The organism is Nonomuraea turkmeniaca (assembly GCF_005889735.1).
GTDB classification, from domain to species: Bacteria; Actinomycetota; Actinomycetes; order Streptosporangiales; family Streptosporangiaceae; genus Nonomuraea; species Nonomuraea turkmeniaca.
Window position 1 is genome coordinate 1 of record NZ_VCKY01000028.1, and the last position, 56,084, is coordinate 56,084.

Here is a 56,084-nt window from a genome sequence, read left to right on the forward strand (position 1 = left end):
GCGGTGGAGTCGGCGCAGGCCGCGAGTTCGATCAGCAGAGCGGCGGCGGCGGTGAACCGGGCGAGGATCAACATGGTGAGAACATAACCCCATGGAGCCATGTCCACACGGAAAGTGATGGCACCGGTGTCCATGATGGCGTTGGTTCTGGGACCGGCCAGGAGCCATATTTACTAAGCAATATGTCCTATTTAATACATCGCACTATTGATCCTCTCGTGCTTTATGCTCGAGAAGTGCCGAGACCGTGGAAAGAGACGATCGAGGCGCATCGTCGTGATGTACGCGATGCCATCCTCGAGTGCACCTCGGCATTGGTGGCCGAGCACGGGCTGAGATCGGTAACCATGTCCCAGATAGCGGAGCAGGCCGGCATCGGTCGCGCAACGCTCTACAAGTACTTCCCGGACATCGAAACGATCCTGCTCGCCTGGCACGAACGACAGGTCGCCACCCACCTGGACCATCTGGCCCACGTCCGCGACCAGGCCGGCGAGGCCGGCGCGCGACTGCAGCACGTGCTGGTGGCCTACGCGTTCATCTCGCGGCAGTCCCGGGGGCACGGTGACAGCGCAGTCAGGGCGTTCCTGCACCGCGACGAACAGGTGGCGCAGGCACATCGACGGCTGCACGACATGATCGGGGACCTCCTGGCGGAAGGCGCGCGGAGCGGGGCGTTCCGCGACGACGTCCCAGCCGACGAGCTCGCGACCTATTGCCTGCACGCCGTTTCCGGGGCCGGCGAGCTGCCGTCCGAAGATGCTGTCCACCGTCTCGTCACGGTCATCATGACCGGCCTCCGGCGGGTGAGCGGGCCGCCGTAGCCGGTCGCCCGTCTACGTGCAGCCTGGTCCACGTGATCATCTGGCTCAAGGCCCACGGCTACGCCGGCGATCTCTTCACTACGCCCTGTTCGCCCTGGTCGTCCTGCACGCGTTCGCCTACGGCGCGCTGCTGCGGATGACCTGCCCGTTCACGGTCCTGCTCGCCGTCATCGTCATGGACCAAGAGGTCCGGCAGGTGCTGGGGGCCCCTCTCCTCTTCGCGGTTGCCGGTCCGCAGGGCCGGCGATGTAAAAGATTCTAGACATGACGTCAAAGATTCGTTACGTTGGGGGATGTCAAAGATTCTTGACATCGCCGAGATCGCCAGCGGGAGAGAGCATGACCACGACCGAAACAACCCATCAGCCGATCCGCCGGGCTGCCCTGATCGCCGGAGCCGCGCTCCTGGCGCTGGCCGTCCTGTCCGGCCTCGCCAACTTCGGTGTCATGGAGAACCTCGTCACCGAAGGCGACGCAGAAAAGACGGCCCACGACATACGCGAGGCGGGGGCGCTGTTCCGGTACGGCGTGGCCGGCTTCTTCCTGACCGCCATTCTCGACGTGGTCGCGGCCTGGGCGCTTCTGGTCTTCTTCGCGCCGGTCCATGAAGGCCTCGCCACGCTCGCGGCCTGGCTCAGGGCGGTTCACGCGGGAGTGTTCACCGTGGCGATCGCCCAGCTCGCCGCGGTGCCGCGGCTCCTCGCCGCCGGCACCACGGATCAGTTACACGCCGAGGCCCTGTCGAAGATCAATACCTTTCATGAGATCTGGGACGGTGCTCTCGGCCTCTTCGGTGTTCACCTGGCGCTGCTGGGATACCTGGCGTACAAGTCGCGCTATGTGCCCACGTGGGTGGGCGTCCTCCTCGTGATCGCCGGGCTCGGCTATCTCGTGGACACCCTGGGTGCGCTTCTTGTCCCGGGCTACACGTTCGAAGTGTCCGTGTTCACCTTCGTCGGCGAGGCCGTGCTCATGATCTGGCTCGTGGTCAAAGGCCGGAGCGTCACCGTGAACGGCCGCACGCCCGCCTCGTCCATACGCTGACCGGGCGGGGGTTTGTGCGAGATCATGGGGAGGGCCGTGGCAGTGGCGTCCGGCCCTAGGAGGAACCGTTCGCGAAGGGTCCCGACCGTGACGAGAGTTTCGCTGATCGTGCCGTGCTACAACGCCGGCAAGACCCTGCGCCTGTGCCTGGAGTCCGTGTTGTCCCAGACGCGGGTGCCGGACGAGATCGTGGTGGTGGACGACGCCAGCTCCGACGGCTCCCCGGCCATCGCCGAAGAGCTCGGGTGCCGCGTGGTACGCCTGCCGGAGAACCGCGGGGTCTCGGCGGCCAGGAACGCCGGGGTGGAGCACACGACCGGCGAGGTGATCTTTTTCCTGGACAGTGATGTTGCGCTGCGGCCGGATGCGGTGGCGGGTGCACTGGAGGTCCTGGAGCGGGACCCCGGCGTGGGGTGTGTGCATGGCGTGTACGACACCGAGCCGCTCATCGACGACGGGCCGGTCGAGTGGTATCGGCTGCTTCACCAGGTGCACTGGCGGCGGCGCCACCTCGGCGAGGTCAACAGCGTGGTGTTCGCGCTGGCCGCCGTCCGGCGCGAGGTGCTGGCCGAGGCCGGCAAGCTCGATGAGAGCCTGCGGGACTGCGAGGACGTGGAGTACAGCAGCCGGCTGGCGGTCCGCACCAGGATCGTGCTGACCGATGCCGTGATGGGCCGCCACGACGAGGGGCACCGGTTGCTGCCGGTGCTCACGGAGCAGTGGCGGCGTGCTCTGCCGTTGATCCCGCTCGCCGTGGCCACGGTCAGGCGTGGCGCGGCCAAGCCGGAGAACGCCAACAGCCGTGCCGGGATCATGGCCTGTGCGCTCGCGCTCGCCTGCCTGCCGTTGGGCCTGCTGTCCCCGGCGCTGCTGGCGGTGCCGGTGGTGCTGGTCGGGTGGTTCGTCGTGGCCGATCCGGAGTTGTTGCGGTTCGTGCACCGGCAGCGTGGGGTCGCCTTCACCGCCTATTTCATGGCCGTCCATCTGGCCGTGCACGTGGTGCTCGTCACCGGCTTGGCGGTCGGCTCGCTGCGCCTCCTGCGGCCCGGCCCGGCCAGGGCTTGAGCGGCCGGCGCCCGATCGCGCGGCTCCGTCACGGCTTGAGCGCCCCCGTCACGGCTTGAGCGCCTCCGTCACGGCTTGACCGCCCCCCGTCGCGGCTTGAGCGCCGCCCGGTAGGCCTCGATCGTGTCGGCGGCGGCACGATCCCAGCTCAGGTTCTCTCGCACGAACCGCTCGCCCCGGTCGCCCAGTGCCCGGCGGAGTGCGGTGCCCGTCATGACCTCGATCACGCCGCGCGCGATGTCGGCGGGCTCGCTCGCCCGTACGAACCGCGCCGCCGGCCGAGCCGGATCGGGCCCGAGGAAGATCCGCGAGAAGCCGTCACCCAGGATCGTCGCCCGGCCCAGCGCCATGGCCTCGGTCGCCACCAGCCCGAACGGCTCGAACAACGACGGGAACACACACGCGTCGGCCAGCTCGTAGTACTCCAGCAGCTCCCGGCCCTGGACGAACCGCCCGGAGGTCAGCACCCGCCCCCGCAGCCCGGCCGAGTTCGCGATCCGCCGCACGCCGAGCTCGTCGCCCTCCCCGACGATCACGAGGTGCAGCCCCGGTACCGCGGCCGCCGCCGCCCGCATCGCCTCGAGCAGCTGGTACACGCCCTTCTGCCGCTCGATCCTGCCGACGAACAGCAGCACCCGGTCAGCTTCCGACAACCCCAGCTCGAGCCGCCGCGCCGCGGCCGCGGCACGCAGCGATTGGCGGTCGAGGCCGGCGAGCACCGGCTCGAACGTCCCGCCCAGCGGCACCACGTCGATCGGTGTCCGCGTCCAGCCCGCGGCCACGACCTGGTCGCGTACCTCCGGCGTGGCCACCACGACCCGGCGGGAGATCCTGGCCAGCCACCGCTCCAGCGCGGCGAACAGGTTGAGCGGGTCGGTGATGCTGCGCTGCGGCGCGACGCCGTACTCGGTGGTGTGGACGTGGAAGACGACCGGGAGCCGCAGCACGTAGTGGCAGAGCAGGCCGGACAGGAAGTTGGTCGAGTCGTGTACGGCCACCAGGTCCGGCCGCTTCCCGCGGCGCAGCCGCAGGACGTAGCGCAGATTGCTGACCACGACGCTCAGCGCGAGCAGCAGGAACTCCGCGCGGCGGGTGCGGTTGAGCCTGCGTCCACGGAGCAGAGGGGTCCGGGGCCGGTAGACGGTGATGCCGTCCACCTGCTCGTCCACCGGCTGCTGGCCGTCGTTGAGCGTGTAGATCTCCAGCTCGTGGTCGCGGGCCAGGTGCGGGGTGATCAGCTCGGCGTACCTGCCCAGACCGGCCGTGATGTTCGGCGGGAACTGGTTGATGACAAAGGCGATCCTCATGCCGCGCCCTCCATCGCGCGCGAGTAGACGCGGGCGGTGGTCACGCCCACGACGGCCAGCAGAATGAGATTGGCCACCGCGAAGCCGACCAGCCCGCCGGCCAGCCCCTGCCAGCGGATGCACGCGGCCAGCGCGGCCAGCGCGAACGGCGTGCCCACCACCAGGCAGCAGATGAGCACCTTCGCTCCCCGTACGCCGTCCATGGACAGCGCAACCGAATAGAGGTTGAAAGCCATGTGCGCGCCTATCCCCAGCGCCGACAGCCCCATCAACGCCGGCGCGTACGGATAGTCGTCGCCCATCAGCAGGAAGAACACCGTGCTGGCGGCGAAGGCGAACACCGCCGTGACCGCGGCGACGGCCGGCACGAGCCGGGCGATCCGCCGCATCAGCAGGGGTTTGTCCGCGGTGGCCATCATGGGCAGCAACGCCAGTCCGACCCCGTCGGTGAACACGACGCCCATCAGCCGCTTGGGAAAGCCGTTGTAGACCGAGTACACGCCGACGTCGGCCGGGGCCGCCCAATGGTTGAGGAAGATCACGTCCACGCCGAACAACACGCCGGTGAGCCCCGCGATGGCGGTCATGTACCCGCCGTGCCGGTACAGCGACCTGGCCAGGCGCGCCGACCAGGCCGGCGGCCGGACCTCGACCGCGGCCACCGCCACCAGCGCGAAGGTCGCGTTCGTGGCGATCAGCGCGACCACGTACGGCTCGGCGTCCCTGATGCCCAGCACGAGCAGGCAGAAGCAGGCGGCGGCCAGGTACCCGACCGCGATCACCAGCTTGAGCCCGGCCACGAACGCGAACCTCTTCAGCCCTCTCAGGAAACTCTCCGCGAGCTGGTTCAGCGTCATCGACGCCGCCAGCGCCAGGCCATAGGCCAGCGTGCGCTCGTCCACGTTCAGCACGGGCGCGAGCAGCGGCGCCGTCAGCATCCCCAGCGCGGCCAGGGCGGCGCTGACGACCAGCGTGGCCAGGAGCGCCGTCGTCATCAGCGCGGGCCGCCGCTCGGGCTTCGAGCGCGGCAGCTCCTGCAGCATGACGTAGTGGAGGCTGGTCAGCATGCCGACGGTGACGACCAGCGCGATCGTCAGCACCACCGTGAACCTGCCGAACGCCGCCGCCCCCGCGCCACGCGCGATGACCAGCGTGGTCGCCGCCGCGATGCCGCTGGCCAGCGTGCTGACCAGCGTCGGCCCCGCCGCCCACTTGTGCCCCGCCACGAAACGCGCCACCCTCTCCGGCACGCGCGAGCGGGCGCTCAGTCCGGGCACCGCAGGTACGCCTGCCGGGCGAACTCCAGGTCGTCGGCGGTGTTCACCCCGCGTGCCTCGGCCGGATCGGACACCGGCACGACGGTCACCGGCCAGCCCTCGGCCTGCGACAGGTACGGCAGGAACGGCAGGAAGTTCACCTCGCCCGTGGCCGCCCCGCGTCCGAGGGGGCGGGCCGCGTACCGCTCCCAGGCCTCCCGCAGCCCGTCCGTGGCCAGGCAGAACACGCCGACGTCGCTGAGCCCGCCGGTCCGGCACTCCTCGCCCTCACGTGACTGCCGCACCCGGACGAGCTCGCGCCCGGACAGCTCGTACTCGACGTACGGCTGGGGCATCGCGACCAGCGGCACGGTCAGCCCCTTGCCCGGGTGGGCCGCCATGACGTCGCGCACGGTCGCCGACGACAGGTTCGCCTGGTCGCCCCAGACCACCAGGATCGTGTCGTACGCCGCCCAGTGACCGGCCGCGCCGAAGATCGCGTCCCCCATGCCGGTCGGCTGCGGTTGCACGCTCACCGACACCGCCGCGCTGTCGAGCTCCGCGAGCTCCGCGAGCTCCGCGAGCTCGCGGAAGAGGGGCTCGCCGTCGGGGGAGAGGACCACGTGGACGTGCTCGGCCCATGGTCGCAGCCGCCGGTGCAGCAGGTGCCAGACGGTGACGCCGTCCGCGATCTCGATCATGATCTTCGGTACGCCGTGCCCCAGGCGAGTGCCGCGCCCGGCCGCCGGGATCACCGCGCAGACACGATGGCTCACTGGTCCACCTCCAAGAGGGAGACGATGTCGTCCAGGGTCCCGGCCGCGACCGCGCCGAAGAGCGGCTCGGCGGTGTGCACGTGGAACGTCGCAAGCCCCGCGCCGACGGCGGAGGCCACCCCGTGAGCGGAGTCCTCCAGCGCCACGGCCTCGGCCGGGTCCACACCCCAGCGGTCGCAGGCGAGGCCGTAGAAACGCGGGTCGGGCTTGCTCACCGGCACGTCGTCGGAGGTGATCACGTCACGGAAGACGTCGCCGAGCGCACAGGCCGCCAGCGCCCGCTCCACCGATCCGCGGCTCCCGCTGGTGACCAGGTATGCCTGCCGTCCCGTCGCGGCCAGCCGGTCCAGGAGGCGGCGCGCTCCGGGGAACGGCCGGACCCTGCCTGATGCGGCGTATTCGCGGTAGAGCTCCTGCTTGCGCCGGGCCAGCCGACCGGCCAGGTCCGGGTCGCCGGTCAGGACTGCCGCCACCGTGGCGGTGCTCGCCCCCGCGTGGTCGGTGTACCGGAAGCCCGGGAGCCGGTCGGGGACGAGCTCGGCGATCGCCTGGCGGAAGGCGGCATCGTGCGCCGGGAAGGAGTCGACGAGCGTGCCGTCGAGATCGCACAACCACACCCGCCGCCCGGCGATCACCGAGCCCGTCCGGTCCGCCCCCACAGCGCCGCTGATCCGGTCCGCGTCCGCGGCGGCTCGCTCCGTGCGGCCGACAGCGCCGCTGATCCGGCCCGCGTCCGCGGCGGCTCGCTCCGCGCGGCCCACAGCGCCGCTCATCCGGCCCGCGCCAGCGGCGTCTCGGCCAGCACCGCGTGCAGGGCCTCGGCCGTGTTCGGGCCGCTGTGGGTGCCGGGGCGCGCGGCGTCCTCCAGGTCCGCGCTGACCCAGCGGGCCCCGGCCCAGGAGCCGCGCTCGAGCACGCCGAGCGGAACCGCCAGCCCGCGGGAGGCGCCACGATGGCTGAGGACATGCGTGATCGTACGCCGCTCGTTGCCCGGATCGCCCAGATACGCGAGCGCCCGGTCCACCAGGTCCGGCGCCGACAGGCCCTGGATGTCGTGATCGCCCCCGATGTTGACCACGAACACCCTGGCCACGGCCCGGCTCTCGGCGATCGCCTCGGCCACGCCTCCGGTCAGATAACTGGGCAGCAGCGACGAGTGCGGCGTGCCCGGCCCGTACACGATCAGGTCGCTGTCCCTGATGGCCCGTAACGCCTCCGGGTTGGGCGCGGCCGGGACGTCACGGCGCGACAGCAGCTCGCGCACCCGCTCGGCGGGCCGCCCTGCCAGCTCGGCCCGCTCCCGCCGGGTCAGCGGCTCGGCCAGCAGGAACAACCCCGTGATGGCGGCCGCATCCTGCGGCGCCACGATGTCGGCCTCATCGGCCAGCACCCGCCCGTCCGCCTTGAGCGCGACGAGGAAGGCGTTCGCGCCGTCCGTGACGTTCAGGAGCCGCGCCGGAGAGCCGAACGTGCGCGCGCACTCGCGTACCGCCGCGTTGAAGTCCTCGCCCAGCCGCAGGTACGCGCCGGCGAACACGAGGTTGCCCACCGCGCAGTCGGCCAGCTCGAGCCCGTGCGGGTCGGAGGCCAGCCGTTCGGCGAACACCCGCAGGTCACGTACGACCGCCTCGCGGGTCGCCACCGCGAGCGGCGCCGAGCCGGCGAGGCGGTCGATCAGCTCGTTCAGGTCGCCGATCGTGGTCCCCGGCGGGAGCCGGTGCTCGAGCAGCGACTGCCGTGGGTCGTCGCGTTCCAGATGGAGCAGGAGGTTCTTACGGAAGTCCGACGGGCCCAGCATGCCCGGCAGGTAGCGGCGCAGCGCGCCCGTGGACAGGCCGTTGTCGTACCCGTTGATCAGCAGCGACAGCTCCAGGCCGGACGTGCGCAGCAGAGCGCGCGCGATGCCGGCCCCGCCGCGCCCGCCGCTGAACATCGCCACCGCCGCCCGGCTCATCGGACCTCCTGCAGCGAAGCCCGCTCGCCCAGGTCCTGCGCGCGCAGCACGCCGCGGCGCAGCAGCCAGTGGCGCAGCCCGAGGTACCCCACGAACAGCGCCCGGTCCCGCGCCCCGCGCCAGAAGCGCCAGCCCCGGCTGCCGCCGCCGCGCTCGCGGTGCTCGATCGGCAGCTCCACCCACGCGTGACCCAGCTCGGCGACGCGGGCCGTGATCTCGGTCGAGCAGTTCATGCCGGCCGACTCCAGCGGCAACGCCCGGAACAGCGAGCCGTGCACCACCTTGAAGATCGAGTTGAAGTCGCGGTAACGGGTGCGGTGCAGCAGGTTGCTCACCGCGCCGCTGATCGCCGATCCCCACCGGTACGGCAGGCTGTCGGCCTTCCTGATCCGCGCGCCGGAGAAGGCGTGTCCGTCGCCGGCCTGGATACGCTCGATGAAGCGGTCCAGGTTGGCGATGGGGAACTGGCCGTCGGAGTCGAGCAGCACCACCCAGTCCAGCCGCGTGTGCGCGATCGCCGCCGCGATGGCCGCCCCCGCACCCCGGTTGCGCTCGAACGTGATCACGACGAGCTGAGGGCACTCGGCTCGCAGGTCGTGGAGTATCCGCCCGGTGCCGTCGGAGCTGCCGTCGTCGCAGACGACGAGTTCCCACGCGCCGACCGCGGGGTGGGACTCCAGATAGTCCCGCCATTCCGTCACCGCGGCCGCGATGTTCTCCGCCTCGTTGTAGGCGGGGGCCGCCACTGAGATCTCGATGGGCGTGTTCGGCAAGGGTCACTTCCTCCCCGTGGTGTCCGCGTCGGCGCCGAGCCCCGTCCAGCGCCCGATCCAGCGATCCAGAGGAAGCAGGTTGATCCCGACGATGACCGGGACATGCGCGAGCGTGAACAGGATCGCTCCCCCGAACGAGACCGGGCCGCCGGTGAACAGGTTGATGTGCGGGGCGTCGATGACCTCGGGGATCTCCACCGGATTGACCACCTGCCACATCACGTCCAGGAAGCCCGAGAACACGATCAGCACCCCGCTGGCCAGGATCTTCAGGCAGCGCCCTGGCGAGCCGCCGCCGATCCGGTACGCGGCGGCGACCGTGAGCACGATTCCCGGATAGAGCAGCAGGTAGAGGTGGGTGTAGAAGCTGTCGCCCTGGGCCCGCGCACCGTCGCCGTAGTAGAACCAGCTGATCCGCGGGACCAGGTATCCGGTCAGGAAGACGAACGGGACGTACAGCAGCCAATGCAGGCGTGGGGACACCCACGGGAAGAACGCGACGGCGCAGCACAGGCAGGCGAAGGCCAGGAGCCGCGCGCCCAGTTGCCAGGCCGCCTCGATCTCCCTGGTGTGCGGGGTGGCCAGCCATACGAAGGCGAAACCGGTCGCCCCGATGGCCAGCGCGATCCACCAGATGTGCGCGACCCATGGGCGGGGAGCGTTGAGCAGGTTCACTACCGGTCCTCGGACGTGATGAAGATTTTCGGGAGCGCTCCCAACGCAGTATGCCACCTGTCCGGACAATGTCGATCTCAATATGAGATAAGGGACCAGCCCATATTTGCACTCGCACTGACTAACTGTAGCGAGAGGGCAAAAGCCCAGTTCAGGGCGGATGTCCGCAGCACATCCGAAAGGATGGAACGTTTTACCGCAAAAAGCCGTGGATCCGTCTGCCTGCGATGTCAATACCCCTCTTAGGGGGCGCTGGTCGCAGCTATCACGTGCTCAGGCGACGGATTGAATATTCAATCACAAGCGTATTCGCAGGTGGCGGGCTTGTGGGAGCGATGGGAACGCTCCCGAAATTCTGCGGCGATTAGGCCCGAAACCAGGGTTTCGGTACACCGGAATCGGCGTGGGCGTAGGGGCGGGCCCAGACCGGCTCCAGGTCCGTGGCCCGCAGCAGGCTCGGCACCTCGCGCATGATGCGGGGTTGCTGACGATGACCCGCCAGGATTACGGCCGCACCGGCCCAGCGAAGCTCGGGCGGCGGGCCGGCGCGGGGAAAGCCGCCCAGGACGGTGAGCGGGCGGCGCCGGGCGGCGGGTCCAGAAGTCCGGGTGGAGCAGGGTCCGTGACCGATCGAGATGCGATGCAACCGCCATGTACGTCGGATGCTTGTCGCTCGACCGCCGCTGTCAATGAGAGAAAACCTGACTTACCAGTATTAATGGACATCCGATGCTGCCCTGTCTAGACTCGCTTGAGTAACTTGTTTCTCGGGGTGCGAAGCGCCGCTGGGGGGGGCCTTGTTGGGCTGTCAGCGACTAAGAGATAACTTCGAGCTGGTCGCCAAGTACGGGGATGGCGTGCCGTTGTACCTGTTCTCCGACATGTTTCTCCGCGCGCCACAGCTGCGGGAAATGTTTCCGGTGAACATGCGGAGCCAGCGCGACCGGCTCATGAGCGCGCTCGCGTTAGCCGTGGACAATTGCGCGAACCTGACGGAGATCACTCCCTACCTGCACCAGCTCGCCCGCAGCCACCGCAAGTTCGGCACCGAGCCCGAGCACTACGCCCAGTGGAGCGCGAGCGTGGTCAACACCATGCAGCGGTTCTCCGGGAACGCCTGGAACGACGAGCTCGAGCGCGAGTGGCGGGCGTTCCTGGCCGCCTTGTCGCACGTGCTCGTCGACGGCTCGCGGCAGGACTCGACCAACAGGCCGCCGCACTGGTCGGCGGAGATCATCAGTCACGAGCGCAGGGCGATCGACACCGCGGTTCTCCGGCTGCTCGTCGACGAGCCCTTCCCGTACGTGCCCGGCCAATCGGCGCCCATAGAGGTCAGAAAATGGCCGAACATGTGGCGCTACTATTCGATGGCGAATGTGCCGAGGCAGGACAACACCATCGAAATTCATGTGAAAGCCGACGGCGCGGTCAGTCAAACACTCGTCCGTGAGATGCACGAGGGCGATATCGTCAAACTCGGGGCGCCCGCCGGAACTCTCACCCTCAATCCGAATACCGAGCGGAATATCCTGCTCATCGCGGGCGGCACGGGATTCGCTCCGATAAAGGCGATTCTGGAGCACGTGATCAGGTTACCGGTGCCGCCGTGGGTCTCCCTGTTCGTCGGCGCGCGCGAACCCGAGGGGCTCTACGACTTCGACATCGTGCGCACGTGGGCCGAGCGACACTCCTGGCTCAACGTCAGAGCCGCCCTGTCCGAGATCGGCGACCCGGACGTCGCCGCCTCAGGGACGGTGAGCGAGGTCGTCAGCCGCTACGGGCGATGGGGCGGCTACGACGCCTACGTGTGCGGGCCGCCTGCCATGGTCGACAGCACGGTGAGCATGTTGCGCGAGAACGGGTTCAGCGACAGTCGTATACGCCTGGAGAGGTTCGCGAGCGCGGCCACTCCACCACAGAGGTTCGCATTATGAATGACTCGGTCCAGCACTTCCACACCGGATACCCCGGCCAGCCGGACACCGGCAACGGCTTCCACGTCAACGGCGACGCGTTCGACTTCGCCGGCGACGGCGACGCGGAGGCCGAGGTCTGGCACGAGCCCGGCGAAACAGCGGATGGATCTTGGGAGGAGCCGCAGTGGGACGAGCCACGCAAGGCCGAGCCCGCGTCGCTCGGGCGCTCCTCCACTGAACGGCTGACGCCCGGGCAGCTGCGCTCCATCGTCTTCCGGCGTGCTCCGCTGGGCAAACGAGGGCTGGACGAGCATCAGGTCAACAGCCTTCTGGACCGGGTGGAGGAGGAGCTGACCCGGCTGACGCAGGAGAAGAACGCGCTCGCGGGCGAGCTGGAGCTCCTGCGCGGGTATGTCACCGACTCCGGGCAGGCCGCGCTCCCGCAGCAACCGCAGGAGCCGCCGGCGGAGGCAGCGGGCACGACCCCCGTCGGCCGGGGGAGCGGGCTGTCGCGCGTGGAGCCCGCGGGCGCCGCCGAGTCGCAGGCCGTGGCGGGCCGCATGCACGAGGCTCACGTGTACGCGGCGAGCCTGCTGTCCCAGGCTCAGCAGACCGCCGACCAGTACATCCAGGACGCCCAGCGGTACAGCCGCGAGCTGATCGAGGACGCGCGCAGCAAGCGGCACGAGCTGCTGTCGACCGCGAGCTCGGAGCACGTGGCGCCGGGCGAGGAGTCATGGGAGCACGAGTCCGCCCGGCTGCGCGCGGCCAGCCGCGAATACCGCGGCAAGCTCCGCGACTACTTCGAGCTGCTGCTGATGAGCCTCGACGAGTGGGAGACGGCCGAAGGCGTCGGCGCTCCCGCGCCGACGGACGAGACGCCTCACTGAGTCGGCGCCCCGCGCCGTCGGACGAGACGCCTCACTGAGCGGTGAGGGCGACGGTCGGTGGGACCCGGGCCGCCCGGAGCGCCGGGTAGAGGCCGGCGAGCGCGCCGATCAGGATCGTCGTGCCCAGCGCTCCGCCGAGCGCCCACATGGGCACCACGGCCGGCAGCGAGTTGATCCGCGCGTAGACGAAGGTGGCCAGCGCACCGAGCAACACCCCGGCGCCCCCGCCGAAGGCGGACAGCAGCACGGCCTCGACCAGGAACTGGCTGCGCACCTGCCCCCTGGTGGCCCCGAACGACCTCCGCAGCCCGATCTCCCTGCGCCGCTCGAGGACGGCGACCACCATCGTGTTCGCCACGCCCACCGCGCCGACGAACAGCGCGACCGCGCCCAGGCCGAGCATCAACCCGGTGAACGCCCCCGCCGCCGCGGCCTTGGCCTTGAGCGCGTCGGACGGCCTGCTGACCTTGGCCTCGTTCGGCTTCTCCGGGCTCACCGTACGGGCCAGCATCGCGCGGACGCTCTCGACGGCCTCGTCCGCCGAACGCTCGTACACGGTGGTCGGGTGCCCGTCGTGGTTCAGGTAGTCCTTCGCGGCGGGGAAGCCGATCAGCGCGGACCGCTCGATCTCCTCCGCCAGCGGCATCCGGTCCAGGATGCCGATGACGGTGAACCACCTGTTGCCGATCCAGACCTGAATGTCGGGCGCGGTCAGGCCGAGCCGCTCGGCCGCCACCGCGCCCAGCACCACCACGGGCTGCCGTTCCGTGGCGGCGTTGAGCCACGTGCCGCTGCGGATCTTGCCGTCGACGGTGTCGAGCAGGTCGAGCGAGGTGGCCTGGACGGTGATGCCGAGGGAGACGCCGCTGGGGATGAGGTCGTTGCGCCGCACGGTGACGCCGGTCTCGCCGGTCTGGCTGGCGTTCGTGACGCCGTCGATCCGCCTGACCATGTCCGCGGCGGTCTTGGGCAGTTTGACCTGGTCGCCGAAGAGGCTGTCACCCGGCTGGACACGCAGCAGATTGGTGCCGAGCGCGTCGAGCTGGCGCAGCAGTTGCTCCTGGCTGGAGGCGGAGACGCCGACGACCGTGACCATGGTGGCGATGCCGATCGAGATGCCGAGAGCGGCGAGGATCGCGCGCATCGGCCTGGCCCGCAGCCCCGAGGTGCCGAGCCGGGCGAGATCCGTCGGCCGCAGCCGGGCCGGGCGCAGTGCCGTCATGTGACCTCTGATCTGACCAGACCGTCGCGGACCCGGATCCGGCGCGGGCAGGCCATCGCCACCTCGGAGTCGTGGGTGATGATCACGACGGTGATGCCCGCCGCGTTCAGCCTCCGGAACAACGACATGACCTCGGCGCCCGCCTCGGAGTCCAGGTTGCCCGTCGGCTCGTCGGCCAGCAGCAGCGGCGGCTCGCCGGCGACCGCCCGCGCGACGGCCACCCGCTGCATCTGCCCGCCGGACAGCTGGTGCGGCCGGTGGCCGAGACGGTGGCCCAGGCCGACCCGCTCGAGTGCCGCCGCCGCCTTCTCCCGCCGTTGCCTCCTCGACAGGCCGGAGTAGAGCAGGCCGTCGGCGACGTTGTCGAGCGCGGACGAGCCGGGGGCCAGGTGGAACTGCTGGAAGACGAACCCGATGTAGCGGGCGCGCAGCGCCGACAACTCGCTGTCCGACAGCCTGCTCACGTCATGGCCGGCCACGCGTACGGTCCCGGCGGTGGGCCGGTCGAGCGTGCCCGCGATCTGCAGCAGTGTCGACTTGCCCGACCCGGACGGGCCGACGATGGAGACCATCTCCCCGCCGCGGATGACCAGGTCCACCTCCCGGAGGGCCTGCACCTTGCCGTAGCTCTTGCTCACTCCGCGGATCTCCAGGATCTTCATCGGCCCGACACCGAGACCTGCATGTCCTCGGCGAGCCCGGCCCCGCTCACCTCGACCCGGCCGTTGCCGAAGGCGCCGGTCTTCACCGGGAGCCGCGTGGGCGGCTTGCCCGGCTCGACGACCTCCACGCCGTACCCGCCCTCGGGCAGCGCGAGCAGGGCCTCCACCGGGACGGTGAGGACGTTCTCGGCCCGCCGGCGTTCGAGCTCGACGGTCACCGGGGCCTCGTCCAGGGAGCCGAGCGACTTGGCCGAGACCTTGATCTCCACCTCCACCGTGGCGCCGCTCTCCTGGTTGTCCGACCGCTTGACGGCCTTGGCCACCTTCGCGATCCGGGCGATCTTGCCGGTGGCCTTCTGGCCGCCGGCGAGCTTGACGGTGACCTTCTTGCCGACCTTGGCGATGTCCTGCTTGTCGGCGTCGAGGTTGATGCGCACCAGCCGGTCGGTCGCGGTGACCTCGAGGACGGGGCGTTGCGGGGAGATCTGGTCGCCCACTTCGACGTTCGCCTCGCTCACGCGCACCTCCTCCGGCAGGAAGACGATGTCCGCGGGCGACACCTCGCCGTCGCGCTCCATTCCCTGGTCCTTCTGCCACTCGCGGACGGCCCGCCGGGTCGCGTCGGTGAAGCGGGTGTCGACCGTCATGCCCTTCTTGTAGCCGAGCGCACGCAGGTTGCGTTCGAGCTGCTCGACGTCCGGGCCGCGCTTGACGCCTTCCTTGAGCGTCCGGTACGCGGGCAGCTTGCCGAACAGCAGGATCCGCGGGTGGCGGTCGATGCGGTAGAGCGACTTGCCGCGCTTGATGACCCTGGCCTCGGCCGGGAGGCTGGTGATCGTGCCCCCGGAGCCGGCCTTGATCGTGCGGTGGTCCGCGTACGTGAGCGTCCCGTCGATGCTCTCCTTGTCGACGAGGTCACCACGGGTGATCGGCTTGGTCGCGGTGGAGACCGTGCGCGGCGTCGGCGTGCTGTCCGCCTGCGCGCGTGGTCCGGCGTCCAAGAAGGCGGCCGAGGCGTGAATGCCCCCGGCGGTGACCGCGCTGCCGACGGCCGCCGTGCCCAGCGCGACCAGGACCCCTTTGAGCCGGCCGTTCACGGCGCACCCCCTTGGCCCTGCAGCTGCTGCGCGCACTTCTCGGCGGCCGCCTGCAGCTTCGGATCATTGGGGTCGAGGTTCGGGTTCTCCTGGGGCGGGTCCGGCACGTCGAAGCCCTGCTCCCGCATGCACCTGGCGACCTGGATCAGCTGGTCGCGGACCTTCGGGTCGTCGAGCGGGTTGGGGATCTGCGACGCGTACTCCTGGCAGGCCTTCGTCGCCTTCTCGAGGGTGGCCTGGTCGCCTTCGTACTTCCAGGTCCTCTCCTCGGGGGAGCCGGGGTCGGGCACGTCGATGCCGTTCTGGCGCAGGCACTGCGTGACCTTGAGCATCGCGTCGTTCGGATCGCCCGACGGCGCCGCCGAGGCCTTCGCGGCGGCCACGGCCTTGGCCGTGGTGCCGGGGGTGCTCGCGATGGCGACGGCGATGGGGTGGCGCTCGTCGCGCTGGGCGCAGCCGGTGAGGGCCGTCAGGCCGAGGAACGCGACGGCGAGCGTGGCCAGGACCCTGGTCATGGCCGGCCGTCCCAGTCGAAGGTACGCCTGGTCAGCACGTTCACCACGACCGCAGCCACGAGCAGGCCGGCCACGGCGGGCCAGGTCTCGGACAGCCGTCCCAGGGAGGCATGGAAGATGAAGTCGTTGAGCTGGGCGAGCGGGTTGTAGTTCGTGATCTCGTAGAACCACGGCGCCACCCCCTTCCACCCCTCGCGCGGGACGCCCAGGCCGCTCCCGGCGAACAGCACCACGAAGCAGAGCGGCGCCGCCACCCGGGCGCCCGCGGCGGGCATGCGCAGGCCGCCGAGCAGCAGCCCGGTGCTGAACGCGCAGTAGGTGACGATCAGCGCCGCGCCCGTCAGGCTCAGCGGGTGCCACGAGCGCGGCGGCCCGTAGACGAGGAACGTCACCGCGGCGAACAACACCACCGAGGCGATGACCAGCACGCCGGCGGCCACCGCGTGGGCCACGACATAGGAGCCCGCACGCGCGGGTGTGCGGCGCAGCCGCCTCAACATCCCGCGGTCGCGCAGGTCCGCGACGTGGGTGGTCAACACCATGATCCCGACCGACGCGGCCACCGTCCCCGCCATCTCCGGCAACAACCGGTCGATGACCCGGACCCCCGGCATGGCGCCGAACTCCAGCGTCGGGAAGGAGAACCCGATGAACAACATCAGCAGCAGCAGCACCGCGAACGGCAGCACGACCGCGGACCCGAGCACCGCCGGCGAACGTACGAGCAGCATCAGCTCGATGCGCACCATCGCCCACAGGGTGCCGCTCATCGCCCGCTCTCCAGAGCCGCGGGTTCAGGAACGGCGGCCAGGGTGAGGTAGGCGTCCCTGAGCGTGGGCGGGCGGATCGACCAGATCCGGTCGCCGCTCATGGGCGACAGCTCCTGGATCGCCGACTCCAGCGCCGGCCGCGACCCGTACAGGTACGTCGAGCTGGCATAGGGCAGGACACGTACGTCACGCGGCCGGCCGACCTTCATGTGCGACGGCACCCGCAGCACGAAGACCGAGCCGAGCAGCCGGATCAGCCGCGACGGCGAGCCCTCCGCGAGGACCCGCCCCCGGCGCAGCAGCACCACCCGGTCGGCCAGCTTCTCGGCCTGGGCAAGATCGTCGAGCGTGACGCACACCCCGCCATAGCCGTCGCGCAACTCGACGATCGCCTGCTCGACACGCTGCCTGCTGCCCGGCTTGAGCCCGGTCGTCGGCTGATCCAGCAGGACGAGCTCAGGGTTGCCGGCCAGGGCCAGCGCGATCATGGCCCGCCGGCGCTGGCCCTCGGTGAGGGTCTTGAAGCGCTTGGGCAGCAGCGGCTCCAGATCCAGCAGGTCCACCAGTCGCGGGGGCAGGCCGCGGGTGCCGTACAGGCGGGAGAACAGGGAGATGCCCTCGGCCACCTTCATCCGATCGGGCAGGCTCTCGTCACGCAGGCTCACGGCCAGGCCAGGAGGGAGCGGATCGCCGGGGCCGACCGTGCGACCGAGGATCTCGACGCTGCCCGAGTCGGGCTCCGCGCCGCCGGCCAGGCACTCGATCAGCGTGGTCTTGCCGCTGCCCGGCGGGCCCACCACGCAGACGATCTCGCCGCGCTCCACCGTGAACGACACCTCCTCCAGCGCCTGCGCCTTGCTGAGGTCGGTGACGTCGAGCACCGGCGTCATGCGCCCGCCCGCTGGCTGAAGCGGTCGGCGATGGTGGCGCCCACCTCCAGGTACGTGTCCCGGGTCGCGGTGCGCAGCAGGTCGAGGTCGACTTCCGAGCCCTGCTCCAGGTGCGGGTCGAACGGGATGCCGATCACGGCGCGGCAGCGCTGGGCGAAGTGGCCCTTGAGCTCTTCGAGGTTGACCGGGTTCCTGCGGGTGTTCTTGACCGCGGACAGGACCACGACGGCGTCCTTGGCCAGCTTCTGATGGCCGTGCGCCTGCAGCCAGTCGAGCGTGGCGGACGCCGACCGCGCGCCGTCCACCGTGACCGGGCTGACCAGGACGATCTGGTCGGCCATGGCCAGGATCGCGCCCATGGCCGAGTGCAGCATGCCGGTGCCGCAGTCGGTGATCGAGATGGAGTAGAACTGCTCCAGGATCTGGGCGACGGCACGGTAGTCGTCGGCGTTGAAGGCCTCGGAGATCGCCGGGTCGCGGTCGGAGGCGAGCACCTCCAGCCGTGAGGGCGCCTGGGAGGTGTAGGAACGTACGTCGGCGTAGCGCCAGATGCCGCCCCGGTCGTTGAGCAGGTGGCGGACGGTGGCGGGTGACTCCAGCCGGAGCTTCTCCGACAGCGTGCCGCGGTCGGGGTTGGCGTCGACCGCGATGACGCGGTCGCCCCGCTGGTGGGCGAGCGTGGAGCCGAGCCCGATGGTGGTCGTGGTCTTGCCCACGCCGCCCTTGAGGCTCATGACGGCGATCCTGAAGTGACCCGAGGCGACCGGCCGCCTGATGCGCTCGACCAGCTCTTGACGGCGGCGCTCGGCCTTGGAGTCCTGGGGGCGGATGAGGCCGCCGCTCAGCGTGTACACGGCCTTGCGCCAGCCACCCGAGGGCGGCCTCCTGCGGGTGCGCAGCAACCGCTCGGGACGCAGGCTCTCGGACGACATCCCCGCAGGCTCCGGCCCCGGCGCGGCCTCCGCCGGCTGCTGGTCCGGCGAGGGCGCCGGCTCCCACGAGGACTGTTCCTGCGGGAATGGCGGTGCGGCCGTCGGCTCCCAGGAGCGCTGCTCCTGCGCGTGAGCCGCTGACGCTCCCGTCTCCCAGGAGGGCTGCTCCTGGGAGAGAGGTGGCGACGCCGCCTGATGCGGCTGCTCCGACTGCGGGAGCAGGGAGACGTGCGGTGGCCGGCCAGGCGGCGGGAAGACCCGCCGAGGCTGCGCGGCCTCGGGCGGCTTGGGCACGCTCGCCTTGGAGACACGAGGCGCGGCCTCGGGCGGCTTGGGCACGCCCGCCTCAGGGACGCCTGGAACGCTCGCCTCAGGGACTCCCGGAACACCCGCCCGGGGGAGACCCGGTTCGGGCTCGCCGCTCCGCCGTCCGGCCAGTTCGTTGTCGGGAGGGCCCTCGGCGTCGGGGGGAGGGTCGCCGGGGGTCGGCCAGGCGACCGGGCCGGCGGTGTTCCACCTCTCGAAGTGCCCTTGAGCCGGGGGCTCCGAGCCGGTCCGGTCCTGCTGCCGCCACAACCCGGCGGGCGGTGGCGGCGGCGGCTTGTCGACGGCCGGCGCCCCCGTCGACCTGTTGGGCGGCGGGAACCGTATGGTACGCGTCAGATCCGGATCCACGAGTGATTCCCCATTTACCCCGCCCTTGTGCTGCTGCTCGTCCGCGTTCCCCTGAGACTGTTCATCCGGCCCGCCGTGCATGTCTCACCCGTCCGCACTCCGTGCGTATCTACCGCTCCGCAGGACATTCCACGAATAACAACGATCGCACGCACTTGTCAAGGTTGACCATCAAAAATCAAGATTTAGTCGACTTTGTGACCCAAGGGGCAAATGTCCGTTTTGTCCAAACCGGGTCGTGGTTTGAGTAATACCCTTAGCGGGGAGTGCAGAATTCACCGCCGGACTACTTTGAAATTGTTCTGAGACTATTTGCCCCTGGAGAGTTACTCGGCGGCTCGCTTACGCTTTCGTCCGACCCAGAGAGGAAAGGCCAATGGCTCACAACAACGAGTTAACCCCGGGGATGCCGGGCACGGTCAGAGTCGTCCAGGTTTTCATGTGGATCAGTGTGGTGCTCGGCATCATCTTGCTGGCGGTCGGGGCGCTGAGCCTGGTCGCCGTCAGCGCGCTGTCGGCCGACCCCGAGATCGCCGCCGCCTCCGCGACCCTGCCCCCGATGGCAGTGATGTGGGTGCTGATGCTGATCTCGGCCGTCCTGGTCGTGGTCCAGCTGGTCCTGGTGATCAGGATCCCCCGGCGGCAGGCCGCCACGCGTACGGCCGTCATCTGGCTGTTCGTCGTCTCCGCCGCCGTCAACGTCGTCACCGCCGTCCTGACCACGGACTACGCGTCCAACGGGTTCTCCCTGGTCCTGTCGGCGGTGCTCATCGGGCTGCTCCTGACCGACGGCGCCAAGCGGTACTTCGTGAACTGACCGCCCGCGCGACGGGCTTCGCTGAGGCCCTCCGCCGCCGTCACGGTGGTGGAGGGCCTCGGTCATGCCCGCGTCACAACCAGCCGAGCCGCTGCGCGTTGCGGACGGCCTCCAGGCTGCCGGCGGCGTTGAGCTTGGACATCGCGCTCGACAGGTGGCCGCGGACGATGGCTTCGGTGAGGTGGAGCGCGGTCGCGGACACGCGTACGGCTGACGCCGGACTATGCAGGAATCCGGCGTCAGCCGTACAGAACAGATACTATGACCCGCCCGCGGCCAGTATGGTCACGCTGTCGCCAGAGTCATCGGCCTTCGTCGTCGTCTTGTCCACGTAGGCCTTGACGGCCTGCCCGGCCCAGTCGTCCTGGACCAGCTGTTCGACCCGCTTGCCGGTGCTGAACAGGCGCCGGAGCACGCCGCTCCGATGCGCCAGGGCGAGCAGCGTGACGGTCCTGGCGTCGGGCTTCTGGCCGCGGATCACCTTGTCCAGCCGCTCCCTGAGCGCACGCGGCAGCGCCGGGTCGTCGTAGCCGTACCGCTCGACCGGGATCAGCCCCAGAACCCGGGACCGATCGGCCTTGAACGCACCCCGTTCCGACAGTCGCCGCAGGTAATGCCGGTGTTTGCGGACGGGATTGATCATGATCAGCCAGCGGGCGGCCGGCAGCGCCTTGCCCACCTTGACCATCCGGGCGAGCACGGCGTCCAGCTCGGCGTCACCGACGGGCCGCTTGTCCACGACCGCCAGGTCCTTGCCCCGTACCTCCACCTTCCCGAGCGCGGCCAGCTCGGCCAGCTCGGCGGCGGTGAGGCTGATGTTCAGCACATTGTTGGGGATCAGCTGCTTGCCGTCGGTCTCCCGATGGGCGAGCAACATGAGCTCTTCCGCGAACGTCAGCTGTTCCGTGGCCATACCGCGAGTCTGACTCCGGACCGGCGGCCGGCCGTAGACCCTGATGTCATCAGCGGGATGTGACATCTGTCACGTGGCGCCTGCCGCGTGCGGGGCGAGCGGGTCACCGGCTCTCCGGATCCGCATAAGCGCAGGTCGGGCCATGGAAGCTGCGAGGAAGCGGGGAGGAAGTGGCGCTTGTTAGCTTTGCCCCCAAGCACCTTGAAGCTGCTCGGACGGGGGAGCGATGACGGCGCTGAAAGACGGGGAGACAGACACGGCCAAGGGCTGGATGGCCCCGATCGATCTTGATCGGGTGCCTGAGGTCGAGGCGTTTCTCGACCGGCTCGGCTACGGCCGTTTCGATCGGGCGACTCTGGTGGCGCCCATCGGTCGCAACGAAGTGTGGGCGGGCCTGACCGGCAGCGGCAGGAAGGTCTTCGTCAAACGTCTCATCGGGGGAGACGAGGCGAAGCCACGGCTGCGGCGCATGCTCGCCTTCGAGCGTTTCAAGGCGGCCCGGCCGGTCCTGGCTGACCAGGTCAGGACCCCCGCCTTCCTGGGCGCCGACGAGGACGCCGGGCTCGTGGCCTTCGACTTCATGGACGAGGCCAGGAACGGCGCCGAAGCCATGATCGAGGAATCGTTCGGCGACGAGCTCGCCAGGCAGGTGGGCGAGGCGATCGGCCACCTGCACAATGCGGGGCCGCGGGCCGGCGAAGGGCTGGACGACGGCGCCTTCCCGCTGCCCGACCTGCAGCTGCTGCGCGGGCTGCCGTTCGAGATGTGGCACAACCTGAGCTACGGCGAGATGGAGAGCTGGAGCATCCTGCACGGCGACCCCGAGCTCATGCGCGGCATCCTCGCGCTGTGCGAGTGGGAGAGCCGGTCGGCCAAGGTGCCGGTCCACGGCGACTTCCGGGTCGACCAGCTCCTGCTGCCGGAGGACGGCGGATTCCAGATCACCGACTGGGAGGACTTCCGACTGGGAGATCCGGCCCGCGACGTCGGCGCGTTCGCCGGCGAATGGTTGTTCCGCTCCATCCTGGACATCGTCAGCGCGCGGGGCGACGAGGTCGTCTTCGAGGCGGCCGAGTTCACGCACGAGATGGTGCTCCAGCGGGGGGCGGAGAAGATCGAGCGGCTCCGGCCGCGCATCCACGGCTTCTGGCAGGGCTACCGGGCCGTCAGGCCGGGACTCGACGACGAGTTCGCGGCGCGTGCCACGGCGTTCGCCGGCTGGCACATGATGGACCGCCTGCTGGCCTCGGGAGCGCGCTCGGCCAAACTCTCCGGCATCCAGCGCGCGGCCGCCGGCATCGGCCGCACCGCGCTGCTCGCGCCCGCCCGCTTCACGATCGCCCTGGGTTTTGTCCTTGGGTTGGAGGAGGATGAATGAGCGTCGCTGACCTGGCCGCGCCGGGCGGGATCGCCCCGGTGCTGGACGCGGTGACCGTCGACCTCGACGGGCTGCGCGCGAGCGTCGCCGGCGTCACGGTCGAGGCCGGCAGCACCGCCGAACTGGCGGTGAAACTCGCCCAGGCGCTCTACGAGGGGCTCCACACCGGGCGGCGTTCGGAAGAGGGCAAGAACCTGCCGTTCCACCTGCGGGACAAGGAGTTCGAGCAGGCCCTCGCGGAGAACGTCCCGCACGAGACGACGGTGTCGGAGGCGGTGGTCGCCGACGCGGGGGAGGACGAGAAGGTCCTGGTCGTGTGCGGGGGCCCGCGGGTCTGGGTGCCACGCGACAGGATCCTGGAGCAGCCGCCGTTCACGCCGGGGCAGCGAGTGAACGTCACGCTGTCGCCGCTGCGGCCGGCGCTCTCACCGGGCTTCTTCTTCGTGCACGGCTCGGCGCCGAGCGACATGCGCGGCGACATCCTGCGCGTGTACGTCCACCTGGCCGACCCGGAGCGGGCCCCGGCCGTCTGGCGCCTGGTCCTGGCCCACCTGGAGGAGCAGGAGGCCGAGTACCGCGCGAAGGTGCTGTCCTCCACGCTGCTCTACCCGCGGCGCGACGGGCTCGTGGTCTACCTGGGCACCCGCTCCCGCGGCCTCGCCGCCGGTCTCGCGACCCTCCTGGCGGGGGTCCCCGGCGTGGGGACGGAGACGTCCGCGTTCGCGCACGCCCTGGGCCCCGGAGTGGCGACCGCATGGGAGCCCGACGACCGCCGGCCGGTCATGAGAGGCATGAGCTTCGGCCAGCACCGAGCAGGTGTGCTCGGGCAGGCGCTCGTGGAGGCGGCCGCGGGCGGGACGCCGGCCTCAGAGCTGGTCGTCGCCCGGTTCGCAGAAGCCAACATCGACCCGTGCGACCTCGCACGGAATCGGACGTCGCCCCTGGCGATGACGGAGGGCGGTTGCACGTGCCCCCCGGTACTTGATTCGGGAAGGAGGTGAACAGCATGACGAAGAGCACGGCCATCATGGAGCTGGTCGCGGGCTACGACACGTACGCCCAGCCCGGCGAGCTGCAGGTCTCCGCGATCTCCGACGCCCCCGAGCTGTGGTTCACGATTTGGGCCATCAGCTATGGCGTGCGCGTGAGTTCCGCCAAGTGCGCCATTTGGGCTTCGGCCGCGTCCGGCGCCGTTTCCGGCTGGATCCTGAACCGTTAAGGAGCGGGACCCGGTTTTCCTCACGATGAAAACGGAGGGAGGAAAAATGCACGATGTCGTGCGGCCGTCGAAGACGGCGGCGATTATGGAACTCACGGCGGGCTATGACGCTTATGCCGATGCTTCCGAGTTCAGTTTGCCGGCCGAATCCGAGGCTCCCGCCGCCACGCCGGTGACGATTCTCGTCCTCGGCGGATTCGCCACCAGTTACGTGGTCAGCGGAATCGCCCGCAAGGCGTGGGACAGAACCTTCATCTTCGGTTGCTGAAAAGCCGGATGTAAGGGTGGGCAGGCGATATATGCAGGGCGCCTGCCCACACCCGGCGCGTCATGCCTCAAGGACATTCATGCGAGATTCGAACGCCGACGACCTGACCGCGATGGCGGACCTGCTCACGCCGCTCGCCATCCGGGTCGCGGCCACGCTCCGCCTGGCGGACCACATGGCCGCGGGGGCGACGACGGGGACGGGCCTCGCCAAGGAGGCCGGCGCCCATCCCGCGACGCTGAAGAAGCTGCTGCGCTACCTCGTCTCCCGCGGGATCTTCCGGTGGAGCGAGGAACGCGGCTACGAGGTGACCGACCTCGGCGCCCCGCTGCTGGACGACGCGCCCGGCAGCGTACGAAGGAAGCTGAGCATGGACGGGCTGCTGGGCCTGGCCGAGCTGGGCCTGGTGGGGTTGCTGCACACCGTGCGCACGGGGGAGGCCGGCTACAAGGCGGCCTTCGGCAGGGACTTCTGGCAGGACGTGAGCGACGTGCCCGACGACGCCAATGTGCTGGCCGAGGAGGTGGCGAGCGGCCTGGCCGGAGACGGGCAGCTGATCGTGCACGCCTACGACTGGCTGGGCGTGCGCCGGGTCATGGACGTCGGGGGCGGCAACGGGACGTTGCTCATCGAGCTCGCCCGCACCCATCCCCACCTGCACGGCGCGGTGCTCGACCTGCCCGGCATGGCGCGGGCCGCGGCGCAGCGCATCGACCAGGCCGGCCTGGCCGACCGGTGCGAGGCGATCGAAGGCAGCTTCCTCGATCCGATCCCGCCGGGGTTCGACGTCTACCTCTTGTCGGCGATCCTGTGCGACTGGCCGGACGACGACGCCGTCAAGATCCTGCGCCGGTGCGGGGAGGCGGCCGGTGCGGACGGCCGCGTGCTCGTGGCCGACATGAACCTCATCTACGACGACGACGGGGACGCCGCCCGGATGAACCTTCTCCTGACCGGCACGGTCCCGGTGCCCGTACGCACGCTCAAGCAGCTCAAACGGCTCGGCACGGCGGCGGGCCTCGAGCTCTCGTGGGAGGGCCCGACGACGCGGAGGCGGACGCTCCTGGAGTTCCGCGCTGATCTATCCGGGCTGATCTATCCGCGCTGACCTATCCGGGCTGATCTATCCGCGCTGATTCATCCGGGCTCATTGACACGCACTCTCTTGGACAGGTGAGAAGTGGAACAGCAGGCGCCCACGAAGATCGTGGAAGAGCAACCAGCCACAGAGACCGCGGACGAGCGGCCGGCCGCGGAAGAGCAGCCCGCCACGCGGAAGCTCGCGCTCTCCCGCGAGATGACGGCCGGCAAGGCGAACCAGGTGGCCGCGATCGTGCTGCTGGCCCTGCTGTCGACCATCACCACGCTCGCCCTGCCGCTGATCGGCGGGGCCTTCGTCGCCGAGCTCGAGAAGGGCGGCGGCGCGGTCACGTCGACCGCGCTGTGGATGGTCGCCGTCGGGCTGGCCGCGGCGATCACCGGGACCCTGTCCGGCTACCTGCTGTCCAAGCTCGGCATCGACCTCGTCACCAAGCTGCGCGTGCGCACGTTGAGGCACTCGCTGGGACTGCCGCTGAAGATCGCCAGGCGTGAGGGGACGGGCGACCTGGCGGCCCGGCTCACCTCCGACTCCTCCCAGGTGCGCGGCCTGACGGAGGTCGGGCCGCTGCAACTGCCCATGGCCGCGCTGCAGGTGGTCGCGACCCTCGTCATCATGGGCTTCCTTGACGGGATCCTGCTGCTGATGACGGTCGGATCGTTCCTGATCGCGATCGTCGGGGTCGCCTTCGTCGTCAAGGCGATCCGCAAGAAGTTCGAGGCACTCCAGGCGGGGGTCGGCAAGCTGTCCGACGACTTCGTCGCGACCTTGGAGTCGCTCACCGTCGTCAAGGCCCATCGTGCCGAGAGCAGGCTGGTGCGGAGCTTCTCCGAGCGGGCGGAGAACCTGGGCGGGCTCGAGATCGCCGCCGCCCGGCTCGAGGCCATGGTCGTGCCGGTGATGACGCTGGCCCAGCAGGTCGCCCTGGTCGTCGTGATCATGGGTGGCGGCGTGCGCTACGTCGCCGGTGAGATCTCGCTGCCGAACCTCGTCTCGTTCCTGCTCCTGCTCCTGCAGCTGGCCGCTCCGCTGGTCATGGCCATCCAGGCCATCGGCGCCATCCAGGCCGGTCTGGTGGCCAAGCAACGTTTCGAGTCCGTCTTCTCGCTGCCGTACGAGCAGGTGGACGACCGCGCGGAGGACGGCGAGCCGGTGACGGTGGAGCCAGGAACCCCCGCGGTCGTGCTGCACGAGGTCGGCTTCGCCTACGAGGCGGGGCAGCCGGTGCTCGACGACGTCGGCTTCACCGTGCCGCCGAGCGGCCTGACCGCGATGGTCGGCAGGTCGGGGGCCGGAAAGACCACCGTGCTCGGCCTGATCGAGCGGTTCATGGAGCTCGACTCCGGGAAGATCTCGGTCTTCGGGCGTGAGGTGGCGGACTGGCCGCTGTCCGAGCTGCGCGGCCGGATCGCCTACGTCGACCAGTCCTTCACGCTGCTGCGCGACACGGTACGCAACAACCTGCTGCTCGGCCTCGACGAGAGCGTGCCGGACGAGGTCCTGCTCCACGCGCTGGAGCAGGTCGGCCTGCGGGAGGAGATCGCCGCGCTGCCCCAGGGACTCGACACGCGCATCGGCGGCGAGAACGACCTGTCGGGCGGGCAGCGGCAGCGCCTCGCCCTGGCCGGCGTGCTGCTCAGCGACGCCCGGCTGGTGCTGCTCGACGAGCCGTCCTCCCAGCTCGACAGCCTCAACGAGGGCCGGCTCCGCGAGGTCGTCGACCGGCTCGCCGAGGACCGGGCGGTCCTGGTCGTCGCGCACCGCCTGTCCACCGTCCAGCATGCCCGCCACGTCATCCTCCTCGACCGGGGGAAGGTGCTGGCGCAGGGGACGCACGAGCGGCTGATGAGCGAGTGCGAGCCCTACGCCGACCTCGTACGCGGCCAGATGATCCGCCCCGTGGATTCCGTACCGGCTTCCTGAAACAGGAGTGATGATGCCCAGCCTTTCTGTCTTGTTGCCGATGATGCCCACCCGGCACGAGCAGATCCTGTCCTTCGCCGCCCTGGTGCAGTGGACCGGCGCGCTGCGCCTGTGGCAGGGCCAGGCCCTGTCGCTCGACGCGCACCACAGCTTCGTCTTCGCCGCGGGCGCCGGCTTCAGGGTCCCGATGGGCACGGGCGTCTCGCTCATGCCGCTGAAGCACCCGCACGACGCGGCCGTGCACGCCCGGTCCGTCGCCGTGGCCTCCGGCCACCCGTTCGTCGCCGGGATCGGCCCGGGCGGGATCGACTTCCAGCGCAACATCGCCGGCGCCGCGTACGGCAGCCAGTTGAAGGCGGTCAGGGAGTACGTCACCGCGATGCGCGGCCTCCTCGACGGCGAGGAGGTGGACCTGGACGGGGAGCACTTCACCGCCCACGACGTGCTGCCGCCCCTGCCGACCCCGCCCGTGGAGATCGGCCTCGGCGTGCTGCGCCCGGCGATGGCCCGGCTGGCCGGCGAGATCGCCGATGTGGCGATCACCTGGCTCACGCCCGCCTCCTACATACGCGACGTGATCGTCCCCGCGATCGAGGAAGGCGCGAAGGAGGCGGGGCGTCCTCTGCCCCGCCTGGTGGCGATGGTGCCGATGTACGTGGCCCAGCCCGACCGGGACCCGACCCGCATCGTGCTGCAGTCCAACGCCGGGCACCTCATGCTGCCCCACTACGTCGACATGCTGACCAGGTCCGGCATCGAGATCGACCCGCAGCAGCCGGTCGAGACCGTGAAGCGGCTGATCAGCGGCGGGGCGTTCCTGACCGGGGACCCGGAGGACCTCGGCCGGCAGATCGGCGAGTTCCACGCCGCGGGCGTGGACGAAGTGGTGATCAACCTGACCGGGGTGGCCGCCTCCTACGGGCCGCAGACGGCGCTGTCGGAGATCGAGAGCATCCTGGGCAGCGCTGGTGGTGAGGCCACGCCGTGAACACGCCGTCCACCGGGCCGTTCACCGGGCCGTTCACCGGGCCTCTGTCGGACGCCGCCTACTCCCGGCTGCTGCTCGTCGCCACGGGCTCCCTGGCGGCGCGCAACCTGCCGTTCGCGCTGACCCTGCTCCGCGAGTCCCGGCCGGGGCTGAGCATCAGGGTGGTCGTCACACGTAGCGCGGAGCGGTTCGTCACGCGCGCGGCCCTGGCGCCCGAGGCGGAGGTCATGGTGGACGAGTGGCCGGACGACGCCGCGCCGGCCCGCCACGTCGACTGGGCCGAGTGGGCGCAGGTCATCGTCGTCTACCCGATGACCCTGCACTTCATGGGCCGCCTGGCGCTCGGCCTCGCCGACAGCCCGGCGCTGCTGGCCGCGCAGTGCACGCGGGCGCTCGTCGCCCTGGCGCCGGCCCTGCCGCCCGGAGGGCTGGAGAGCGCCGCCTACCAGTCGCACTGGAGCACCCTGAGCGCCCGGCCGAACGTGCTGCTCGTCCCTCCGCGCCCCGGGATCAGCATCGCGACCGGGCGGCCGGACTCGTGGTTGTCGACGCTGGCGCAGGCCATCGAGGCGGTCGACGCACGATGGGAGGAGCACACCCGCCGGGACGCCCCAGGGGCGTACAGCACGGGGGCGGACGGCACGGGTCACCTGTTGATGGAGGTGGCGCCCGACGCCGGAGGGTTCGTCTGGCGCCGCAGGCCGGGGCGGCTCGCGCACAGCGCGTTCGCGCCCGTCCATCCCGCGCTGAACGGCAAGCTCGCCGGGCTGCTCGACGGCGCGGACGTACGTCCGGCTCGGGGCTCTCAGGACGGCGCGGACGCGCGGCCGGCTCCGGGCGAGCAGGACGGCGCGGACGTACGGCTTGCGCCGGGCGAGCAGGACGGCGAGTCCCGTGTCTACCGCGTGGGCGGCGCGGAGTCCGCGGCGCAGATGTTGCTGCGCGACGGGCCCGGGGAGCCGCTCGAACGGCTGCTGCGCGGCCTCGGCCGGGCACTGCGCGAGCTGCACGCCCTCGCACCGGGTGACGTCACCGGCCCGCCCCGCGCGCTGCGGAGGCTCCAGGAGTGGCTGGCCGGCCGCTCACCGAGCGCGACGGCGGCCGCGGCCGGCGCCGCGCTGGCCGACCGGCTCGGGGCCAAATCCTGGGACCGGCTCCGCGGCTGGTGCGCCGAGCAGGACGCCGATCCCGCCGTCGTGCTCTCCCACGGCGCGCCGGGCCTGGGCTCGCTCGCCGTGGACCCGGACAAGGGCACCGGCGAGCTGCTGATCGGCGAGGACCTGTGCGCCGCGCCCTGGTATCACGACCTCGCCTGGATCGCCGGGGAGCTCGTCGAGATGCGGTGGCTGCACGAGGGCGACCCACAGGAGTGGCAGCGCCTGCTCGACGCGCTCTTCGAGGGGTACGGCCGGGACCTGGGCGAGGCCACGAACCGGCTCGTGGCCCTGCGCATCGCCCTCCACCTACACGACATATCCGCTTACGTCGGTCTTGACGCTTCGCTACTCGCCGCGTACGCCGGATTCCTTGATTTTCTGGTCAATCTCGATGGAGGATCGCCGCATGCCCGGAATTCATAGGCGGACGCTGTCGAACGGGCTGAAGCTGCTGGTGACGCCGGTCGCGGGCACTTCCCGGGTCGCCGTCGCGGTCCATTACCGCGTGGGCTTCCGCGTCGAGCCTCCGGGCATGGAGGGCTTCGCCCACCTGTTCGAGCACCTGATGTTCGTCGGCAGCCAGAGCCTGCCCGACGGCGCGTTCTTCGACCACGTGCGGGACACGGCGGGCATGGCGAGCGGGCGCACGCACCAGGACTACACGGAGTTCTACCAGGTGGTGCCGCGCTCGGCGCTCGATCAGGCGCTGTTCAGCGAGGCCGACCGGATGCGCGCCCCGAGCTTCACGCAGGAGGCGCTGACCGGGCAACTGGCCGGCGTCGCGGCCGAGATCCGCGAGATGATCGTCGAACGGCCCTACGGCGGCATGCCGTGGCCGCACATGGCGGGCCTGCTCTACACGTCGTTCGCCAACGCGCATGACGGCTACGGGGATCCCGACCAGCTGAAGAAGGCGACGCTGGAGGACTGCGAGGAGTTCTTCGCCCGCTACTACACGCCGGGCAACGCGGTGGTCAGCGTGGCCGGCGACGTCGATCCCGACGACGTGGCGGCCCGCGTGGAGCGCCATTTCGGCGACATCCCCGCGCGGGCGGCGGCCCCGCAACCCGACCTGGCCGAGCCCGGGTTCTTCATGGACCAGACCGCCTCCTTCACCGAGCCGGGCATCCCGGCCACCGCGATCACCATCGGGCAGTGGCTGCCCGACCCGGCCGCCGACCTGCCGGGCTACCTCGCCCACGTCGTCCTGGCCCGCATGATGGCCAGGCAGATCACCCCGGACGGCACGTCCGCGGTCAGCACGAGTTGCGGGTTCTTCGGCCCGCTCGACGCCCGTGCGCCGGACGCGCTGCTCCTGACCGTGCTCGTGCCGCCGGCCACGCCGGCCGTGCAGATGGTCGGAGCCGTACGTACGCAGTGGGGCATGTGGTCCAAGGGCGACATCTCCGGCGAGGTGTCCGCGGCCGTCAACGAGCTGGTGTCCGAGCATCACCGCGACCACGACGACCTCGAGACACGGTGCCGCGCGATCGGCCGCATGGAGACCCTCTTCGACCGGGCCGAGCTGCTCGACGAGCTGCCGGGGCTGCTCGGCGAGGTGACCCCGGCGCAGGTCGCCAAGGCGGCGACGCGCCTGCACGGCGCGGCCTGCGCGGTCATGACGATCGAGCCGGGCCGCAGGCGGACACGGCCGAAGCCCGGGCACACGGAGCGGGCCGAACGCGAGCCCGGCCAGGCCGTCAGGATCCCGGAGCCGGTGGGCGGGCCGAGGACCGTGCCGGCGCGGGAGCACCAGCCGCGCCCCGTGCTGGGCGAGCACGCCGAGGCCGCATTCGGCAACGGGCTGCGGGCCGTCGCCATCCGCACGGGCGGCGCGCCCGTGGTGGAGCTCCGCCTGCGTGTCCCCGCCGGGCCCGCGGGCTGGCGGCGCCCGGACCACATGGAGCTCCTGGCGCACGTGCTCGGCCGGCGCGCCCGCGTGGGCCTGCACGCCCGAGGCGCGGGCGGCGAGCTGACCGTCAGGACGGATGGCCAGTGGCTCGACGTCGGCGGATACGCCGTCGCGGACGGGCTGGACGCGTGGCTCGCCGTGCTGTCGGAGGTCCTCACGCCGGCGGCCGCGGCCGAGCCGTTGTCACAGGGCCGGTCCCTGCTGCGTGGCCGCACGCCCGGGCGGATCGCCGACGACGCGTTGCGCGCGTACCTGCTCGGGCCCGCGCCGTCGGAGCCGGCCGGGCTCGCCGACGTGCACCGGACCGTGCTCGTGCCCGAGGGTGCGTCGTTCGTCGCCGTGGGGAACGCCGACCCCGCCCGGCTGCTCTCCCGGCTGGAAGAGGCTCTGGCCTGGTGGGAGACCCAGGAGCGGGCACAGCCGGCGCCCGCCGCCGGCGCCGCCTCCGACGGCGGGATCCTGCTCCTCCCCAGGGAGGACCTCTCGAACGTCGTGGTGACCTTCAGCGCCCCTGAGCCGCCTGACGGCCCGGACGACGTGGCACGGTATCTCGCGACCGGAGTGCTCGGCCGGTATCACCGCAACCGCTCCATCCGCGACGCCCCCGGCACGACCGGCCTGGGGGCCAGCGGCTATGAGGCGTTCCTCGGCCGCGACGTCCTCCTCGATTTCCCGCGGGCCTACATCCAGGTCATGCGGCCGAAGGAGCAGGTGCCGGACGTGTTCACCGAGGTCCTGGACAGGCTGCCCGAGCTCACGGCCAAGCAGCCGGAGCCCGTCGAGCTCGAGCGGGCCAGGGAGTACTGCGTCATGGAGATGTTGTGGGGTCTCGATTCGCCCGCGAAGATCGCCGATCTCGTCCGCGTCGGGGTCTCGTTCGGCCAGGGAGCCGGTCTCCTCACCCGCCTGTACGACCGGCTCGGGCAGATCACCACCGACGAGGTGGTGGCGGCGGCGGTCAGCACGTACGGGCGGATGCCCCTGCCGAGCGTGGTCGTCGGGGACATCGAGGCGGACTGGCTGGCGGACGAGATCGAGCGCGAGGTCACCGAACTGGAAGGAACGTGATCGTGACACAGCAGGCCGAAGCGGTACGCCTGAGACCGCCCCAGAACGCCGTGCACCCCCGGGCGATCACGATGTGGACCACCCGGTCCGCCGTGGCGTACGGGCTGGTGGCGCTGGTGCTCGCCGGCCTGGCGGCGTTCGTCGACGGGGCGGGCACACTCTTCGCGGTGCTCGCGTTCCTGACGGCTCTGGCCGGCGCCTGCTACGCGGTCGTGGTGCCGCGGTGGCGTTACCGCGTGCATCGCTGGGAGGTGACGGACGACGCCGTCTACACGAGCTCCGGCTGGTTGTGGCACCAGTACCGGGTGGCGCCGATGTCGCGCATCCAGACGGTGGACACCATGCGGGGCCCCTTCTACCAGCTGTTCAAGCTGTCGGCGGTGACCGTGACGACCGCGTCGGCGATGGGGCCGCTGCGGATCGACGGCCTGGACGAGGAGTTCGCCAGAGACCTGGTGGACCGGCTCAACAGGGTGACCCAGGCGACGCCGGGAGACGCGACGTGACGGTGGAGGACATGAGGGTGCAGTCCGTCGGCTGGCGTCGGCTCGACCCCCGCATGTGCCTGGTCAACCTGCGCTGGCTCCTGCCGCCGATGGGCATCATCGCCCTGACCGCGCTGGCCTCGGGCGGCGTGAACTGGGAAGATCACAAGCTGCAGATCGTCTCCGCCCTGCTGTTCGTCTACCTCACCTGCAGCGAGATGGTCCGGTGGCGGACCACGCGTTACCGGGTGACGGACGAGCAGGTCGAGGTCCACTCGGGCCTGCTCTGGCGGCGGCACGTCGCGATACCCCGCGACCGCGTCCGCACCGTGGACATGACGTCAGGGCCGGTGCACCGGGTCTTCGGCCTGTCGATCGTCACGATGGGCACCGGCCAGGCGCTCCGGACCGACCGTCGCGACCAGGTCAAACTCGACGCCGTCGCCGCGGCCGAAGCGGCGACCCTCCGCGCGGAGCTCCTGCCCCGCGCACATGCCGCGGCCGCCGCGCCCGTCGAGCCGGAGCAACCCGTCGTCGAGTCGGAGCAGCCCAACGTCGAGTCGGAGCAGCCCGCCGTCGAGTCGGAGCAGCCCGTCGTCGAGCGGGAGAAACCAGCCGCCGGGCCGGCCGATTCCCGCACGAGCGCCTCCGCGGACACGCCGAAGCAGGCCGCCGCTGCGGTGGCGCCCGCGGCGGAGGAGATCGCCCGTCTCCATCCCGCGTGGGTCCGGTACGCGCCGCTGAGCCCGCTCGTGTTCGTGATCGGCCTCGCCCCGCTGACCCAGGCGTACAACCTGGCCGAGAGGCTCGGCATCCCCGTGGACATCGAGGGTGCGGTGCTGGGGGTCATCGAGTTCCTGGGCTCGGCGCCGGCCTGGCTGTTCGCCGTGTTCCTCCTCATGATGCTGGTCGCCGGGGCGATCGGCACCGTGCTGCTGTTCACCGAGTCGTGGTGGAGGTTCCGCCTCGAACGCGAGCCCGGCAGCGCGAGCTCCGGCACCCTGCGCGTGAGCCGGGGGCTGCTCACGACGCGTTCCTTCACGCTGGAGGAGCGCCGGCTGCGCGGCGCCGAGCTGATCGAGCCGTTCATGCTGCGCTGGGGCAGGGCGGCCCGGCTCAAGGCGATCGCGAGCGGGCTGCGCCAGACCTTGGACGGTCCGCGGGGCGGCTCCGGTGCGCTGCTTCCCCCGGCGCCCCGCCAGATGGCGCACGTGACGGCCGCGTCGGTGCTCGGGGAGACGGAGAGCCCCTTGTCGCCCACGCGGTTGCGTGCCCATCCGCGGGCGGCGCTGCGCCGCAGGTTGTTCCGCGCGGCCATGGCGAGCGTGGCGGCCATCGCCGCGGCGGCGGGGCTCGCCGGGCCGGCGGGATGGTCGACCGGCTGGTCCATGGCGGCCGCGGCCGTGGTCGTCGTGCCGCTCTCCCTCCTGCTCGCGGCCGACTCGTACCGGTCGCTCGGACACACGCTCTTCGGCGCCTACCTGGTGACCCGGTCCGGCGCGCTGCGGCGCCGCACCGTGGCGCTGCAACGCACCGGCATCATCGGCTGGACCATCACCCGCTCCCCGTTCCAGCGGAGGTCGGGCCTGGCGAACATCGCGGCGACGACGGCGGCGGGGACCTTGGGCGCCTACACCGTGCGGGACGTCGGCTACGGCGACGGTCTCATGATGGCCGGCGAGGCGGTTCCGGGGTTGCTGGCGCAATTCATCGAGGGCGCGCCATCGAAAGGAACGGAGACATAACGCATGACGAAGGACGGATGTTCATGACTGTTCTCCAGGCAGTGGGGTTGACAAAAAGATATGGGCCGGTATTAGCGGTCAGCAATGCGAGTTTCTCGGTCCGGGCCGGCGCCATAACCGGCTTCCTGGGGCCGAACGGCGCGGGCAAGTCCACGACCTTGCGGATCTTCCTCGGCCTCGACCACGCCACCAGCGGGTCGGCGCTCATCGATGGGAAGCCCATCAGCGAGTGGCCCGTCCCCGCCCGCAAGATCGGGGCGGCCCTGGACACGCAGTGTGCTCACCCCAGCCGCCGGGCGATCGACACCCTGCGCTGGGTCGCCAAGATGATCGGGGTCGATCCGAAGCAGAGCGAGGTGATGCTCGACCGGGTGGGCCTGACGGAGGTGGCCGGCCAGCGGGTCGGCAGGTTCTCGCTGGGGATGCGGCAGCGGCTGGCGCTGGCGATCGCATTGATCGGCAATCCGGAGATCGTCGTGCTGGACGAGCCGATGAACGGGCTGGACCCCGACGGCATTTCCTGGATGAAAGACCTTTTGCGGCAGTTCCGCGACCAGGGCCGCACGGTTTTCGTGTCGAGTCATCTCCTGGCGGAGATGGAGGATCTTGTCGACGATCTTGTGGTCATCGCCCAGAGCCGGATCGTGGGCAGCGGGTCGGCGTCGGCGTTCATGCAGCGGTTCCAGGTGAAGAAGGTCACCGTGCGCTGCGAGAACCCGAAGGCGCTGGCTCCCGCGCTGGTGAAGGCCGGCGGCCGGGTGCGGGCGAGCGGCTCTCATGGCATCCAGGTCACCGGGCTGGCCTCCGGGCAGGTCGGGACGATCGCGCGGGACACCATGGTGGCGCTGTACGAGCTGAGGGAGGAGCGAAGCCTGCACCACGCGTTCGCGCAGGCCACGCAGGACAGGTCGAGCATCAAGGGTGAGGTGGGCTAGGTGAGTTTCGCCAACGTCTGCGCCGCGGAGCTGCTCAAGTTCCGTACGCTCCTGAGCAACAGGATCACGCTGCTGTGCGCCCTCGTGGGCGTGGCGGCCGTGGGGTTGCTGATGGGATCCAACATCGGCCCCAACGGCAACCTCGTCCAGGGCCCGCCCGGCTCGCAGGCCGTCGCCTCGCCGATGCAGTTCGTGATGTTCTCGATGATGATCCTCGGGGTGCTCTCCGCGACGAGCGAGATCAGGAACGGCACCTTTCGGATCACCCTGTCCATCGCTCCCTGGCGGTGGCGGGTGCTCACCGGCAAGATGGTCACCCTCGCCGCGATCGCCCTCGCCGTCACGATCGTCGGCCTGCTGATCGCGTACGGCTCATCGCTGATCACCGCGAACGGCACCGCCTACGCGCCCATGTCCGACGGGGGAGCGGCCACTATCCTGGCGTTCCTGGGCAGCGTGCCGCTGGTCACCGCGCTCGGGGTGGCGGTCGGTGTGCTGGTGAAGAGCACCGCGGGGGCCCTGTCCATCCTGCTGGTATGGGCGTTCGCCGGCGAGGGCATCCTGGCGATCGTCCTCCCGGACAACATCGACCCCTACCTGCCGTTCATGATGGTCGGCGCGGGTCCGGGCATCCTGCCCGAGGGGCCGGGCCCGGTGCTGGGTCTGGGGATCTTCGCCCTGTACGTCGCGATCGTGATCGCCGTGACCTTCTTCGTCACCGAGCGGCGGGACATCGCCTGATCACTGCCATCGGGGAGAATGCCCAGCTCGCTTGACATCTGGCCGGGGGGCGAGAGTCAAGTGATCGCGGGAATTGTCGCGTTTGGGTCGGGACAAAGCGGTTCAAATGGGGGATGATCGAGGGGCCAAAACTAGGGGGCCAAAACTAGGGGGATTGTGCCGCTGATGCGTTTTGGAGTTCTGGGCCAACCGGCAATTTGGCGCCATGGTGAGGAGATCAGGCTCGCCACTCGGCGGTCGCGTGCGGTGCTGGCACACCTGTTGCTGAGCCCTGCCCGATCCGCCTCGGTCGAGAGCCTCATCTACGCGATCTACGGGGACGAGCCTGCGAAGAGCGCCAGGAACCAGGTGCACCGCGGGGTCGGGGAGCTCAGGAAGTACGGCGTCACCATCGACGTGCACGACAACGTGTATCGGCTCATGGCCGCCGAGGACACCATCGACGCCTTCGTCTTCATGCGGTTGTACGACCAGGCGCGCGCCCTGACCGGCGACGGGGATCACGCCGGGGCGGCCGGCACGCTCGGCGAGGCCCTGGCCCTGTGGCGCGGCTCGGCCCTGTCCGGCCTCGACAGCGAGGCGTTCTTAGCCGAGGCGGCGGTGTGGGACGAGCGCAGGCTTGCCGCGATCGAGGCCCGCATCGACGCCGACCTCGCGCTCGGCCGGCACCGAGAGGTGATCGCCGAGCTCCAGCAGCTCGCCGACCAGCACCCGCTGCGGGAGGCGTTCTGCGGCCAGCTCATGCTCGCGTTGTACCGGTCGCAGCGGGGCAGCGAGGCGCTGCAGGCGTTCACGGACCTGGAGGAACGGCTCAGGGACGAGCTCGGCACCGATCCCAGCCCCGCGCTGCGGGATCTCTGGACGCGGATCCTGCGCCAGGACGCCGTCCTCGACCTCACGGCCCGGATCCCGCGGCAGGACTCCGAACCCGCGCGCCCCTCGGCACCCGTGCCGCGGCAGCTGCCCGCACGCTCGGGCGTCCTGGTCGGCAGGGATGCCGAGCTGCGGCGGATCACCGACGCGATCGAGGACCACGACACGGGTCCCGTGGTGGTGATCACCGGCACGGGCGGTGTCGGCAAGACCGCGCTGTGCCTGGAGGCCGCGCACCGCGTGGCCGCCCGGTACCCCGACGGCCAGCTCTACGCCGACGATCTGAGCGAGCCCGGCGACGTCCTCGCCGGGTTCCTGACCGCGCTAGGGGCGACTGCCGACGAGATCCCGGAAGGCGCAGGCGCGCGCGCCGGGCTGCTGCGCAGCCTGCTGGCCCGCCGCCGCGTGCTGATCGTGCTGGACGGCGTGCGCGGGGCCCGCCACGTCGATCCCTTCCTGCCCGGCCATCCGGGCTGCGCCGTCCTGGTGACCAGCCGCTCGCCGCTGGCCCTGCTGCAGGGAGCCGTCCGGGTACGCGTGTCCGCCCTGGACCGGGCCGACGCCCTGGCGCTGCTGGCCGCGGGCGCGGGGGAGGAGCGCATGGCGGCCGAGCCGGAGGCGGCGGACCGGATCATCGACCTCTGCGCCCGGCTGCCGGTGGCCCTGCACATCGCCGCGGCCAGGCTGGCCACCAGGCCGCACTGGACCCTCGCCCGCCTGGCCGAACGCCTCGCCGACCCGGCGAAGATCCTCCGCGAGCTGCGGCACGACGGCCAGAGCGTGGTCCCGACGTTGATGCGGGGCTACGAGGTGCTGCCCGCCGGCCCGCGCTCGCTGATCCGCAGGATCGGCTTCTACGGCAGCGCGGAGGTCACCGCCCGGACCACCGCGGCGCTCGCCGACGTCCCCATGGACGTGGCGGAGAACATGCTGGAAGAGCTGGCCGAGAGCCATTTCATGGTCACCGTGCGGGACGGCGAGCGCTTCCGCTGCCACGAGTTGCTGCTGGGCTTCGGGGCCGACCGCGCGCTGGCCCAGGACCCGGAGGAGGACCTGCGGGCGGCCGTGCAACGTGCGCTCGGCGGCTGGCTGGCGCTCACCGACGACGCCCACGCGTCGATGCGCGGGCAGGACAACTCCATTCTCCGCGGTACGGCTCCGCGGTACCGGCCTCAGGGGGCGGCGCCCTGGTCCGGGGAGGGCGCGGCGTGGTTCGACGCCAAGCTGGACACGATCCTGGCGGCCGTGCGGCGGGCGGTCTCGTTCCCCGGCATGTGCTGGGAACTCGCCATCGCACCGCTCGCTCTCTACGAGGCGGGCTCCCGCTTCGACGTGTGGCTCGAGTCGCACGAGCTGGCCCTGTCCAGCGTGCGCGCGGCCGGGGACGTCCTCGGCCAGGCGGCGCTGCTCTACTCCCTCGGCCATCGGTCGCTGCTGGTCGGCGACTACGCCGGTGCCGCTCGCCGGCTGGAGAGGGCTTTACGGCTCTTCCAGCAGCTGGGTGACGATCACGGGCGCGGGCTGGCGCTGAGGTTGCTCGCCGACATCGACCGGATTCGCCAGGAGCCGGACAAGGCGCGCAGGACGTACGAGGAGGCCGCCGAGGTTCTGCGCAGGAGCGGGGATCCGGTGGGGGAGGCCGACGCGCTGGGCGGGCTGGCGATGGTGCTGCACAGCACGGGGGAGGAGCAGGCGTCCCAGGCCTGTCTGGAGCGGGCGCTCGTCCTGTGCCGGGAGGGTGGCAGCCTGCGGAGCGAGGCGCAGATCCGGCGCGGGGTGGCCATGCACGCCGCCAGGGCGGGCACGCCGGAGCAGGCCTATCCCGAGCTGCTCCAAGCGCTGGAGATCGCCACGTTCATCGGCGACCGGGTCGTGTTGTCGGACATCCTGCTCGACCTCGGCACCACGCGGATCCTGCTCGGTGACCCGAGGGCCGCCTACGACAACCTGGTCACCGCCGAGGAGATCGCGAAGGTCGCCGGCGTGAAGCGCACCGCCCTCCGGGCGCGGCAGGCCCGGGCCTTTCTCAACGGCAACGGCGAGGCCACCCGCAATCCGGTGCGCGACCACTAGCCTCCGCACGTCACCCGCGCCGCACTTCGGTGCAGGCCCTTCGGCGAGGAGAGCCGGGGGTGCGGGAGTCGACACGCGGGGGGAACGTCACCGGCGCGGTTCGCCGGTGGGGTCGGTGCGGGCGGCGGTCGCCTCGGAGAACGCGCGCTTCAGGCTGCGCTCCTCCGTGAGACCCAAGAGGGCTATCCCGGCGTCACGGGCGATCTCGCCGAGCTGGATGGTGGTCAGCCCGCTGATCTCCATGCGCTGGCCCTGCATGTCGATGACCTCGCCGCCGGCCTCGATGACGGCCGCGCACAGCGGTTCCGGCTTGTCCGACAGGACGCTGATCGTCTGCGGCTGGAACCGATCGATGAACGCGGTGGCGGACCCACTCCCGATGATCTTCCCGTGCGCGATCACCACCAGGTCGTCCACCAGGTCCTCCAGCTCCGCCAGCAGGTGGCTGGAGATGAGCACCGTACGACCCTGGTCGCGGAACGAGCGCAGCAGCTCCTTCAGCCACGCGATCCCTTCCGGATCGAGCCCGTTCATCGGCTCGTCGAGCACCACGATCTCGGGGTCGCCGACCAGCGCGATCGCCAGCGCGAGCCGCTGCCGCATGCCCAGGGAGAACTTGCCCGTGCGCTGACGGGCCACCGCGCCGAGCCCGACCCGGTCGAGGAGCTCCTCGGCCTCGGACGCGGGCACGCCGGCCAGCCGGGCCGCCCACCGCACGCTGTCGATCGCCCGGCGGGAGGGATGAACACAGTGGGTGTCCAGGACGGCGCCCACCTTGCTGCTGGGAATCGGCCATTCGTGGAGCGGCCTGCCGTCGATGAGGGCGGAGCCCGATGTCGGTTGCACGAGACCCAGGAGGAGGCGCAAGGTCGTCGACTTGCCGGCGCCGTTCGGTCCCAGGAAGCCGGTGATGGCGCCTGGCCGGATGGCGAAGCTGGCGTCGCTGACCGCCGTGACCGTGCCGAAGGTCTTCGTCAGGTTCTGCGCCTCCAGCGTCGGCCTCATGCTCCGCTCGACCCCCCAGTCCGCCACGGCCCGCTGGGGCCGTCTGCCGGGTGCCGACACGAGAGGCTCACGATCCACCAGTCTTTGCAGCAGTTGTGTGGTTGCCATCGCATGTGGGGCCAAATGTAAACACCGCACTACAGAGCGTGTCAATGTTGTCAGAGTGTCCCGAACGGTATCCGCTTGTTGGGCCATCGTAGCTCTCCGTGGCCGAGCATCTGCCTTTTGCTCATTTTGCTGGCAACCACTTGAGATCCACTTACATGCGCTTAAACAGCTGGTCATGGGGGGAGGTCCGCCCGACGCGGGGAGCAGAGGCGCCGTCCGTCACGCGGAGACAGCCGCTGCGCGCGGCACCCGCGCCCTGCACAACGGGTACACGGACCTGGGATCGATGGTGGACCAGGGTTGCCGATCGTGCGACGCTCGTGCCGTGGGCGACTACTACCGCGACCTGGCCGCCGACTACCACTGGATCTTCCCCGACGAGATCGTGGACTTCCCCGGTGTGATCGGCGGCACCTCCCACGACAACCGGGAGCTCATCGAGGCCACCGTGAGCGCCCTGCCGTCCGGGGCGAGGGTTCTGGACTGCGCGTGCGGCATCGGGACGGACGCCATGGCGTTGGCGCACGCCGGTTTCCAGGTGACCGCCACGGACGCCGGCCCTGGCATGGTGGACGAGGCCAGGCGGCGGTTGCCCGCCGAGGTGGAGGTGCGCGTCGCCCGGTGGGAGGAGTTGCCCGCCGCCGTCACCGGGCCGTACGAGCTGGTCGTGTGCCTGGGCAACTCCCTGGTGCACGCCGGGTCGCACCAGGAGATGGTCTCGGCGCTGTCGTCGATGCGGCAGGTGCTCTCACCGACCGGGATGCTCATCGTCGACTCCCGCAACTGGGAATTGCTCTATCGGGAGCGTCCCCGGATCGTCCCCGCCGACCGGGTACGCGAGCGCGACGGGGTCCGCTGCTGGTGCGTGTACGTGTGGAGCATCCCCGAGCGCTTCGGCGAGCCGTGCCTGGCGGAGCTGCTGTTCCTGCTGGAGCGCCAGGACGGGAGCGTCACGCACCGCCGCCATCTCATCGACTTCCAGCCGTTCACGCCCGCCGACCTCGAGGCCCGGCTCGCCGAGGCCGGTTTCGCGGTCGCCGGCTCTACGTACCGGCCCGACAGGCAGCGTTACGCCTTCGCCTGCCGGGTGGCGGGGTAGGCGCGGCTAGCCGCCCGTGGTCAGGATGGTCTTCTGCTTCGAGCACTCGCCGGTGGGGCGCTTGGCGGTGCCGCGGCAGACCTGGACCTTGATCTGCAGGACGCTGCCGTAGTCCTTGCGGAAGGTGCCGGTGCCGGGCTTGCAGTTGTAGAAGCCGTAGACCTTCCAGCGTCCGTTGCGGGCGTCCTGGGCTCGCAGCACGGCCCAGGCGCAGCCCTTGCCGCGGGTGTCCTCGAGGTTGCCGTACACCACGTAGCCGAACTGGCTGATGGCGACCTTGCCCCAAGCGCCGGCCATGCCGTCGGCGGAGTGGACGGGGCGCCACTTCCAGATGGCCGGATCGGCCGCGGCGGGGGCGGCGGCCACGGCCAGCGGGAGGACGGCGGCGGTGAGGAGGGTGAGCAGACGCATGAGGGGACTCCGGTAGGGCAACGTGGATCGGACACTCCTAGAGATAGGCCCCCATACTTGTGAGCGACTTGGAAGCCAGTCACGGCGGCCGTCAAGCGTTGATCAGGTCGAGCGACATGGACCTCGGGCAGGTACCGGGCACCTGGCCGATAGCATGGCGCGCGTGAGTTCGGGGCGTGCGGTGACGGAGGCCATGAGCCCGCCTTCGAGCGGGCGGAGGCCGGCGCTCAATCGCACGTTGATCGTCGTGTGTCAGAGCATGCAGGCCCTCTGCTTCGGCGGCATCGCGCTCTTCCTCCCGCTCATCAGGCAGGACGTGGGCATCAGCCCGTCCCAGGCCGGTCTGCTGGCCGCGGCCGGCACGTTCACGTACGCGCTCATGCAGATCCCGTCCGGCTACCTGTCGGACCGGTTCGACACCAAGCGCCTGTTCGTCGTGGGGTTGGTCGGCACCAACCTGCTGTCGCTGTCGTTCGCGTTATTGGACTCCTACGGCTGGTTGGTGCTCAATCAGGCGGTGTCCGGTGTCTTCCGGGCGCTGGTGTTCGCGCCGGGCCTGCTGCTGATCAGCCGGCAGTTCGCGGAGGACCGCCGGGCCACGGCCATGGGCTTGTACGTGGCCGGGGGCTTCTCCTCCAACATCCTGCTCAACGCGCTCGGCCCGGCGCTGGTCGGCCCACTGGGCTGGCGGTGGCTGATGATCCTCTTCGCCGCCAGCGGCCTGCTGGTGCTGCTCGCCTTCGCCAAGCTCGGCGACTCGGCGCCGCACAAGGTCGATGCGAAGCCGCCGACCTGGGCGGACGCACGCGAGATCCTTTCGCACCGCGTCGTCTGGCTGGCCGGCTTCATCCAGTTCGTCCGGCTCGCGGTGGTCACCGGGATCGCGTTCTGGCTGCCCAGCCTCCTCGTCGAGGACAAGGGGTTCTCCCTCGGCGTGGCCGGCGCCGTCGTGGCCATCGGCGCGGCGGTGACGGCACCGGCGAACTTCCTCGGCGGCTGGGTGTCCGACCGCCTCGGACGGCCGCTGGCCGTCGTCGGGGTCTCCCTGGCCATGCTGGCCGTCACGATCTTCCTCATCCCGTTCGTGGACGCGCTGCCGCTGCTGATCGCGGTGATCGCGGTGAACTCGATCTTCCTCCAGCTCTATTTCGGGCCGCTGTTCGCCGTGCCGTTGCAGCATGTCGGCACGGCGAACCCGGGCCTGGTCACGGGGTTCAGCAACTTCTGCGCCAACCTCGGGGGAGTGGCCTTCGCCTACGGGCTGGGCGCCTTCAAGGACGCGACCGGCTCCTACGACGCCGGCCTGTGGGCCTTGGCCGGCATGTGCGCCGCCGGACTGGCCGTCACCTTGCTGATCGCCCGCCTGCCCCGCCGATGAGCGTCAGGTGCCGATGTTGGCCTGGGGGCCGGCGTACGTCCTGAGCAGGGCCGGCACCTCGGCGGCGGGGTCGAGGGTGTAGGAGTAGAACGAGCTCGGGGTGAAGGCCGAGCCGCCGGTCTCCTGCTGTCCTGACGAGTTGACCACGATGCTGCCGGACTGACGCAACTGGGCGGCGTCGTCCTTGTAGTAGGGGTCCTTGACCGTGTCGTAGTAGCTGTTCTCGATCACCATCTTGGTGGCGCCGCGCGCGTAGTTGCCGTAGCCGGTGACGTTCTGCAGGTAGTTGTTGTACAGGTGCGCGTAGGCGACGTTGTCGGTGCTGGGGTTGCGCGAGTTGGTGCCACGGAACCAGTTGTGGTGGATCGTCATCCGTGCCGTGACGTTCTCGGTCCAGCCGATGCCGAAGGTCTTGTTGTTGTCGGCCAGGATGTTCCAGGACACGGTGAGGTGGCTGTTGTCCTTGCGGCTGTCGATCAGGCCGTCGTTCATGCGAGTGATCGTGTTGTGGTCGATCCAGATGTGGTGGGCGGTGTCCATCTGGATGCCGTCGTAGTCGTAGGTGTCGTCACCGGGGTCGTCGTCAGCCATCCTGGTGTCGCGGATCGTCAGGTTCCTGATGATGACGTTGCTCACGCCGGTGCCGAGGAAGAAGCCGCCGTTGACGATGTGGCCGTTCGTGCCCACGCCGACGATGGTCTTGTTGGAGGCGACCTTGATCTCGGTGCCGTACGGCGTGACGGTGATCGGGCCGCCGACCTTGATGACGTAGGGCGCGCCGGCGGTGGCGTACCTGACCAGGTCGGCGTAGGTGGTGACGGTGACCGTGGCGCCGGCCGCGCCGCCGGTCGTGGTCGACAGGCCGCTGCCGCTGGTGGCGGCGAAGCCGTCGGCGCTGCTGGACCAGGTTCGTCCGCCGGCGGAGGAGAACAACCATTGTTTGTTGGTGTTGGCGGTGCAGGTCTCCTGGATGATCGCGGCTCCTGAGGTGGTGGAGGCGCCCTGGTCGCTCATGCACAGCCCGGTGGCGACGCTGACGATCTGGTACGTGCCGGTGCCCGAGGCCACGAACCGCCACAGCTGGTTGCTCTTGGCGCCGTCACCGCACCCCCACTGCTGCAGCCGCAGTCCCGACGTGGCCGATCCGTTCGGCACGTCGACGCACCGGCCGCTGTTCACGTTGCGGATCGTGTAGACCCCCGACCCGGCGGAGACGACGGAGAACTGCTGCCAGGAGGCGCCCGAGCACCCCCATTGCTGCAACAACGCGCCGTTGTCCTTCGAGCCGCCCACCACGTCCAGGCACATGCCGCTCTTGGTCACTTTGAGCTGGTAGACGCCGCCCGCTACGGGAGCGTCCGCCTGCGCGGCCGGTGGAGCCAATCCCCAGGCGATCGCCGTGAGCAGGGCGACACCTGCGTGCTTACGCACGAACATTTCGTGTGCTCCTTCCTCGTAGCCACCGAGAAAGGAGCACGCGTGAGAGATCTGTCAACTGGACCACCGCGATCCGGCAGAAAAGCAATGGTCGCGTATGAAACTTTCATGCGGGAGCCGGTGGCGGGCCGCCCGGCGAGCGTGATCGGACTTTCCGCTGCTGAATCGCGAAAATTTCGAAATTGCGGGAATCCTGCCTGCTAGCGATATCCGGGGGTGTTTTCAGGCCGTTGACGTTGCCTTCGCGCTGACGCAACGTTTCCTCCGACGATCGCACCTCAGTCGGAGAGGCCCCACATGAAACCCCTGCTCGTCCTGCTCGCGGTGGCGCTGACGGTGGTCGCGCCGTCCCCGGCGGCGGCGGACACGCCGTGGTCCGGACGCGCCGACGGGTTCGCCGGGCTGAGCGCGCTCGGCGTGGACGGCACCACCGGTGGCGCGGCCGGCCCGACCGTGACCGTGGACAACCAGGCCGACCTGGAACGGTACGCCACGGCTTCGGAGCCGTACGTGATCAAGGTGAGGGGCTCGATCAGGATGGAGCCCTACGGCAAGGAGATCGAGGTGGCCTCCGACAAGAGCATCGTCGGCGAGGGGGCGGGCGCCGAGATCGTGCAGGGCGGGTTCTTCCTCAACCAGGTGCACAACGTCATCCTCCGCAACCTCACCATCCGCGACTCGTACGTCGCCGGCGACTGGGACGGCAAGAGCAAGGACTACGACGGCGTCCAGATGGACGGCGCCCACCACGTGTGGATCGACCACAACCACTTCACCAGGACCGGCGACGGCCTGCTCGACATCCGCAAGGACAGCGACTACGTCACCGTTTCCTGGAACGTGTTCAGCGACCACAACAAGGCCGTGGGCGTCGGCTGGACCCCGAACGTGGTGACCAAGGTGACCATGCACCACAACTGGATCCGCGGCACCCACCAGCGCAACGCCAGCATCGACAACACCGAGGCCGCGCACTGGTACAACAACTACGTCCAGGACACCGCGATGTACGGAACCATGATCCGCGGCAGCGGCAAGCTGGTCGTCGAGAACAGCTACTACCGGTCGGTGCCCGACCCGATCGTGGCCAAGGACCCCGCCTCGCAGGTGGTCCAGCGCGGCAACGTGTTCGACCAGAGCGAGGGCCGCACCGACCAGGCGGGCGCGGCCTTCGACCCGTCCGCCTACTACCCCTACAGGCTCGACCCGGCCGAGCGGGTGCCCGCGATCGTCAGTCGCGGCGCCGGTCCGCTCGGCGGCGAGCGGCCCGCGCCGCACCGGATCACGGTCGCGCTCGACGGCACCGGCGACTTCGGCAGCGTGCAGGCGGCCGTCGGCGCGGCCCCGCGCGGCGCCGTGATCATCATCAAGCCGGGCGTCTACCGCGAGATGGTCCGGGTCTGGGCGGGCCGCAGGGACCTCACGATCAAGGGCGCGACCGGCGACCCGGAAGACGTCGTCATCACGTACGAGCTGCCCGCGAACGGCGCGAAGTTCTACGGCGGCACGTGGGGACCGGCCGCCAGCGCCACCTTCGGCATGCTCGGCAGCGACATCACCGTCGAGGGCGTCACGCTGCGGAACGCCTACGACGAGGCGCTCGCCGCCGGCCCGGCACCCGCCGTGCGGACGGCCGGTGACCGGATCACCTTCAAGGGCACCCGTTTCCTCGGCAACGAGGGCACCTTCCAGGCGGACGGCCGCGCCTACCTGCGGGACTGTTACGTGGCGGGCGACGTGGACATCGTCCGCGGCCCGGGCACGGCCGTCCTGGACCGCTGCGTGACCGAGTCGCTCGCGCCCGGCAACGTGGCCGCCGGCGGCTCCGTCCTCATGACCGGCAGCCGGCTGGAAGGTGACGCGGCCAAGTCGGTCACCCTGGGGCGGTCCAGCACTCAGGTCGTGGTCCGCGACTCCTGGCTGGGCGGGCACGTCAAGGACGACCCGTGGGAGGGCGAGGGCCGCTTCGCCGAGTACCGCAACACCGGCCCCGGCGCGGCCGTCACGGCGGACCGGCCGCAACTCACCGACGACGAGGCACGCGCGTACACCGTCCGGGCCTTCCTGCGGAACTGGGCTCTCCCGTCCGGGAGCTGAGCCTGCGCGAGGAAGCCCTGGATCACTCCGGCGGCGGAGCGGATCGGCGCCGGAGTGATGCTGGGCCAGGCCGAACTTCTTCTGACGGGTCAATCCCGGCGGTCGCGCTGGGCGGCGTACAGGTCGGTCACACGGGGCGGGGAGCCCTGCTGGACGAGGAGGCTCTCCAGGTCGCCGGCGAAATCCGGCGGCAGCTCGCTGGCGGTGCCGTTGGTGCCCTGGACGCCCACGGTCGCGCTCCGGGGGGCGACGTCGGCGATCGTCACGGCGTACGCGCTGCCGCCGGTGACGCGGACGTTCCAGTGCACGATCCGGGCCCCGAACAGCGGGCCTGACGCGGCCGAGCCGCCGACGCGGCCGTTGTTCACCATGGTGATGTCGGTCCGGGCGTTCTCGAACGGCAGCGCCCGGTGGGTGTCGAAGGTGCCCTCGGCCATCCGGCCGCGCCGCCACACATTGCCCGACGACAGGCCTTCCACGTTGAGACCGTGATGCACGGCGCCGGACGGCACCGGCACGGTGAACGCCTCGATCTCGAACTCGTCGACGAGGTTGTCGTGCGACTGCATCCGGCAGGCGAAGCTGTGGTGCGCCGACCGGCCGCCCACCACGACCCTGGACAGGGTGGTCGACTTGGCGTAGGTGAAGCCGAAGCCCAGGTCGCAGTTCTCCACGCGGACGTCGCTCGCCCAGCAGTCGTGCACGGCCTGGAAGCACACCCCGTTCGAGCCGGGATGTTTGTTGTGCGCGGTCATCGCGACCGGCTCGTTGCGGATGGTCAGCTGCTCGACGCCGCTGTCGTGGACGGTCGGGCCGAGCGCGCGCAACCGTGCCGGCCAGCCGGGGCGCAGGTCGTACTTGAGTGGCTGGGCCAGGACGACCAGCCGATCGCCGAGTATCGCCTCGACGCGGACGGGCCATTGGAGGGAGGCGTACTGGATGTACTGGCCGCCGGAGCCCGTGACGAGCTGCGGCGCCCGGCGCGGCCAGTCGTACGATCGGGCGCCGGGGATCTCCCCGGCCAGATGCGTCAGCAGGCTCGCGTCCGGCGGGTTGTCGCTCTCGAGCATCACCATGTCGCCGACGCGCAGCCCGCTGGTGTCGGAGACCATGAGCGTACGCTGGCCGCGGGAGGCCGCGCCCACCTCCGCGAGGGTGTCGCCCAGCAGCCAGCCCTCGGTGCCGGCGAAGTCCTCGGCCTCCGACCGGGCCCGCCGCTCGGCCGCCATGAACCAGACCTGCCCGCCGGTCCACGACCAGCGGCTGTTCCCGTTGGACTGCCGGGCCGGCCGGTAGCCGTCGTCCAGTGTCCGGCTGAAGTGCAGCACGGTGGCCTCGCGCCCGGCGCCGCGCAGGACCACGTTGGACCAGTGCACGAAGACCGGCGAGGCCAGCAGGTAGGTGCCGCGGGGCACCAGCACCACGCCGCCGCCCCGTTCGCCGGCCGCGCGCAGCGCCGCGTTGAACGCGGGGGCGCAGTCCGTCGTCCCGTCCGGGCGGGCGCCGTGGTCGGTCACCCGGGTCACCACGTTCGGCCGCGGCAGGCGCGCTCCCAAGCGGTAACCCGCGCGGGAGATGTCGGGGAGCTGCGGGTGGGATCCGGGCGCGAGCACCCACTGATCCAACAGGGCGGCGGACGCGTCCGGGGGCCGGGTGGTCACGCTCTCCGCCGCGGCTCGGCTGGTGAACGCGGGCGCGGCGAGGGCGGCGGCCGCGCCGCCGAAGAGCGTTCGGCGGCTCAGCTTGGCAAGGTCCTGACGCATGGGGCTCCTACTGTCCGTGAGCACGCTTGTCGGGTCTCAAAGATGGGATCTTTTGATGGTGATCCCATAGAAAGTCCGGACTGTCAATGGCTCACGGACAGCTTGGCCGACCATACATCGGATGAGCGGGGGTGCAGCCAAGGGGTGAGGAGGATCAGCCCCTGGCCGCCTCAGCTCACGAGTACCACTCGTAGTGGACGTTGGTCTTGGTCCTGGTGTTGAAGTCGATCTCGCCGTCGAGGTAGCGGGTCCACAACTGCGCGAGTTTCGCCGACCGTACGGTGCAGCCGGCCCAGCGGACCCCCTTGGGACGGATGCTGCCGACGTAGTCGTAGCAGGCTCCGACCTTCTTGCCGTTGACCCAGAGCCGGGCGTTCAGGCTGACGTCGTAGAGCCTCTTGCGAGAGACGTTCTTGATCCGCACCTTGATGCGGCAGGTGTCCTCGCACTTACCGAAATAGATCTTGTAGTCGAGCAGATGCGGACGCGATGTCGTGCTGGCTTCAGAGGCAGAGGCGGCCGTCGGCGTCCCGACGAGGACCCCCGTCGCGACCGTGGCCGCTAAGAGCATGCCGGCAAGACTCCTGGTCATATTTCCCCCATGGCATGAACGGCCGCTTCCCCCGTTGAAAGCGGCACACTCTCCTCGATTAAGGATCAGGAAAGCGCAGAGGTCAACATTTGTCGGCATATATACCGAGATGGTGAGGTTGTCGCCGGGCGGCCTCACGCGTCTGGGGTAAAGCGCGTTCCTACTGCCAAGATCGCGGCGTGGCGGGCCGATCAGCTGTGAAAGAGGCGGTCACGACGCCCGGCAAAGGCCACTGGTTCGGATACGACCGGCCAAGAATCTTTGGCCGTTCGACGCGGGGTGGCTCGCGGCATGAAGGCCTCCATGAACTTACTTTCTGTAATGACTCCGATCCGTGTGTAATCGAGAGGGAACTTTCATGCTCCGTGGCATATTCGCGGGCGGCCTCGCGCTGGCCGCCACCGGTCTCGTCATGACCGTCGGCCCAGCCGCGCACGCCGACCTCACGGCCCCGTACGCGCGAGCCGGGGCGATCGTCGACGCCAACGGCAAGCTGGGCAGCGGCAAAAACGTCCTCAGATCGTGGCGGGCCGGCGTCGGCCGGTACTGCGTCGAGGTCGCTTCCAAGGTGGACACGTCCGAAGCACTCATCCAGATCACCCCCCGCCAGGCGCTGCGACTGCCCCACATCGTCTACCGCAGCAAGTCGGCGACCTGCCACCACGACAACACCATCAGCATCAACGTCTACAACACCAGCACCGGACGTCTCGCCGACGGCGGCTTCGACCTCGCCATCGCCTGACCAGGACCGAAGGAATATCCCGACATGAAGAGCATCCGGCGTATCTCCGCACTCGCGCTCGCCGCCACCGCCCTCCTGACGCCGGCCGTCGCCCGCGCGGACACCCCGTACGCCCAGGCTTCGGCCATGGTGGAGGCCGACGGGTCGGTAGCGCGGAGCAAGAACGTCGTCGACGTCTGGCGCCCGCACCGCGGAACCTACTGCGTCCTCGTGGACAAAAGCGTCGACCTGCACGGTGCGGTGGCGATCCACGCCACGCCCGAGGGCTGGTACGAGCACCCGCGCTCGCTGTCCGTGCAGCTCGGATCCCGGACGTGCCACGACCACCACCACGGCGGCCATTTCCGCACCGACGACCAGTTCCGCACCATCGCCGTTCATAGTCAGACATCCCACGGATATCGGGCCGATGCGGCGTTCTATCTGACCGTCTCCTGAGATTCTCCGCTCCAGCTCTGGCTCCCGGCTGTGTACCGGCCGGGGGCCAGGCGTGGCACGACGCGGTCAGCCGCCCGGCTGGATCAGGCCTGACTCGTATGCGGCGATGACCGCCTGCACCCGGTCCCGGACCGCGAGCTTCGCGAACACGTTGCTGACGTGCGTCTTCACCGTGTGCTCGCTGACGACGAACGCCGCGGCGATCTCCGCGTTCGACAGGCCGCGACCGAGCAGCATGAGCGTCTCCCGCTCCCTGGCGGTGAGCAGGCCGAGCCCGGTCACAGGCTTCCTGGGCCGCTTGGAGACCATGTCGTCGATCAGCCGGCGGGTCACGGTCGGCGCGAGCAGCGACTCCCCGGCGGCCACCACCCGGACGGCGTGCACCAGGTCGTCCCTGCGCACGTCCTTGAGCAGGAAACCGCTGGCCCCGGCGTGGAGCGCATCGTAGACGTAGTCGTCCTGGTCGAAGGTGGTCAGCATCAGCACGCGCGTGTCCGTCTCCGCGCACACCACCCGGGCGGCCTCGATGCCGTCCATGCGCGGCATGCGGATGTCGAGGAGCAACACCTGGGGCCGGTACGCGCGCACGGCCTCGATCGCCGCCAGGCCGTCGCCCGCTTCGGCGACCACGGAGATGTCCTGCTGCGTGTCCAGGATCAGCGCGAATCCGCTGCGGACCAGCTCCTGATCGTCGGCCACCACCACGTTGATCGTCATCCGGCCACCTCCGCGTGCCCGCGCGGGAGCCGTACCGAGACCTGGAAGCCCCGGCCCGAAGGGGCGAGCCCGAACGAGGCGTCCCCGCCGCACGCCGTGGCCCGTTCCCTGATGCCGATCAGGCCTTGGCCGCCCACCTGGCCCTGGCGCGGGCCGCGGCCGTCGTCCGTCACGGTGACCCGCAGCGCGTCCTGCTCCCAAACGAGGCGAACCTCCGCCGCTCCCGCGCCGGCGTGCTTGACGACGTTGGTGAGCGACTCCTGGATGATGCGGTAGGCGGCGACCTCGACGTCGTGCGACAGCGGGAGCGGTGTGCCCGTCTCGGTGAGCGTCGCCTGGGCGACCCGGCCGACCAGCTCGGGGATGCGGTCCAGCGTGGGCTGCGGGTCACGTGACCCCTCCGGCTCCTTGAGCAGGCCGAGCATCCTGCGCAACTGCCCCATGGCGTCTCTGCCGCTGGCGGCGATCGCGTCGAACGCCGCCTCCGCGCGCTCCGGCCGGGTGCGTACGGCGAGCGGACCGGACTCCGCCTGGACCACCATCAGGCTGACCGCGTGGGCGAGGATGTCGTGCATGTCCCTGGCGATCCTCGCACGCTCGTGCTGGGCCGCGCGCTCGGCGGCCAGTTCCCGCTCCCTTTCGAGCCGCATCGCCCGCTCCCGGAGCGCGAGCGACTGCTGCTTGGTCAGGGCCGCCACCCGGCCCAGGGCGTAGGCCGCCACCCACGTCGCCAGCCCTCGCACGTACGTGTCCACAGACACCGATTGCATCAGTGTCCCCACCGCCGTGACGACGATGGTCACCAGCCGATGTGAGGAGGGCGACTGGTAGGCGACGGTGTAGACGGCGACCAGCCAGCCATACCAGATCGGCTGGTTCGGCCCGTTCCCCACGATGTCGTAGAAGGGGATCGCGGCCATGACGACGAACATCACCGTGAACGGGAACCGGCGCCGCAGCAGGACCGGCAGCGTGGCCGCGAGCACGGGCAGCAGGAGCGCGATCGGCCACTCCGGGTCGGCCGACGTGAACGGCGCGAGCTGCGCGGCGAGCACCGCGACGGTCAGCAGAACATCGACCAGGGCAGGCGGCAGCGCACGGAGCCGGTCCAAAAGCGCCATGCATGATAAGAAACCACACCCGCTCGCCCGAGCACATCGCCAGCGCGGGGGAGATCGCGGTACGCCTCTCCCTCGCCGGAAGGAGAGGCAGGATCGCCCCCGCCGGTGATCACACGCCCCTGCCCAGGAGCCGACCCTGTTCACTATGAACCTCACTGCGAAGTCATTCGTCCTCGCTCCGTTCCTCGTCCTGGTCTACGGCCTCGTCCACATCCTCGACGGGCTCGACGGCACCTACGGGCCCGGCCTCGCGTGGACGGCGGGGCACCTCGCCTTCCTCGCCGCCTTGGCCCTGTTCGTGCCGCTCATCCTCGAACTCGCCCGCCGGTCGACGCACCGGCGGGCCGCCGCCGGGGTCGCCGTGTTCGCGCTCATCGGTGTCGCGGCGGGGGCCGTGCAGTTCGGCATCGACGTGGTCGTCGGGTTTCTCGCGGCGGACCGGGCGGAGATGGGCACGCTCTTCGACCGGGTCCAGGAGGTCCCGGGCGTGATGCCCGCCGTCTACACCGTCGTGCCGGCGTTCTTCTACGTCGGCCTGGTCGTCCTCGTCGTCATGCAGGCCGTCGCCGGGCGGATCGGCTGGTGGAGCCCTGCGCTCGTGGCGCTCGGCGTCGGCGTCGTGGTCGCCAGCAAGGATCTCCTGACGCTCAGCGCCCTGATCAACCTCGCGGGGCTCGCCCCGCTCGGCCGAGAGACCGGGCGGCGCGAGCGTGTCAGCCTCTCCTGATGCCGGCGAGGCCATCGTCCGCATGGCGTCCCGTCGCGGCCAGGACAGACGAGTGTTCTCTGTTCATGTATATGACGTTACGCAATGATGTCAGGACAAATTCTTGACTCGATCATTGCTGACCATGCATGCTTCAGCACATCGCCGATGACCTGACCAGCGCCAGGCTACGGCGAGTGACGACCCAACGACGTGAATGGACAGGACGCGCATGCGCATCGGGCTCGCCGGCGTGGGAAGGATCGGCGCTTTCCACGCCAAGACTCTGGCCGCTCTCGACTACGTCGACGAATTGGTCGTGACCGACGCCGATACCGGAGCCGCGGAGCGCGTCGCAGCCGGGCTCGGCCTCCAGGTGGCCCCGGACGCCGAGGCGCTGCTGGCCTCCGGGGTCGACGGCTTCGTGATCGCCACCGCCACGCCGGGGCACGCGCCGCTGCTGCGCCTGGCCCTCGCCGCCGGAGTGCCGGCCTTCTGCGAGAAGCCCGTGGCCGCGACCCTGAAAGAGACGATCGAGCTGGCCGAGCTCGTCGCCGCGACCGGCGTGCCGGTGCACGTCGGCTTCCAGCGCCGCTTCGACGCCGGATACCGGCGCGCGCAGGCCGCGGTCGCCTCGGGCGAGCTCGGGTTCGTGCACACCATCCGGGCCGGCACCCACGACCAGGCTCCGCCGCACGCGTCCTACATCCCGACCTCCGGCGGCATCTTCCGCGACTGCAACGTGCACGACTTCGACATCCTGCGCTTCGTCAGCGGCCGCGAGGTGGCCACCGTCTACGCCACTGGCGGCAACAAGGGCGCGGCGTTCTTCGCCGAGGCCGGCGACGTCGACACCGGCGGCGCCCTGCTGACCCTGGACGACGGCACGATCGTGCTGGTCTCGTCGACCCGCTACAACGGTGGCGGCCATGACGTGCGCATGGAGGTCCACGGCGAGAAGGGCACGATCGCCGTCGGCCTGGACCACTCGCTGGCGATGCGCTCGGCGGAGGAGGGCGTCGACTTCCCGCGCGGCCCGCAGAAGTGGTCGTTCATGGAGCGGTTCCTGCCGGCGTACCAGGCCGAGCTCGCCGCCTTCGCCGACGTCGCCCGCGGCGAGCAGCCCTCGCCCTGCACCGTACGCGACGCGCTCGAGGCCTTCCGCATCGCCGAGGCGTGCGAGCTGTCCAGGGCCGAGCGCCGGCCCGTCGCCCTTTCCGAAATCGAGGGGTCCCAGATCGGGGGGATCCACACGACATGACGACCACACCCGTGGCAGGCCGCATCGCCGGGGCGCCCATTTCGTCGGGGCGGACGGCCGGGTGCACAACCTGCTCGATCCGGACCCGACCATCACCTCCATCCACATCGCCGCCGGGCTGGGCGCCACCAGCCAGCACACCTGGCTGAAACTGCCCGTGGTCGAGGAGCTGGAACGCGTCATGGACGCCACCACGCTGCCGACCCTGCTGCTGGGCGGCGACCCCACCGCATCGCCCACGTACCGAAGGAGCGCGCAGCGGTCAGGCGACGGTCGTCCGGATGAGGGAAGCGAGTGCGGAGCGGCTCTGCTGGAGCGTCGAGATCCGGGAGTCCAGCTCGCTCATCTGCTCGTCCAGGTAGGCGCGGACGCACGGGTGCAGGTCGGCCAGGCTCGGGCCCTCGACGCAGGGGAGGATCTCGCGGATCAGGTGCGTGGGCAGCCCCGCCGCGAGCAGCCCCCGGATGTTGCGGACGGTGGCGGGCGAGTCGTCGGCGTACCGGCGGTGCCCTCCGGCGCTGCGCTCCGAGCTCAGCAGCTCCTGCTCCTCGTAGTAACGCAGCATGCGGGGGCTGACCCCGGTCTCCCGTGCCAGATCACCGATCCTCATGTGACGTCCCTCACAAACCCTTGAATCTCACATCGGCGGCAAATTCTACGGTCTTGCCCATGAGCGAGAACCTGATCGAAACCAACCACGACAACATCCTGCTGGGCGGGGATCTTCCGGTGCGCCGGATCGGCTACGGGGCCATGCGACTGGCGGACGGCCCGGACTCGCCCCGCGGGGCCGAGGCGCACATCTGGCGGCCCCCGGCCGACCGGGCTGCCGCGATCGCGGTGCTCCGCCGGGCAGTGGACTTGGGCGTCAACCTCATCGACACCGCCGACGCGTACACGCTGGGCGGCGGTGAGGAGCTGGTCGCCGAGGCGCTGCACCCCTACCGCGACGGCGTGGCCGTCGCGACCAAGGTCGGCGTGGTCCGGCCGTCCCCCACCGAGTGGGTGCCGCTCGGCCACCCCGCCTACCTGCGGCAGCAGGCCGAGCTGAGCCTGCGCCGCCTCCGCGTCGACCGCATCGACCTGCTCCAGTTGCACCGCATCGATCCGGACGTCCCGCTCGCCGACCAGATCGGGGCGCTCAAGCGCCTGAGGGACGAGGGCAAGGTGCGTCACATCGGCCTGTCGGAGGCGTCGGTGGAGCAGCTCCGCGAGGCCGCCGAGATCGTCCCGATCGTCAGCGTCCAGAACATGTACAACCTGGTCACCCGGCAGCACGAGCCGGTCGTCGACTACGCGGCGGCCAACGGGATCGTGTTCATCCCGTTCTTCCCGGTCGCGATGGGTGACCACGCGAGGCCGGACGGCCCGGTCGCGGCGGTGGCGCGGGAGGTCGGCGCGACCTCGGCGCAGGCGGCGCTGGCCTGGCTGCTGCACCGCTCGCCGACCATCGTCCCCATCCCAGGAACGACCTCTCCGGCGCACCTGGAGGAGAACCTCGCCGCGCTGGAACTCGTGCTGACCGGCGACCAGTTCGCCCGGCTGGACCGAGCCGGCCGGTAACGTCCTTCGGGCGGTAGGCTGTGAACAAAAAACCAATCTGTTCATATGGAGACAGCATGCCGCCGGCGTTCTCCGAGGAGGAGCGGGCACGGATCACCGAGCAGTTGCTCGACACCGCCACCCGCCTCTTCTCGACCCAGGGCCTGCGCAAGACGTCCCTGGACGAGTTGACCGCTCCCGCGGGCATCGCCAAGTCCTCGCTGTACGCGTTCTTCGACTCCAAGGAGGACCTGTACTTCGAGGCCTTGCTGCGGCAGACCGAGCGGGTGCGGCGGCGGGTGATCGAGGAAGGGCTCAACCGCGGCGCCGACACCCGCGACGCGCTACGGCGCTTCCTGCGTGCCGCGGTCGCCGAGCTCGACACCAACCCGCTCTACCGGCGGCTGACGTCCCACCCGCAGGAGATGGCCGCGGTCGCCGCCAAGCTCACCCCCGAGCGCATGGCCGCCGCCGAGGGCGGCCCCATGGCGGACCTGCTCCGATTCCTCGGCACCCATCTGGACGGCGACCCGCGGGTCCTGCTGGGCGTGCTGCGCGCGGTCCTGCTGACCCCGCTGCACGCCGACCACTTGGGCGCCGACATCTACCCGGCGGTGATGGACCGCCTGATCGACGCGGTGACAGAAGGGATCACGTCATGGTCAACCACCACGGGCTGAGGCCAGTGGTTTGCTCTCACGGTCCCGTCTGGCTGAAGGGAGGCCGGTAGCGTGCGGCTGGTTGACAGCAGCCCAGCCCGCAACGCCGCGTACGGCGATGTTGCGGGCCGCGATGTGGTCGGCGTGCCCAGCGAGGCCACACCCGGT

Annotated in this window: 55 protein-coding genes and 1 pseudogene (1 of these 56 running past the window's edge); 31 read left to right on the forward strand and 25 right to left on the reverse strand. The window is 70.4% G+C overall.

The features are described from left to right. Positions 1-182: 182 nt before the first annotated feature. The 4 genes from ETD86_RS11005 (at position 183) to ETD86_RS11020 (ending at position 2,933) form a co-directional block, all read left to right on the forward strand. Positions 183-824: a TetR/AcrR family transcriptional regulator gene (locus tag ETD86_RS11005; protein ID WP_281286896.1), complete on the forward strand. Its 642-nt coding sequence runs from the start codon at positions 183-185 to the stop codon at positions 822-824. Positions 825-840: 16 nt separating this feature from the next. Next, positions 841-1,086: a hypothetical protein gene (locus tag ETD86_RS11010; protein WP_138666032.1), complete on the forward strand. Its 246-nt coding sequence runs from the start codon at positions 841-843 to the stop codon at positions 1,084-1,086. A 77-nt stretch (positions 1,087-1,163) separates the two neighbouring features. Continuing rightward, a complete protein-coding gene (locus tag ETD86_RS11015) occupies positions 1,164-1,868 on the forward strand; it encodes a DUF4386 domain-containing protein (protein WP_138666033.1) in 705 nt (234 codons plus the stop codon). A gap of 87 nt (positions 1,869-1,955) precedes the next feature. Beyond that, on the forward strand, positions 1,956-2,933 hold the full coding sequence (locus ETD86_RS11020; RefSeq protein WP_246147842.1) for a glycosyltransferase family 2 protein: 978 nt from the start codon (positions 1,956-1,958) through the stop codon (positions 2,931-2,933). 68 nt (positions 2,934-3,001) lie between these two features. Here ETD86_RS11020 and ETD86_RS11025 read toward each other — a convergent pair whose 3' ends face one another. From ETD86_RS11025 to ETD86_RS11055, 7 genes are read right to left on the reverse strand one after another with little or no spacing between them, the layout of a single operon-like run. Next, positions 3,002-4,240 (reverse strand): glycosyltransferase family 4 protein, encoded by a 1,239-nt coding sequence (locus ETD86_RS11025; protein ID WP_138666034.1) that lies wholly within the window; start codon positions 4,238-4,240, stop codon positions 3,002-3,004. Further along, positions 4,237-5,517, reverse strand: coding sequence for a lipopolysaccharide biosynthesis protein (locus ETD86_RS11030; protein WP_138666035.1), 1,281 nt, complete (start codon positions 5,515-5,517; stop codon positions 4,237-4,239). The genes ETD86_RS11025 and ETD86_RS11030 overlap by 4 nt, the downstream gene beginning before the upstream one ends. Then, positions 5,505-6,272 (reverse strand): NTP transferase domain-containing protein, encoded by a 768-nt coding sequence (locus ETD86_RS11035; RefSeq protein WP_246147843.1) that lies wholly within the window; start codon positions 6,270-6,272, stop codon positions 5,505-5,507. The genes ETD86_RS11030 and ETD86_RS11035 overlap by 13 nt, the downstream gene beginning before the upstream one ends. Next, positions 6,269-7,045, reverse strand: coding sequence for an HAD family hydrolase (locus tag ETD86_RS11040; RefSeq protein WP_246147844.1), 777 nt, complete (start codon positions 7,043-7,045; stop codon positions 6,269-6,271). The genes ETD86_RS11035 and ETD86_RS11040 overlap by 4 nt, the downstream gene beginning before the upstream one ends. Next, on the reverse strand, positions 7,042-8,226 hold the full coding sequence (locus ETD86_RS11045) for a 2-phospho-L-lactate transferase CofD family protein (RefSeq protein WP_138666036.1): 1,185 nt from the start codon (positions 8,224-8,226) through the stop codon (positions 7,042-7,044). The genes ETD86_RS11040 and ETD86_RS11045 overlap by 4 nt, the downstream gene beginning before the upstream one ends. Continuing rightward, entirely contained in the window at positions 8,223-8,999 is a 777-nt protein-coding gene (locus ETD86_RS11050; RefSeq protein ID WP_138666037.1) for a glycosyltransferase family 2 protein, read from the reverse strand. Before ETD86_RS11050 ends, ETD86_RS11045 begins: the two co-directional genes overlap by 4 nt. A 3-nt stretch (positions 9,000-9,002) precedes the next feature. After that, the gene (locus ETD86_RS11055) at positions 9,003-9,674 is read right to left on the reverse strand and encodes a hypothetical protein (protein ID WP_138666038.1); all 672 of its coding nucleotides are present in this window, start codon (positions 9,672-9,674) and stop codon (positions 9,003-9,005) included. 881 nt (positions 9,675-10,555) lie between these two features. On the opposite strand from ETD86_RS11055, the gene ETD86_RS11060 reads away from it, so the two are divergent. Together ETD86_RS11060 and ETD86_RS11065 are read left to right on the forward strand one after the other, a co-directional pair. After that, complete coding sequence (locus ETD86_RS11060; RefSeq protein WP_342779259.1) at positions 10,556-11,608, forward strand: globin domain-containing protein; 1,053 nt, start codon at positions 10,556-10,558, stop codon at positions 11,606-11,608. After that, complete coding sequence (locus tag ETD86_RS11065; RefSeq protein ID WP_170222995.1) at positions 11,605-12,480, forward strand: DivIVA domain-containing protein; 876 nt, start codon at positions 11,605-11,607, stop codon at positions 12,478-12,480. Before ETD86_RS11060 ends, ETD86_RS11065 begins: the two co-directional genes overlap by 4 nt. Before the next feature lie 31 nt (positions 12,481-12,511). On the opposite strand, the gene ETD86_RS11070 is transcribed toward ETD86_RS11065, so the two are convergent. The 7 genes from ETD86_RS11070 to ETD86_RS56850 are packed head-to-tail and all read right to left on the reverse strand — an operon-like array spanning position 12,512 to position 19,243. Continuing rightward, positions 12,512-13,702: an ABC transporter permease gene (locus tag ETD86_RS11070; protein WP_138666041.1), complete on the reverse strand. Its 1,191-nt coding sequence runs from the start codon at positions 13,700-13,702 to the stop codon at positions 12,512-12,514. After that, the gene (locus ETD86_RS11075) at positions 13,699-14,364 is read right to left on the reverse strand and encodes an ABC transporter ATP-binding protein (protein WP_138666042.1); all 666 of its coding nucleotides are present in this window, start codon (positions 14,362-14,364) and stop codon (positions 13,699-13,701) included. The genes ETD86_RS11070 and ETD86_RS11075 overlap by 4 nt, the downstream gene beginning before the upstream one ends. Next, positions 14,361-15,461: an efflux RND transporter periplasmic adaptor subunit gene (locus tag ETD86_RS11080; RefSeq protein ID WP_246147846.1), complete on the reverse strand. Its 1,101-nt coding sequence runs from the start codon at positions 15,459-15,461 to the stop codon at positions 14,361-14,363. The genes ETD86_RS11075 and ETD86_RS11080 overlap by 4 nt, the downstream gene beginning before the upstream one ends. Beyond that, positions 15,458-15,976: a hypothetical protein gene (locus ETD86_RS11085; RefSeq protein WP_138666043.1), complete on the reverse strand. Its 519-nt coding sequence runs from the start codon at positions 15,974-15,976 to the stop codon at positions 15,458-15,460. Before ETD86_RS11085 ends, ETD86_RS11080 begins: the two co-directional genes overlap by 4 nt. Next, a complete protein-coding gene (locus ETD86_RS11090) occupies positions 15,973-16,746 on the reverse strand; it encodes an ABC transporter permease (RefSeq protein WP_138666044.1) in 774 nt (257 codons plus the stop codon). Before ETD86_RS11090 ends, ETD86_RS11085 begins: the two co-directional genes overlap by 4 nt. Next, entirely contained in the window at positions 16,743-17,636 is an 894-nt protein-coding gene (locus ETD86_RS11095; protein ID WP_138666045.1) for an ATP-binding cassette domain-containing protein, read from the reverse strand. Before ETD86_RS11095 ends, ETD86_RS11090 begins: the two co-directional genes overlap by 4 nt. Continuing rightward, complete coding sequence (locus ETD86_RS56850) at positions 17,633-19,243, reverse strand: MinD/ParA family ATP-binding protein (protein WP_246147847.1); 1,611 nt, start codon at positions 19,241-19,243, stop codon at positions 17,633-17,635. The genes ETD86_RS11095 and ETD86_RS56850 overlap by 4 nt, the downstream gene beginning before the upstream one ends. A gap of 376 nt (positions 19,244-19,619) precedes the next feature. On the opposite strand from ETD86_RS56850, the gene ETD86_RS11105 reads away from it, so the two are divergent. Then, positions 19,620-20,060: a hypothetical protein gene (locus ETD86_RS11105; RefSeq protein WP_138666046.1), complete on the forward strand. Its 441-nt coding sequence runs from the start codon at positions 19,620-19,622 to the stop codon at positions 20,058-20,060. Between the two features lie 73 nt (positions 20,061-20,133). On the opposite strand, the gene ETD86_RS59060 is transcribed toward ETD86_RS11105, so the two are convergent. Continuing rightward, a complete protein-coding gene (locus ETD86_RS59060) occupies positions 20,134-20,262 on the reverse strand; it encodes a response regulator transcription factor (RefSeq protein ID WP_211369971.1) in 129 nt (42 codons plus the stop codon). A gap of 57 nt (positions 20,263-20,319) precedes the next feature. Continuing rightward, a complete protein-coding gene (locus ETD86_RS11115; RefSeq protein WP_170222996.1) occupies positions 20,320-20,973 on the reverse strand; it encodes a GOLPH3/VPS74 family protein in 654 nt (217 codons plus the stop codon). A gap of 226 nt (positions 20,974-21,199) precedes the next feature. Here ETD86_RS11115 and lxmK point away from each other — a divergent pair, with 226 nt between their 5' ends. The 14 genes from lxmK (at position 21,200) to ETD86_RS11185 (ending at position 38,837) form a co-directional block, all read left to right on the forward strand. After that, complete coding sequence (gene lxmK / locus ETD86_RS11120) at positions 21,200-22,351, forward strand: class V lanthionine synthetase subunit LxmK (protein ID WP_211369972.1); 1,152 nt, start codon at positions 21,200-21,202, stop codon at positions 22,349-22,351. Beyond that, positions 22,348-23,352, forward strand: a complete 1,005-nt coding sequence (locus ETD86_RS11125; RefSeq protein WP_138666048.1) for a T3SS effector HopA1 family protein — start codon at positions 22,348-22,350, stop codon at positions 23,350-23,352. The genes lxmK and ETD86_RS11125 overlap by 4 nt, the downstream gene beginning before the upstream one ends. 5 nt (positions 23,353-23,357) lie before the next feature. Beyond that, on the forward strand, positions 23,358-23,570 hold the full coding sequence (locus ETD86_RS11130; RefSeq protein WP_138666049.1) for a hypothetical protein: 213 nt from the start codon (positions 23,358-23,360) through the stop codon (positions 23,568-23,570). A 46-nt stretch (positions 23,571-23,616) separates the two neighbouring features. Beyond that, entirely contained in the window at positions 23,617-23,838 is a 222-nt protein-coding gene (locus tag ETD86_RS11135) for an LxmA leader domain family RiPP (protein WP_127931426.1), read from the forward strand. Between the two features lie 79 nt (positions 23,839-23,917). After that, a complete protein-coding gene (locus tag ETD86_RS11140; RefSeq protein WP_138666050.1) occupies positions 23,918-24,946 on the forward strand; it encodes a methyltransferase in 1,029 nt (342 codons plus the stop codon). A 72-nt stretch (positions 24,947-25,018) separates the two neighbouring features. Beyond that, complete coding sequence (locus ETD86_RS11145) at positions 25,019-26,860, forward strand: ABC transporter ATP-binding protein (protein WP_211369973.1); 1,842 nt, start codon at positions 25,019-25,021, stop codon at positions 26,858-26,860. A gap of 40 nt (positions 26,861-26,900) precedes the next feature. Continuing rightward, positions 26,901-27,848 carry an LLM class flavin-dependent oxidoreductase gene (locus ETD86_RS11150; RefSeq protein ID WP_246147850.1) on the forward strand — a complete coding sequence of 316 codons (948 nt, stop codon included), beginning with the start codon at positions 26,901-26,903 and terminating at the stop codon, positions 27,846-27,848. Continuing rightward, complete coding sequence (locus ETD86_RS56855) at positions 27,845-29,428, forward strand: flavoprotein (protein ID WP_211369974.1); 1,584 nt, start codon at positions 27,845-27,847, stop codon at positions 29,426-29,428. Before ETD86_RS11150 ends, ETD86_RS56855 begins: the two co-directional genes overlap by 4 nt. Continuing rightward, on the forward strand, positions 29,412-31,985 hold the full coding sequence (locus ETD86_RS11160; protein WP_170222997.1) for a M16 family metallopeptidase: 2,574 nt from the start codon (positions 29,412-29,414) through the stop codon (positions 31,983-31,985). Before ETD86_RS56855 ends, ETD86_RS11160 begins: the two co-directional genes overlap by 17 nt. Further along, on the forward strand, positions 31,985-32,491 hold the full coding sequence (locus ETD86_RS11165) for a PH domain-containing protein (protein ID WP_425465623.1): 507 nt from the start codon (positions 31,985-31,987) through the stop codon (positions 32,489-32,491). Before ETD86_RS11160 ends, ETD86_RS11165 begins: the two co-directional genes overlap by 1 nt. An 11-nt stretch (positions 32,492-32,502) precedes the next feature. Then, entirely contained in the window at positions 32,503-34,215 is a 1,713-nt protein-coding gene (locus ETD86_RS11170) for a PH domain-containing protein (protein ID WP_138666053.1), read from the forward strand. A 23-nt stretch (positions 34,216-34,238) separates the two neighbouring features. Then, positions 34,239-35,150: an ABC transporter ATP-binding protein gene (locus ETD86_RS11175; protein WP_170222998.1), complete on the forward strand. Its 912-nt coding sequence runs from the start codon at positions 34,239-34,241 to the stop codon at positions 35,148-35,150. Continuing rightward, complete coding sequence (locus ETD86_RS11180; RefSeq protein WP_138666055.1) at positions 35,151-35,891, forward strand: ABC transporter permease subunit; 741 nt, start codon at positions 35,151-35,153, stop codon at positions 35,889-35,891. Positions 35,892-36,137: 246 nt separating this feature from the next. Beyond that, complete coding sequence (locus ETD86_RS11185; RefSeq protein WP_170222999.1) at positions 36,138-38,837, forward strand: AfsR/SARP family transcriptional regulator; 2,700 nt, start codon at positions 36,138-36,140, stop codon at positions 38,835-38,837. An 87-nt stretch (positions 38,838-38,924) separates the two neighbouring features. Here ETD86_RS11185 and ETD86_RS11190 read toward each other — a convergent pair whose 3' ends face one another. Next, positions 38,925-39,842: an ABC transporter ATP-binding protein gene (locus ETD86_RS11190; RefSeq protein ID WP_170223002.1), complete on the reverse strand. Its 918-nt coding sequence runs from the start codon at positions 39,840-39,842 to the stop codon at positions 38,925-38,927. 433 nt (positions 39,843-40,275) lie between these two features. Between ETD86_RS11190 and ETD86_RS55000 the strand changes: the two genes are divergently transcribed. Then, positions 40,276-41,049, forward strand: a complete 774-nt coding sequence (locus ETD86_RS55000) for a class I SAM-dependent methyltransferase (protein ID WP_170223003.1) — start codon at positions 40,276-40,278, stop codon at positions 41,047-41,049. 6 nt (positions 41,050-41,055) lie between these two features. On the opposite strand, the gene ETD86_RS11200 is transcribed toward ETD86_RS55000, so the two are convergent. Continuing rightward, positions 41,056-41,460 carry a hypothetical protein gene (locus ETD86_RS11200; protein ID WP_138666058.1) on the reverse strand — a complete coding sequence of 135 codons (405 nt, stop codon included), beginning with the start codon at positions 41,458-41,460 and terminating at the stop codon, positions 41,056-41,058. A 163-nt stretch (positions 41,461-41,623) separates the two neighbouring features. On the opposite strand from ETD86_RS11200, the gene ETD86_RS11205 reads away from it, so the two are divergent. Then, positions 41,624-42,838: an MFS transporter gene (locus ETD86_RS11205; RefSeq protein WP_211369975.1), complete on the forward strand. Its 1,215-nt coding sequence runs from the start codon at positions 41,624-41,626 to the stop codon at positions 42,836-42,838. Positions 42,839-42,841: 3 nt separating this feature from the next. On the opposite strand, the gene ETD86_RS59065 is transcribed toward ETD86_RS11205, so the two are convergent. Continuing rightward, positions 42,842-44,275 carry an RICIN domain-containing protein gene (locus tag ETD86_RS59065; protein WP_138666059.1) on the reverse strand — a complete coding sequence of 478 codons (1,434 nt, stop codon included), beginning with the start codon at positions 44,273-44,275 and terminating at the stop codon, positions 42,842-42,844. A gap of 297 nt (positions 44,276-44,572) precedes the next feature. Here ETD86_RS59065 and ETD86_RS11215 point away from each other — a divergent pair, with 297 nt between their 5' ends. After that, positions 44,573-46,372: a pectinesterase family protein gene (locus tag ETD86_RS11215; RefSeq protein WP_138666060.1), complete on the forward strand. Its 1,800-nt coding sequence runs from the start codon at positions 44,573-44,575 to the stop codon at positions 46,370-46,372. Between the two features lie 89 nt (positions 46,373-46,461). On the opposite strand, the gene ETD86_RS11220 is transcribed toward ETD86_RS11215, so the two are convergent. Both ETD86_RS11220 and ETD86_RS11225 read right to left on the reverse strand, forming a co-directional pair. Beyond that, positions 46,462-48,135: a glycosyl hydrolase family 28-related protein gene (locus ETD86_RS11220; protein ID WP_138666061.1), complete on the reverse strand. Its 1,674-nt coding sequence runs from the start codon at positions 48,133-48,135 to the stop codon at positions 46,462-46,464. Between the two features lie 175 nt (positions 48,136-48,310). Continuing rightward, positions 48,311-48,727: a hypothetical protein gene (locus ETD86_RS11225; RefSeq protein WP_138666062.1), complete on the reverse strand. Its 417-nt coding sequence runs from the start codon at positions 48,725-48,727 to the stop codon at positions 48,311-48,313. Between the two features lie 358 nt (positions 48,728-49,085). Here ETD86_RS11225 and ETD86_RS11230 point away from each other — a divergent pair, with 358 nt between their 5' ends. Then, positions 49,086-49,472, forward strand: a complete 387-nt coding sequence (locus ETD86_RS11230) for a hypothetical protein (protein WP_138666063.1) — start codon at positions 49,086-49,088, stop codon at positions 49,470-49,472. 24 nt (positions 49,473-49,496) lie between these two features. Continuing rightward, positions 49,497-49,910 carry a hypothetical protein gene (locus ETD86_RS11235; protein ID WP_138666064.1) on the forward strand — a complete coding sequence of 138 codons (414 nt, stop codon included), beginning with the start codon at positions 49,497-49,499 and terminating at the stop codon, positions 49,908-49,910. 66 nt (positions 49,911-49,976) lie between these two features. Here ETD86_RS11235 and ETD86_RS11240 read toward each other — a convergent pair whose 3' ends face one another. Together ETD86_RS11240 and ETD86_RS11245 are read right to left on the reverse strand one after the other, a co-directional pair. Continuing rightward, positions 49,977-50,627: a response regulator transcription factor gene (locus tag ETD86_RS11240; RefSeq protein ID WP_138666065.1), complete on the reverse strand. Its 651-nt coding sequence runs from the start codon at positions 50,625-50,627 to the stop codon at positions 49,977-49,979. Next, the gene (locus ETD86_RS11245) at positions 50,624-51,748 is read right to left on the reverse strand and encodes a sensor histidine kinase (RefSeq protein WP_138666066.1); all 1,125 of its coding nucleotides are present in this window, start codon (positions 51,746-51,748) and stop codon (positions 50,624-50,626) included. Before ETD86_RS11245 ends, ETD86_RS11240 begins: the two co-directional genes overlap by 4 nt. A 145-nt stretch (positions 51,749-51,893) precedes the next feature. On the opposite strand from ETD86_RS11245, the gene ETD86_RS11250 reads away from it, so the two are divergent. The 3 genes and pseudogenes from ETD86_RS11250 to ETD86_RS60010 form a co-directional block, all read left to right on the forward strand. After that, positions 51,894-52,475 (forward strand): hypothetical protein, encoded by a 582-nt coding sequence (locus ETD86_RS11250; RefSeq protein WP_138666067.1) that lies wholly within the window; start codon positions 51,894-51,896, stop codon positions 52,473-52,475. 211 nt (positions 52,476-52,686) lie between these two features. Then, entirely contained in the window at positions 52,687-53,715 is a 1,029-nt protein-coding gene (locus ETD86_RS11255) for a Gfo/Idh/MocA family protein (protein WP_138666068.1), read from the forward strand. 61 nt (positions 53,716-53,776) lie between these two features. After that, positions 53,777-53,947: pseudogene (locus ETD86_RS60010) on the forward strand (Cgl0159 family (beta/alpha)8-fold protein); the annotation flags it as partial. Positions 53,948-53,977: 30 nt separating this feature from the next. Here the strand turns inward: ETD86_RS60010 and ETD86_RS11265 are convergent. Continuing rightward, positions 53,978-54,325, reverse strand: coding sequence for a MerR family transcriptional regulator (locus tag ETD86_RS11265; RefSeq protein ID WP_138666069.1), 348 nt, complete (start codon positions 54,323-54,325; stop codon positions 53,978-53,980). 59 nt (positions 54,326-54,384) lie between these two features. On the opposite strand from ETD86_RS11265, the gene ETD86_RS11270 reads away from it, so the two are divergent. Both ETD86_RS11270 and ETD86_RS11275 read left to right on the forward strand, forming a co-directional pair. Further along, positions 54,385-55,278: an aldo/keto reductase gene (locus tag ETD86_RS11270; protein ID WP_138666070.1), complete on the forward strand. Its 894-nt coding sequence runs from the start codon at positions 54,385-54,387 to the stop codon at positions 55,276-55,278. A 56-nt stretch (positions 55,279-55,334) separates the two neighbouring features. Then, the gene (locus tag ETD86_RS11275) at positions 55,335-55,937 is read left to right on the forward strand and encodes a TetR/AcrR family transcriptional regulator (RefSeq protein WP_138666071.1); all 603 of its coding nucleotides are present in this window, start codon (positions 55,335-55,337) and stop codon (positions 55,935-55,937) included. Here ETD86_RS11275 and ETD86_RS11280 read toward each other — a convergent pair. Then, positions 55,920-56,084 carry the 3' end of an RNA-guided endonuclease InsQ/TnpB family protein gene (locus ETD86_RS11280; RefSeq protein ID WP_246147849.1) on the reverse strand. The gene runs 1,065 nt beyond the window's last position, so 165 of the gene's 1,230 nt are visible here — the last part of the coding sequence; its start codon lies off the right edge, out of view — the gene reads right to left on this strand; the stop codon is at positions 55,920-55,922. The two genes, ETD86_RS11275 and ETD86_RS11280, sit on opposite strands and share 18 nt — an antisense overlap.

Coding starts and splice junctions, on each gene's coding strand:
- ETD86_RS11270 (WP_138666070.1), top strand. CDS start 54,385: ATGAGCGAGAACCTGATCGAAACCAACCACGACAACATCCTGCTGGGC.
- ETD86_RS11160 (WP_170222997.1), top strand. CDS start 29,412: ATGCCCGGAATTCATAGGCGGACGCTGTCGAACGGGCTGAAGCTGCTG.
- ETD86_RS11090 (WP_138666044.1), bottom strand. CDS start 16,746: ATGAGCGGCACCCTGTGGGCGATGGTGCGCATCGAGCTGATGCTGCTC.
- ETD86_RS11025 (WP_138666034.1), bottom strand. CDS start 4,240: ATGAGGATCGCCTTTGTCATCAACCAGTTCCCGCCGAACATCACGGCC.
- ETD86_RS11215 (WP_138666060.1), top strand. CDS start 44,573: ATGAAACCCCTGCTCGTCCTGCTCGCGGTGGCGCTGACGGTGGTCGCG.
- ETD86_RS11255 (WP_138666068.1), top strand. CDS start 52,687: ATGCGCATCGGGCTCGCCGGCGTGGGAAGGATCGGCGCTTTCCACGCC.
- ETD86_RS11070 (WP_138666041.1), bottom strand. CDS start 13,702: ATGACGGCACTGCGCCCGGCCCGGCTGCGGCCGACGGATCTCGCCCGG.
- ETD86_RS11095 (WP_138666045.1), bottom strand. CDS start 17,636: ATGACGCCGGTGCTCGACGTCACCGACCTCAGCAAGGCGCAGGCGCTG.
- ETD86_RS11085 (WP_138666043.1), bottom strand. CDS start 15,976: ATGACCAGGGTCCTGGCCACGCTCGCCGTCGCGTTCCTCGGCCTGACG.
- ETD86_RS11245 (WP_138666066.1), bottom strand. CDS start 51,748: ATGGCGCTTTTGGACCGGCTCCGTGCGCTGCCGCCTGCCCTGGTCGAT.
- ETD86_RS11040 (WP_246147844.1), bottom strand. CDS start 7,045: ATGAGCGGCGCTGTGGGCCGCGCGGAGCGAGCCGCCGCGGACGCGGGC.
- ETD86_RS11060 (WP_342779259.1), top strand. CDS start 10,556: ATGTTTCTCCGCGCGCCACAGCTGCGGGAAATGTTTCCGGTGAACATG.
- ETD86_RS11075 (WP_138666042.1), bottom strand. CDS start 14,364: ATGAAGATCCTGGAGATCCGCGGAGTGAGCAAGAGCTACGGCAAGGTG.
- ETD86_RS11220 (WP_138666061.1), bottom strand. CDS start 48,135: ATGCGTCAGGACCTTGCCAAGCTGAGCCGCCGAACGCTCTTCGGCGGC.
- ETD86_RS11125 (WP_138666048.1), top strand. CDS start 22,348: ATGAGCGTCGCTGACCTGGCCGCGCCGGGCGGGATCGCCCCGGTGCTG.
- ETD86_RS11200 (WP_138666058.1), bottom strand. CDS start 41,460: ATGCGTCTGCTCACCCTCCTCACCGCCGCCGTCCTCCCGCTGGCCGTG.
- ETD86_RS11230 (WP_138666063.1), top strand. CDS start 49,086: ATGCTCCGTGGCATATTCGCGGGCGGCCTCGCGCTGGCCGCCACCGGT.
- ETD86_RS11005 (WP_281286896.1), top strand. CDS start 183: ATGTCCTATTTAATACATCGCACTATTGATCCTCTCGTGCTTTATGCT.
- ETD86_RS11275 (WP_138666071.1), top strand. CDS start 55,335: ATGCCGCCGGCGTTCTCCGAGGAGGAGCGGGCACGGATCACCGAGCAG.
- ETD86_RS11240 (WP_138666065.1), bottom strand. CDS start 50,627: ATGACGATCAACGTGGTGGTGGCCGACGATCAGGAGCTGGTCCGCAGC.
- ETD86_RS11135 (WP_127931426.1), top strand. CDS start 23,617: ATGCACGATGTCGTGCGGCCGTCGAAGACGGCGGCGATTATGGAACTC.
- ETD86_RS11170 (WP_138666053.1), top strand. CDS start 32,503: ATGAGGGTGCAGTCCGTCGGCTGGCGTCGGCTCGACCCCCGCATGTGC.
- ETD86_RS11140 (WP_138666050.1), top strand. CDS start 23,918: ATGCGAGATTCGAACGCCGACGACCTGACCGCGATGGCGGACCTGCTC.
- ETD86_RS11150 (WP_246147850.1), top strand. CDS start 26,901: ATGATGCCCACCCGGCACGAGCAGATCCTGTCCTTCGCCGCCCTGGTG.
- ETD86_RS11190 (WP_170223002.1), bottom strand. CDS start 39,842: ATGAGGCCGACGCTGGAGGCGCAGAACCTGACGAAGACCTTCGGCACG.
- ETD86_RS59065 (WP_138666059.1), bottom strand. CDS start 44,275: ATGTTCGTGCGTAAGCACGCAGGTGTCGCCCTGCTCACGGCGATCGCC.
- ETD86_RS11105 (WP_138666046.1), top strand. CDS start 19,620: ATGGCTCACAACAACGAGTTAACCCCGGGGATGCCGGGCACGGTCAGA.
- lxmK (WP_211369972.1), top strand. CDS start 21,200: ATGACGGCGCTGAAAGACGGGGAGACAGACACGGCCAAGGGCTGGATG.
- ETD86_RS11115 (WP_170222996.1), bottom strand. CDS start 20,973: ATGGCCACGGAACAGCTGACGTTCGCGGAAGAGCTCATGTTGCTCGCC.
- ETD86_RS11045 (WP_138666036.1), bottom strand. CDS start 8,226: ATGAGCCGGGCGGCGGTGGCGATGTTCAGCGGCGGGCGCGGCGGGGCC.
- ETD86_RS11015 (WP_138666033.1), top strand. CDS start 1,164: ATGACCACGACCGAAACAACCCATCAGCCGATCCGCCGGGCTGCCCTG.
- ETD86_RS11265 (WP_138666069.1), bottom strand. CDS start 54,325: ATGAGGATCGGTGATCTGGCACGGGAGACCGGGGTCAGCCCCCGCATG.
- ETD86_RS11250 (WP_138666067.1), top strand. CDS start 51,894: ATGAACCTCACTGCGAAGTCATTCGTCCTCGCTCCGTTCCTCGTCCTG.
- ETD86_RS11225 (WP_138666062.1), bottom strand. CDS start 48,727: ATGACCAGGAGTCTTGCCGGCATGCTCTTAGCGGCCACGGTCGCGACG.
- ETD86_RS11065 (WP_170222995.1), top strand. CDS start 11,605: ATGAATGACTCGGTCCAGCACTTCCACACCGGATACCCCGGCCAGCCG.
- ETD86_RS11235 (WP_138666064.1), top strand. CDS start 49,497: ATGAAGAGCATCCGGCGTATCTCCGCACTCGCGCTCGCCGCCACCGCC.
- ETD86_RS11130 (WP_138666049.1), top strand. CDS start 23,358: ATGACGAAGAGCACGGCCATCATGGAGCTGGTCGCGGGCTACGACACG.
- ETD86_RS11175 (WP_170222998.1), top strand. CDS start 34,239: ATGACTGTTCTCCAGGCAGTGGGGTTGACAAAAAGATATGGGCCGGTA.